Here is a 57,671-nt window from a genome sequence, read left to right as displayed (position 1 = left end):
CGGAAGATGTTGGACTTGTCGATAGGATAAACGGCGTGTTCCAAATCCGCGAGCGACATCGGGAATTCCTCTGCTGCCAGCGTTCGGGCTATCACGATGCGGTTGGCAGTCGGCTTGATGCCATGCTCCTCGAACAATTCCACTATTCTTTCTGTTTCCATCTTATTCCTTATTTAACAGTAGCTTACGTGCAAACTCCCACACCACGATGCCGGCCGTTACGCTCACATTGAGCGAGTGCTTGGTTCCGAACTGCGGTATTTCGAGGCAGCCGTCGCTCATGTCGACCACTGTCTGCCTCACTCCCTTTACCTCGTTGCCGAAGATGACGGCGTAATGGGTGATGGGTGATGGGTGATGGGTGGTGGGTGAGGGGGGCAGAACCAAGTCCTGCAGCTTGGTGGAGCCCTCCACCTGCTCGATGCTATAGACAAAGTAGCCGCGCTGCTTCAGCTCGGCAACGGCGTCTTCGGTATGCTCAAAGTACTTCCACGACACGCTGTCCTCGCCTCCGAGCGCCGTCTTGTGTATCTCGGCATTGGGCGGTGTGGCCGTGATGCCGCACAGGTAAACGGCCTCAACGCGGAAAGCATCGCACGAGCGGAACACCGAACCCACGTTGTAGAGCGACCTCACGTCGTCCAGCACGACAACAAGCGGCAGCTTGCTGGCTTCCCTGAACTGCTCTACCGACAGCCGGTGCATCTCTATGGTCTTGAGTTTGCGCATGCTATTTGAATGCTATCGTCTTGTTGCTGTTGTCTACGGTCACCTGCCGCCACAGCCTGAAGAAGTCGAGCCCCAGCCTGCCGTCGCCCGAGAGTACGGTTTGCTTCTCGGTCGACAGCGTCGTTACGGGCACGTTCTTCAAGCAGCAACGGTGTCCGCCGATAGTTAGACAGAGCTCTGGCATGCGGAACACGCTGCTGTAAAGCACGCCGCCGTAGCCCGACGAGCCTGTTATATCCCACTTGCCATAGCGGGCTATCTCGGCCTGAAAGGCTTTGTAGTACGACGGCCCCAGCGTAGTAGCGGTGGCGCCGGTATCGAGCGTGAGGCTGAAACGGTGCCCGTCTTTGGTTGCCTCCACGCTCATGATGCCGTAGTTGCTCACCTGCAGCGGAACGGCACCGGCCGTTCGCGTTACGTGCTGATGGAAGATGATGCGCCTGCCGGCGAAGTCCAGCGTGTAGCCTCCCCACCTACGCAGCAGCGTTTGGCCAATGACAACCCGCAGGGCGGCCATGTTCTCGGCCGCCGACTCGTTGCCCCGGCCGATGTCGAGCACCACAAACTCCACGTCCTTCACTACCTCACGGCCCAGACTGAGCGAGGATGCCGTCGCCAGACGTCCCTTGGTCAGGCGCGTTCCCTTGGAGACAACGCTGCGGTTGCTCACCTTCAGGCCGTAGAGTCGGGCCAAGTCGGGCGTGATGACATTGTAGGAAGCGCCCGTGTCGAACACCAATTCCACCTTTCTGCCGTTCAGTTTTCCGTCTACCATCATGAGTTTCTGGCCCGCATCACCTATCGGTTGCAGGCGGAAAGCACACTGGGCACCCAGCCCGAGGCATGCCATGAGGACACAGAAAACCATCATCAGCCGCTTCATACGCTACCTTTTAACTTTCCATCTGATAGGTCAGGGCGTAGGCCTTGATGCGTTTCACCATGGCCAGCAGCCCGTTGCTGCGCGTAGGCGACAAGTGTTCGCGCAGCCCAATCTTGTCGATGAAGTAGAGGTCGGCATCCAGAATCTCCTGCGGAGTATGCCCGCTAAGCACCTGAATGAGCAGGGCAATGATGCCCTTCACGATGAGTGCGTCGCTGTCGGCCGTAAACACGAGCTTGCCATCAACCCTATCGCACTGCAGCCACACGCGGCTCTGGCAGCCGTCGATGAGGTTCTGCTCCGTTTTGTACTTCTCGTTCAGCGCCTTGAGGTCGTTGCCCAGGTCGATGAGCATCTGGTATTTGTCCATCCAGTCATCGAAGTCGGCGAATTCCTCCACGACTTCGTCCTGCAGTTCGTTGATGGTCTTCATTTCTCCCTGGCCGGAGGAAGTATTCAGTCGATTGTCTTCCATTATCTTTTTCCTTTCTTTTTATGCTTCAGTAACCAGCTTGAAGAGCTTGTCGTTGGGCCTTACCTTGCCTTTAACCGGTATGCTCACGCGCGTTGCCTGCCGTGCCTGTTCCACCGGCTGCAGGTCGTAGCGTATCTCGTCGGCGGTGAGATACATCACCCCCGTTGTGTTTCCGGTAATGAGCAGCTTGTCTCCCTTCGCAAAGGGTGCGGCCTCCACGGCCACTTCTGCTACGTTCAGCTTGCTGAAATACTTGATAACCTTGCCCACCAACACCTTCTTCTCCGTAGCCACCGAGCCGTAGTGGGTGTTCCACTCGCCCATAGTCTGGCCCTGATAGTAGCCGTCCCAGAAGCCCCGGTTGAAGACTGTGGCCAGCCGGCGGTCCCATTCGTCCTTCTTGTCCTCGGTAAAGGTGCCCTCGAGTACGCTCCTGATGGCCTCTCGATAGCAGCTAACCACGGTGTACACGTACTCCGGTCCGCGCGCCCGCCCTTCTATCTTGAACACGCGCACGCCAGCATCCATCATGCGGTCGATGAAGCGCACGGTCTTCAAGTCCTTGGGGCTCATGATGTACTTGTTGTCTATCTCGAGCTGGTTGCCCGTCTCGTTGTCGGTCACGGTGTACGAGCGGCGGCATATCTGCACGCACTCGCCCCGGTTGGCACTGCGGTTTGCAGCATGCAGACTCATGTAGCACTTGCCGCTAACGGCCATGCAGAGGGCGCCGTGGCAGAACATCTCGATGCGCACCGGCCCGCCCTTGGGGCCTGTAATGTGCTCTTCGGCTATCCGGCGGTGTATCTCCGCCACCTGTTCCATGTTGAGTTCGCGCGCCAGCACCACCACGTCGGCAAAGCGGGCGTAGAACTTCAGCGCCTCTATGTTGGTGATGTTGAGCTGCGTGGAGAGGTGAACCTCCATGCCCTTGGCGTTGCAATAGCTCATTACAGCTACGTCGGAGGCTATCACGGCCGTAATGCCGGCCTCGCAGGCAGCGTCAACTATCCGGCGCATGGCAGGCAGGTCGGCATCGTAGATGATGGTGTTTACCGTCAGATAGGTCTTGATGCCGTGCTCCAGACATGTGGAAGCAATGTCGTGCAGGTCGGCTATATCGAAGTGGTTGGCCGAGTGCGAGCGCATGTTCAGCTGTCCGATGCCGAAGTAAACGGAGCCTGCGCCGGCCTGGATGGCGGCGGCCAGACTCTCACGCGAGCCCACCGGAGCCATGATTTCAAAATCTTCAGGGTTCTGTTCTATCATGCTGCAAAGTTACAAAAAGATTGGTTATTACGCTTCGTGCGCGTTTATTATTTATGTCTCTTTCTTGTCCGGAACGCAAGAAAGTGGTATTTTTGCGCCGGAGTTTCGAACTCCGTTCTTCTAAATCGCAATCTGCACATGCACAAAACTTATCTCCTTCTGGCTGTACTCTGCCTGGTGGGCTGCGCCAAACCGGCCAGGCAGCCGGCCGGCCAACCCCTTCCCTTTACCGTGGAGTGCCGCATCAAGACCACGCCCGTGAAGAACCAGGGCAACAGCAACCTCTGCTGGCTCTACGGCATGCTGGCTACCATCGAGAGCGAACACCTCATGGCGGGCGACAGCGTGAACCTCTCGCCCGACTACCTGGCCCGCATGCTGCTGCGCGAGGGCACCACGCGCTATTTTTTCTCGCGCCGGCAGAGCGACCTCTCGTTGCGGGGAATGGCCCCGATGGCATTGTTCTACATGACGCGTTACGGCATGGAACCTTACGACAGCTATCATGGCGACAGCACCGACTACCGCCTGCTGGCCCGCAAGCTCATGTATGCAGCCCGCACCAGCCGCTCGTTGAGCCTGCTCGCCAGCCGCACCGAGACCCTGCTCGATGAGCAGATAAACTTCCTGCCGCGCCTGGTATTCATGCTCGGAGCCCAGTACACGCCCCTCGAATTTGCCCACAGCGTGTACCGCCGCGGCGAGTATGCCTCGCTCACCAGCTTCAGCCACCATCCGTTCTACCGCCCCTTTGAGCTCGAAACACCCGATAACCGCCTGCACCAGCAGTTCCTCAACCTGCCCCTCGACTCACTCATGCGCCGCGTGGAGCGTGCCCTGCGCAGCGGCCATCCCGTTTGCTGGGAGGGCGACATCAGCGAGCCGGGCTTCTGCTTCGAGCAGGGAACGGCCACCGTGCCCGCCCGCAGCGTGACCCAGCAGAGCCGGCAGCGGGCCTTCGAGCGCCGCCTTACCACCGACGACCACGTCATGGAGCTCGTAGGCATAGCCCACGACGCCGCCGGCCGGCGCTTCTACATAGCCAAGAACTCATGGGGCACGGCCAATCCCTACGGCGGTTTCATGTTCCTCTCCGAGGCTTACGTGCGCCTCAAGACCATTGCCGTGTGCCTGCCTGCAGAACTGTAAGCGCCCATTTTAGGGCTCCTTATTTCCTCATACCAATTATTTTTGCTACTTTTGCACCGTCAATTACCAGAACAAAGAAACAGAGAAATAACATGGGAAAGATTATACTAACGGGCGACCGCCCCACCGGAAAGCTCCACCTGGGCCACTACATCGGCTCTCTGCACCGCCGCGTGCAGCTCCAGAACGCAGGAGATTACGACCGCATGTTCATCTTCATGGCCGATGTACAGGCCCTGACGGACAATGCCGACAACCCTGAAAAGATACGCCAGAACATCATCGAGGTGGCGCTCGACTACCTCTCGGCCGGCCTCGACCCAGCTAAATGCACCCTCTACATACAGAGCTGCATCCCCGAACTGGCCGAACTAACCACTTACCTGATGAACCTGGTCAGCGTGTCGCGCGTACAACGCAACCCGACGGTAAAGACCGAGATAAAGATGCGTAACTTCGAAGCCAACATCCCACTTGGTTTCTTCTGCTATCCTGTATCACAGGCCGCCGACATAGCAGCCTTCAAGGCCACTACGGTGCCCGCAGGAGAAGACCAGAGCCCCATGATTGAGCTCACGCGCGAGCTGGTGAACCGCTTCAACAGCACCTATGCACCCGTGCTCGTGGAGCCCGACATCATGCTGCCCGAGAACGCCACGGCACGCCGGCTGCCCGGAACCGACGGCAAGGAGAAGATGAGCAAGAGCCTCGGAAACTGCATCTACCTCTCCGACGACAGGGATACAGTCTGGACAAAGGTAAAAAGCATGTACACCGACCCCACCCATCTCAACGTCTCCGACCCCGGACACGTGGAGGGAAACGCCGTGTTCACCTATCTCGACGCCTTCTCTACCGACGACGACTTTGCCGAGTTCTGGCCCGAGTTCCATAACCTGGACGAGCTGAAGGCCGCCTACACCGCCGGCGGCATAGGCGACATGAAGTGCAAGAAGATGCTTAACAGCGTGCTCGACAAGCTCTTGAGCCCCATCCGCGCACGCCGCCACGAGTTCGAACAGGACATTCCCGAAATCTACAACATCCTGCGCAAGGGTTCCGAAGCCGCCCGCGAGGCCGCTGCCCAGACCATGGACGAGGTTCGCCGGGCCATGCGCATCAACTACTTCGACGACGCCGAGCTCATCCGCCAGCAGTCCGAGCGGTTCAAACAGTAACCCCCTCCGCTGCTGCTGTGGGCTAAAGACAAAGTAGCTCCTTTTTAAGGACAGCGTAGCTCCTTTTTTAAGACAGCGTAACAAAGTGTTTTTTTTGCTGCTTGCACTTTCCTGCTGGCTTGCTGCTGCGGGTGAAAGACAGCGTAACTCCTTTTTAAAGACAGAGTAACAGAGTAATTTTTTTGCTGCTGGAGGGTTGTTTGTTGGGTGCGATGAATAAGGAACGATGAGCAGAAAAGCTAACCGGTATCCTCCCCTTGGAAAGGGGAGGCGGAGGAGGGGATGACCTATCAGCAGATTAATGATTTCTTGTTGCGGGTATCATCCCCTCCTAACCTCCCCTTTCCAAGGGGAGGAACCGCTGCTGATAGTTCCTAAAGACAGCGTAGCTCCTTTTTAAAGACAGCGTAACAGAGTAATTTTTTCGCTGCTGGAGGGTTGTTTGTTGGGTGCGATGAATAAGGAACGATGTGCTGCAAGGGTAACTGGTATCCTCCCCTTGGAAAGGGGAGGCGGAGGAGGGGATGACCTATCAGCAGGTTAATGATTTCTTGTTGCGGGTATCATCCCCTCCTAACCTTCCCTTTCCAAGGGGAGGAAAGGCTGCTGATAGTTTTTAAAGACAGCGTAACAGCGTAATTTTTTGCAACTTGAAAATACTCTGTCACGCTGTCTTTTTTCTTTTTACACGCCGCGAGAAATAATCAGCTAACAGTCTGGAGCTGCTCTTCAAGCTCCTTGAACGATAGCTTCAAGCCTCTTGAAAGTGCCATTCAAGAGGCTTGAAAGCCACCTCCTGCTCTTCTGCTCATAATTTGTTGATTTTTAACAGCTTATGAGCAGAGCTGCAAAAGGACTTTTCCTGCCGCAATCATCCCCTCCTAACCTCCCCTTTCTAAGGGGAGGATACAGGTTTGCCATGTGGGTATTCATTGCTGTTTTTCCATCTATCACTTTCCCGTTTTATAAATCAAGCAGCGAAAAAAATACTTTGTTACTCTGTCTTTAAAAAGGAGTTACTCTGTCTTTCATCCGCAGCAGCAAGCCAGCAGGAAACTGCAAGCAGCGAAAAAAAGCCCGGAACGGGGCCTTTGCAGGCACCGCTCCGGGTCACGGATGTTATCCTGAGATTACCATCCCGGATTCTGAACCAGCGTAGGACATACCTGTATCTCCGTGTTCAGGATAGGGAAAAGATAGTGCTTGGGCGTCTCGAAGGCGCGCTCTTCCTTGCAGAAACGCTCCATGCGGTAGTGCTTGCCGTCGATTTCTATGAGGCCTGCGGGGTCTTCTACGGGCCTCATGCCGTTTATCATGCGCTGACAACGTGGGTAGGAGCCCTTGTTCTGCTTCCAGTAGTTGATGGAGCGCTCGGTGTTGTTGCTGCCCATTGACAGGAAGGTTTGCTCCTTGGCCAGCTCTTCGGGGCTGGAGGGTTCGAGGTAGAGGCGGCAGTCCCAGGGACGCTTGTTCTCGTAGAAGAATTCCACGCGGCGCTCGCGGCGGATGTACTGGCGCATGAGGTCGCGGTCGGTGAGGGTCTGTGGCGGCATGGGCGACATGAAGGAGCGGGCCCTCACGCGGTTGATGAGGTCGTAGATTTCCTGGTTGGGGCCGTCTGTCTCATTCACGGCTTCGGCATAGATGTAGATAAACTCGGGCAGACGCCATATAGCCGGGCAGTTGAGTTGGAAGTCGCCGCTCTTGTTCCAGCCGTCTTTCATGAACTTGCGCAGGTAGTAGCCTGTGGTTGTAGCGTTGGTGGCGCCAATCTTGTCGGGGCCGTCGGCGGTGTTCATGGGCCTTGCGTTATTGGAATTGTCACGATAGGGGGCGCCGTGATACAGGATGTCGCGGTAGAAACGGGGGTCTCGGTGCACGTAAGGGTTACTGTCGTCGTAGCCTGCCGTGCGTGCTTCGGGGCTGTAGACGGGGTATCCATAGCCGTCGGGGGCCATGTACTCGTACTCGTCTACCTGTTCCTGCACGGGTTGCTGGCGTGAGCTGCCGCCGCGGCTGGGGGCATACTGGTCGCCCTGCCATGGTGCATTCTTGTCGCGGGCCACAAAGAACACGGCCTCGCTGGCCAGTGCATCGTAGTCGAAGAACATGTCCCACAGGCGGTGATATACGAGGGAGCCGTTGAGATTGCGGTTGCCGTCGTCCATGAAGTCAGATGCGTCGTACTTGTCATAGAGCTTGTAGCGCTGCGTTCCGTTAACTTTGAAGTCGAGCACGGCCTTGGCGGCCTCCTTTGCCTTTGTCCAGCGGGAGGCGTCGTAGGTGTATTCGCTCTCGAAGACGCGGGTTCCCTCGTAGCCGAACTTATCCTTGGCACCGTTGTAGAGCGGCGTGGCAGCTGTCCAGCGGGCAATGGCCATGAGGCCCAGGCAGGCGCCCTTGTCTACGCGGCCGAAGTTTTCGTCGTTGCGGCTGTAGACGTCCTGCACCCTGTCATAGGCTGCCTGGGCGTCTTTGATGATTTTCTCGACCACGGCGTGTACGCTCTCTTTCTGGAAGTTCTTTTCCGCATTAGCCGGTATGGAGTGGTCTATGTAAGGTATCTCTCCGTACGCCCGCACGAGCAACCAGTGCAGGTAGCCGCGCAGGAAGTAGAGTTCGCCGATGCGTTTGTTAAGGTCGCCGGGGCTCATGGCATTGTCGGGAGTGTTGTACTTCTCAATTCCTTCGAGGGTGACGTTGATGTGGCGGATGGCTTCATAGAGGCTGCTCCAGAACTGACGCACGTTACCCGGGAAGTTGGAGTTGGGGTTCCAGGCTCCCTGATTGTACAGGTTGCCGATGTTTCCCTCTACGTTGGTACTCTCGCACTCGTCGGTAATGGCGGCAGAGGAGAAGTGCTCCAGCCATACCAGTGGTCTGTTGGCCGCTTTGGCCAGGTAGTAAGCCTCCACGACGTTCTTGTCTACCTCCTCATAGCGGGTGTAGACATCTTCTTCTGACTTCTTGTCGTCTTCCTCCTTGTCCAGAAAGCTGTCGCTGCAGGCGGTCAGTCCGGTGAGCAGGCACAGTGTCCAGAGCAGTATGTTGATAGTTTTTGTTCTCATAGCCGTATGTTTAGAATGTTACGTTTACTCCAAAGTTAATAGTCTTCTGTATGGGATACCAGGTGCCGTTGCTGCTTGTTTCAGGGTCAACGTCAACATCATCGAGCCTGTCCCACGTGATGAGGTTCTGTCCCTGCACGTAGAAGCGCACCTGCTGCAGGTTAGCCACGCGGATGATGTTGTGGGGCAGCGAGTAGCCTATTTCGATGTTCTTCAGCCGCACGTACCGTCCGTCGTAGAGGAAGAGGCTGCTGTGCGAGTTCTTGTTGTTCAGATGGGTGCCCAGGTGCAAGGCCGGATACTTGGCGGAGGCGGCGTTGTCGGCCGTCCATCGCTGCAGGTGGATGCCCTTGACCTTGCCCATCTTGTCCTGATCGAAGTTGGGAAAGTCGTAGATAGCAGCGCCCGTGAGCTGTATGGAGGTGTTGGCGGCGCCCTGGAAGAGGATGCTGAAGTCGAGTCCTTTGTAGGAGAAGCCTACCGGAACGCCGAACATGATTTCGGGACTGCGTGGGTATCCGGTGGCTGCACGGTCCTTGTCGTCGATGACTTTGTCGCCGTTCATGTCCTTGTAAACGGCATCGCCCGGTATCAGTTTACCCGCCGCAGCCTGTATGCCCAACTGGTTGAGGGCGTCGGCTTCGGCCTGGTCGGCCACGAAATGGTCGAACACATAGCAGAAGTTGGTGTACATGCTCTTGCCGGTGGCCTTGCGCCACGTGTTTGTTCCCCAGTCAATCTCGTTGGTAAAGATGATTTTGTTGCGGGCGAAGGTAAAGTTCGGCTTCACGTAATACCTGAAGTCCTTGCCTATCTTGTCCATCCACGTCATCTCGATGTCGAATCCGTGGTTGCGTACTTTGCTGGAATTGATGTACGGCGACGACTTGCCTACGATGCTGGGGTAGTCGATGCGCTGAATGTCATCACCCGCATTGGTGTGCAAGTTGGTCAAGATGTTGTAGCGATTCTCGATGAAGAAGTCGAACGACATGCTCAGTCGCTGGTTCAGCATGGTGATGTCGATGCCGAAATTGGTCTTCTTGGCTTTCTCCCAGGTAAGTGCCGCGTTGCCCAGACGGGCTTCCCTGTTGCCGTCGAGCCAATTGTCGAGCGTGGGACCGAAGCTGTAGCGGTCGGCTCTTTCATAATAGGAAAGGTATGCAAAACGGTCGCCGGGCAGCTTGTCGCTGCCCACCAGTCCGTAGGAAGCTCTCACCTTGAGGTAGTCGAGCCATGACTGGGTGCGCTCCATGAACTTCTCATTAGAGATAACCCAGCCCACCGAAGCCGACGGGAAGAAGCCGTAACGCTGGCCGCGGGCAAAGTTCTCGGAGCCGTTATAACCGAAGCTGAACTCCGTGAGATACTTGCGCATATAGTTATAGGTGGCATGGCCCGTCATGCCTTGATAGCGGTAGTAAGGCTGGTTGCCCACGGTACGCTCGCTGCGGTTGGCCAGGAAGAGGGCCGAAACCTCGTGCACGCTGTTGAAAGTGCGGTTGTACTCCAGCTTGAACTGCGCGTAGTAGCGTGATTCCTGGTCGCGGTTGTCGACGCTGTTGTTGCGGTTCTGGTCTATATTGTATTTGTTTCCGCCTCCGTACACACCCGTGTACTGCTGTGTGGGGTCCATGTAAACGTCGATGCCCTGTACGGGTTCAAACGTAGCATAGCCCGGGAAGTTCTTGTAACCCTCACCGTAGTAGGGAATATCTCGCTTTATCCAGCGGCATCCATGGAAGTCGTAAGAGAACGACCCCTCAACTTTGAGGCCGGGAGTGATGAAGTCTAATTTGTGTCCTAAGGTCAGGGTGCCCTCGAAGTAGGTGTTCTTCTCGTTCTGATAGCCCGTACGCGTCAGCTCGCCAAGGATGTTGTAGCGGTACGTCTGCGTGCCGAAGAGCACGCCGCGGGGATTGTCGACGAATATCTTGTCATTGGAAGCGTCGCCTGTTGGGTCGAGTGTGATGGGCAGCATGGGCGGTTGTGTGTTGGCCAGGGTTATCACCTTGTCGGCTGAAGTGCCCGGAGAGGTGCGGTCGGTGATGCGGCCGCCGATGTCGAATTTGGCATAGAAGTTCTTTGTTATGTTGATGTCGATGTTTGAACGGATGTTGTAACGGTCGAATTTACTTCTGGCCCCGTTGTTCTCCTCGGATGAGTATTTATAGTTGGTGCCCTGGGTGAAGTAGTTGGCCATTACGAAGTACTGCACCTTGTCGCTGCCTCCCTGGATGGAGAGGGTGTAGTCTTGTTGTGGCGCAGTCTTGAAGGCATAGTCAAAGTAATCCCAGTTGTAGCCCTGCCCATTGCGGAAGGCGTCGATTGACTTCTGCGGGAAGAGCGGCAGACGGTCAATTTCCTCCTGCGAGTAGCCGTTCATCAGCGCATCGTTTCTCATGGCTTCGTTGAACAACATGGCATAATCGGCCGAACCGAGATACTTCGGATACTTCACTGCCTTGTCGAAGCCGAAGGATGCCTTGAAGTTAACCATGGCGCGTTCGTTGGCTTGTCCGCGCTTTGTTGTGATGACTACGACGCCGTTGGCACCGCGGATACCGTACTGGGCTGTGGCCGATGCGTCTTTCAGAATGGTGAAGGTCTCAATCTCATCGGGTGAGAGATAGCTCATGTCGCGTTCCACCCCGTCCACTATCACAATGGGTGACTGGTCGTTGAAGGTAGCTTTGCCGCGGATGAAGATTTCGGCCTTGTCCACGCCAGGCTCTCCTCCGCTGTACTGGTTGGCTATTAATCCGGGCAAACGGCCTGCCAATGCGTTGTTGATATTGGCCGTGGGGCTCTGCGCCAGGTCCTTGGTGGTGATGGTGGCTACGGCTCCGGTAAGCGTCTCCTTGCGCTGGCGGGTGTAGCCTACGGCCACAACCTCCTCCAGCGCCTTGGCATCTTCGGTCATGGCAACCTCTATTTCGCGACGCCCCTCCAGGTGAATTTCCCTGGGCTGGTAGCCTACATACGACACCACAAGAATGGCATTGGCGTACGGAACGGTGACGGTGAAGTTGCCGTTCACGTCGGTCACGGCTCCGGTATTCATGCCCTTTACCGTTATGGAGGCACCTATTAGCGTCTCGCGTGTAAGTTTGTCGATGACGCGGCCGTGAACCGTCACGTTTTCATCTTTGACCGGAGGCAGTGCGGTCTTAACTGCCACGGGCTCCGACCTCCTCACGCCCTTCCTCTTATACAGCGTAACCTGCCGCCCCATGAGCTTGTAGGCCACGTTGGTGTTGTTGAGCAGCACGTCCAGGGCAGCCCCGATGCTTTTGTCGCGCAGCTGTACGGAGATGCGCTTGCGCAGTTCCTTTCTCACCTCTTCGGTGTAGATGAACACGTAGCCGTCGCTTTTCTCAATCTTGCTGATAGCACTTTCTATCGTGGCATTGTTGACATTGAGCGTGATGTTGGCGCTTTGCGAATAGGCATTGGCCCCAAACACATTCATCACGCACACGAAGAGCAGAAGGATGGACAGCCACAGGCTTCTGCCGATGTTTCTTGCTCCCCCGTTACTGATGGTGGGGAGCGTTGTTTCAGGTATGTACATGTGCATTAAATTTATGATTATAAAAGAATGGTAGTAGAAAAACAGAGTAAGGTTTCAGCATGTGGAGGGAGGCCTGCAGGCATCTCTCGGCCGGCGTGTTTTGTGGTTAGTTCTTTTCATAGGTTCAATTATTGTTTGTCAGTCAGTCTTACCGTGTTTCCGCTGCGGGTGTAGTGGGTCGAGGTGAGCAGCGAGATGGAGGTCAGCACGTCGTCGATGTTGCCCGATAGCAGCAGCTTGCCCGTTACGTGCTTGCCCGACAGGGCTGCCGCACGGGCGTCGAAGCTCACGTTGTAGTACTTGCTCACGCGGTTCAGCACCTGTGCTATGGGCGTGTTGTCAAAGATGAAGATGCCGTTCACCCAGCTTGTGTAGAGTTCCGGGTCCACGTGTTGTTTGGCCAGCCGGCCGCCGTTAAGCGATGCCATCTCGTTGGGCTTCATCTCCACGCTGCTGCCGTTGGCGGCGCGTACGCTCACCTTGCCTCTCACCAGAACCACCGACGAGTTGCCCTCGCCCGCGTAGGCCGACAGGTTGAAGCAGGTGCCGTGGACCGTTACGTCGAGCTTCGGAGTGTGCACGATGAACGGATGACGGGCCGACCGGGCCACGTCTATGTATATCTCCCCGTCTACGCGGATGTGGCGTTCGCCGCCCGCGAAGGTGCCGGGGAATTCCATCTCCGTGCCCGAATTTATCCACACACGAGAGCCGTCGGCCAGTGTAACGAAGGTGCGCTTGCCGTAGGGCACCACTATCCGGTTGGTCTTGCCGCCGGCTATCACCATTTTGCTGGCCTTGCGGGCGCTGTCGGTGCAGGTAATGTGGCCGTTGGAGAGCTGCAGCTGCGTGTTTTCCTGCAGCTGCACGGTCTTGTTTCCGGCGATGAGCAGGATGTCCTCGTCGGGCTGTATCTGGCCTACTATTTCTTCCCTCACGGGGTTCAGGCTCCTGTCGTGTGCAAAATACAGATACAGGGTGGCCGAGAGCAGCACCACCAGGCATGCCGCCACGCCTGCCGCACGGTAGATGCGCAGCCGGCGCCGGCGCCTGTCGGCCGCTGCCAGGTGCTCGCAGATGCTGCGGTACAGTACGTCGGTATCCGCAAAGGTGCGCTCGTTGATGCGTATCTGGTCGCAGGCAGCAATGGCCTCGTCGAACTCTTGCTGTTCTTCGGGGTGGCTGCGGATGTAGTTCTGCCAGTATTCATCCTGCTCGGGAGTACGCGTGAGGCGCCAGAGGATGAAGCTCCTGTCTTTGGAATTGAGGAAAGCAGAATGGCTGAATGTATGTTGTCGTTTGTCCATTTTCATGTAATAACAACCTAAGGACAATCACACCCGGAGATTGTAGACACGCGGCGGTACGGAAAGAAGGGTGATTTAACAAACATTAAGTCTCCCTCCGCGGTTCCTGCAACTATGAGAAATCTCTCAGGTAGGCGAGGAACATGACCACCACGAGCGGCATGTCCATCTCCGAAGCCTTGCGTCTCATGGTCTCCAGGGCGCGGTACACCAGCTTGCGTACCGACCCGTTGGTCATTTCCAGCAACCGGGCAATGTCGTCGTAGGCCATGTTCTGCATGTAACGCAGATAGATGGCCTCGCGCTGGCGGGGTGTAAGTTCGCGCAGCAGCGCTGCCACGTTGTCGCGCAGCAGCGCCCGGTCTTCCTCGTTGGTCAGCGTGTCGAGTATCGTCACCTCGGTGGCAAAGGGCAGTTCTTCTATCTTCACGTCCTTCAGCCGGGTGTTGCGCAGGCCGGTGCTTATCAGCCTGTTCCTGAACGAACCGAACAGGTAGACCGTTATGTTGCCTATCTCGTAGCTGCGGCCTGCATCCTGAAAGAGGCGGAAAAACAAGTCGTGGGCCACGTCCTTGCACGTTTCCTCGTCGAAACCGAGGCTGCATCCGTAAGCCAACAGGTCGTGAATGTTCAGGTCGTAGATACGGGAGAAGGCCTTCTCCCTGTCCACGCCGCTTACAAAATTGCTCCAATAGGCATTCAGCTGCTCCTGTTTCTCTTTCGTTCGCATGTCATCAGGTTTTCCCGTTGGCTGTTTTTCCTTTTTATATATAAGGCCGGCTGCGGGGGGATGTCACGAGGTTTGTTCTTTGCAAAGGTACAAAAAAAATGAGAATGGCAAGTTTTTCGGCTCATAAGTAATCTGAATATCTGCCTCCGGAGGTGTCCTTCAAGCGTCTTGAAAGCATCCTTCAACGAGCTTGAAGATGCCCTTCAAGGGGCTTGAAAGGCATCTTTTTCTTCCTTACATGTAACCTATTGATTTGCAGATGGTTGCAAATTAAACTTATGAAGAGCCATTTGCAGGGCCATCATCCCCTCCTAACCTCCCCTTTCTAAGGGGAGGAAAGGCTGCTGATAGTTTTTAAAGACAGCGTAACCGCGTAATTTTTCTGCTGCTGTTGCGGTGTAAAGACAGAGTAACAAAGTATTTTTTCTGCTGCTCTTGCAGTGTAAAGACAGAGTAACAAAGTATTTTTTCTGCTGCTCTTGCAGTGTAAAGACAGAGTAACAAAGTATTGTTTTACTGCTGTGGGGGTGTTTATACGTTAAGAAAGAATAAGCAACAATGTGCTGCAAAGCTAACTGGTATCCTCCCCTTGGAAAGGGGAGGCGGAGGAGGGGATGACCACTTGGCAGGCAGTTGACAATCTGCCGGCAGGCTGTTGGTAATTTCCTGGTGTAATCATCCCCTCCTAACCTCCCCTTTCTAAGGGGAGGATACAGGTTTGCCATGTGGGTATTCATTGCTGTTTTTCCATCTATCACTTTCCCGTTTTATAAATCAAGCAGCGAAAAAATTACTCTGTTACTCTGTCTTTAAAAAGCATCTACGCTGTCTTTCACCCGCAGCAGCAAGCCAGCTGTGCATGATTATGCGGCGAAAAAGATGGCGGCTGGTCCGTTGCTCGTCCCATGCGGACCTGCCAATTCGGACAAGCTGCTGTGGGGAAGGCGCGGTTTCTGGCAGCAGAAAGCTGAAGATTAAGGTACGAAATTACATATTCTTTCTTTTTCGAGCTTAAATATTAAGATTTATTGGTTAAACTCTTGCTTGTCTTAAAAATATTATTATATTTGCAAAAACAAGTCAAAAATACGAAGTTTACATACTTAATACCAACAACTATGAAACAGGCAACGCTCAACACCGACCCGGCCACCGGTCGCGCAACGGCTAAACGACTGTTTGTAACGGGCGTGCTCACCCTGATGATTGCGCTCCCGGCCGTGGCTCAGAAGACCGTTACGGGCACCGTTACCGACGAACAGGGCGAACCGCTCTACGGAGTCAGTATCGTGATGAAAGGCACGGCTCGCGGGGTAACGTCAGATGCCAAGGGCCAGTTCAGCCTCAAAGTGGACGACGAGAGCACCATTCTCGTATTCCGCTACCTTGGTATGGAGCCCCAGCAGGCATCCGTCAGGGGGCGCACAAGGCTTGAGGTAAAGCTCCGGGAGTCGTCGTCCACCCTCTCGGAGGTGACGGTGGTCTCCACGGGTTACCAGCGGCTGAGCCGCGAACGCTCCACGGCGGCCTTCGGTTTCGTGGACTCCACGCGCCTGAACAACCAGAACTTCCGCAATCTGGAGACGGCTCTGGAGGGCCAGGTGGCCGGTCTGAGGGTGAATACAGTGAACGACGGCACCTCTCAACAGCCCATTATACGCGGCGTGGGCACGCTTTCGGCCGACGTGGGTACGCAGCCGCTCATCGTTATTGACAACATGCCGACGGGCATGTCGTTAACTGACATCAACCCGTACATCGTAGAGAGCATCACTGTACTGAAGGATGCGGCCGCTGCCAGCATCTACGGAGCGCGCGCGGCCAATGGTGTTATCGTGGTGACGACGAAGAGCGCCCGCAACGAAGGGGTGCACGTGAGCGTGAATGCCGACTGGTTCCTGACCTCGAAGCAGAACTTCGACGCCCTTCACCTGCAGTCGGCAAGCCAGATGATTGACTTCCAGACGCAGCTGTTCGACTCCTACGTGGCCGACGCCGGCAGCATCGATGCCTACTTCGACAACCGTGGCGCTGCCTACTATCAGCCCCTCTACCAGCTCTACCGCGACCGGCATGACGGCAAACTCACACAGGCAGAGGTTGACGCGCAGCTGGCCGGCTGGCGCAAAAACGACTACTACGCCCAGTATCGCGACCATCTGTGGCGCACGGCCGTGAACCAGCGCTACAATGTACGCCTCTCGCAACGCGCCGGCAAGAGCAACCACTCGCTCACGTTCAGCTACTCCAACTCCAAAGGACAGGACAAGGCCGACTTCGGTACCAATGCCTTTGCCGTCTACCTGCACAGCAACTACAAGCTCGCTAAGTGGCTCAGCGTTGATGCGGGCATAGACGTGAACCTGGCACAGGGCCGGCAGGGAACCTCCTACGGCTACAACTCACAGGAACGCTACCTGCAACTGATAGACGCCGAGGGCCGCAGCGTGACCTATCCCAACGCCTCCTTCGGCGGCTATGCGGGGCAGGGCACGAACCTGAACGCCATCGCCGCCGTGGCTCACCCCGACCTCTACATGCCTTTCTCGTTCAATGCCATCGACCAACTGCACGAGAGCATGACCAAAACAAAGAGCGTGAGCCTGCGCCCCTTTGTAAGTATCGACGCGCAGTTCCTCCGATTCTTCCGCTACACCTTGAGCTACCAGTACGAGTGGAACCAAAATAAAACGGAGCTGTTCGACGAGCAGAACTCCTATGCCATGCGCATGACGCACAACGGCATGATAACGGCCGACGGCAAGAGCCTGCTCCCCACGGGCGGCAGATACCGCCAGACGGAGCTCGGAAGCAACAACTACACGCTGCGTAACCAGCTGGGGTTCGACCGCACCTGGCTGCACCACGCCGTCAATGCCATCGTAGGCATGGAGTTCAGGCAGAACCACAGGCCCCGCATCATTGAGCAGCTGATGTACGGATACAATCCGCAGACGCTCACATCCGTCAACATGGACTGGGCCACTCTGCACGACACGGGCTGGGAGAGCGAGCTCTACGGCCGCAACATGACACTGGGCGGGCCCGCCACCCGGCAGCAGATCACGCGCCACCGCTATGCTTCGCTCTACGCCAATGCCGGCTATACCTTCATGCAGAAGTACAACCTCACGGCCAGCATACGCTGGGATGAGGCCGACCTCTTCGGTCTCGACACCAACGAACAGAAGCATCCGCTCTGGTCCTTGGGTGCAGGATGGCTGCTGTCGGAGGAGAAATTCATGAAGACCGTGCGCTGGATAGACTATCTCCGACTGCGTGCAACCTACGGAATCAACGGCAACGTGGACCAGGCTTCTGCCACTTACTTCGTTGCCACGTACAAGACGCAGCGCAATCCCGTGACCTCCACCTACCTTGACTACGGCGACGACGACCTGCCCAACCCGCGACTGCGCTGGGAAAAGACCGCCACCACCAACGTGGGTGTCGACTTCCGCGTGCTCGATAACGTGCTTAGCGGAAGCCTGGAGTATTACAACCGCCGCGCCAGTGACCTGCTGGTGAAGCGTTACCTGGACCCAACGCTCGGCGCGGAGAACCGAGTTGTGAACAACGGAGCCATGCGCAACCGCGGCGTTGAGCTCACCCTGAACGCCAACATCTACCGTAACCGCGACTGGAAGGTGGCTGCCAGCCTCACCTACTCGCGCAACTCGAACCGCATACTCGAAGTAGACGTGAACCAGAACGCCACGGCGGCCGACTTTATCCGCGCCCCGCAGAACAACTTCATCAAAGGAACAGCCTACAACACCCTGTGGGCCTACAGGCTCGGAAGGGTGGAGAACGGCTATCCCGTGATACTTGACGACGAGGGAAACGACATGGTTACCTTCGGTGCTGACGGCGACGTGGCCTCCATTCGCTACTCCTCGAGCCTCAAGGGCACCGCTGCGCTGAAGAACTGCGGCACCATCACGCCCAAGTACAACGGCGGAGTGGGGCTGCAGGTGGGCTGGAGAGACATCGAACTCAATGCCATGTTCATCTTCGCCGGCGGCAACAAGTTGCGCATGCCCACGCCTTCGCTCTCGCAGGGAGGCGACAACACGCGCGAAAGTCTTACGAGCTGGAATGGCACCAGCGGCGTGCGGCTGTATCACGACATGTCGGTAACGGCACGGCAGTACGCCTCTGCCTTCGACGAATGGTGGCAGTACAGCGACGCCCGGGTAAAGAGCGCCGCCTTCATGAAGCTGCGCAACGTGAGCATCAGCTACCACCTGCCGCGCCCGCTCTGCCGTAAGGCAGGCATGAGCGGCATCGCCCTGCGCCTGCAGGCCAGCAACCTGCTCTCCTGGTCGGCAGCAGGCGACGACATAGACCCCGAGACCTTCGGCCTCAACGGCGGCTCCCGCTCCATGAAGAGGCCGCGAACCTTCTCCATCGGACTATCGGCTAACTTCTAACCTAACCCCACACAGAACATGTATATGCGCAAGATAATCTCCCTCCTGGCGGTACTCGGGGCGCTCCTTTGCACCTCCTGCGACCACTACATCGACATCAAGCCCACCGGCGACATAACTATAGACTCCGCCCGGCAGTACCTCCAGCTGGTCGCCATCCCCAACCGGGCGTACTATCCCACGGCCTTTGCCATGCTGACGGACAACAGCTGGATTAAGGAATCGACCGTTTTCGGCAACGAGAACATCTCCTTCGACGGCATCAACACCACCTTCAACGAGGCTGCCGACAGGCTCGTGCTACGCGACAACAACCTCTACGAGAACTGCTACGACTACATCCTGCGGCAGAACATCGTGCTCTCGGAGGTTGATGCCAGCATCGGAGACGACGCCACCAAGTGGCTGGCCAAGGCCGAGGCACGCACCATGAGGGCGTGGGACCACTTCGTGGCCGTTAACACCTTTGCCAAAGCCTACGACCCGCAGACCGCCGGCACGGACGGAGGCGTGGCCATCGTGAGCGAATACAACCTGGAAAAGAACCCGACGAAAGCCACCGTGGCCGAAGTGTACGACTTCATTCTCCGCGAGATTGATGAAGCAGCGCCCCAACTCTCCGCCAATCCCATGGACGTGTACCACCCCTCACGCGCCTTCGGCTACGCTTTCCAGGCGCAGGCCCACCTCTTCCACCACGACTGGCAGCAGGCCCTGGAAGCTGCAGAGAAGTCTCTGGAACTGAACAACCGGCTGGTTGACTACGTTGCCCTGCAGGAAGCCGACCCGCAGTCGGACTGGAAAACGGCCACGCCCTATGCCAAAGGCGACAATCCCGAAGTGCTTAACTACGCCGGCATGGGCGGGGTAACGGACAACCTGACCTACACCTACGGTATGATAAGCCCCGAGCTGGTGCAGCTCATGGGGCCCGACGACTGCCGACTCTCGCTCTTCTTCAAGACCACCGGCAACTCGTCGTACTACTTCGACGAGGGTTCGGGCGCCGCGCTGTGGAACTCCCGCGCCACCTACACCCGCTTCTACTACAGCTCCGTGGGGCTCCGAACGGCCGAGGTGTACCTCATCAAGGCCGAATGTCAGGCCCGCCTGGGCGACCTCGCCGGCGCCACGGCCACGCTCAACCTGCTGCGTGCCAAGCGCATCAGGGGCGACTCGGCCCTCATCTCGCAACCCGCAACGGAGCAGGAGATGATGATGCAGGTCATCACCGAGCGCCGCAAGGAACTGCTCTTTGGCTTCCACCGCTTCTGGGACCTCAAACGGCTGAACACGGAGCCGGCCTACGCCACGACCGTTACGCGTACCTTCCCGCTCGTTTCCACCGACTTTGCACACCAAACCTACACGCTCCGCCCCGGCTCCAGCCTCTACATCATCCCCTTCCCCGAGAGTGTAAGGAGCATGAACCCCAACATCACCAACAATTATTAGGTCGTGGGGGAAGCCTGCCCCGGCCCTCACGAAGGGAGGGAGCACTGTTGTGAGCGGCGGGTGGATAGGAGTAAAGACTGCCGTTCTTGCCCCCATGCAATCCATACCATAAGGCTCCCTCCCCTTGGGAGGGTTGGGGTAGGCTCCCCTTTATCATCCCCTCCTCCGCCTCCCCTTTCCAAGGGGAGGATACCAGATACCCTTTCCGCTGTTATTATATATGGAGTTAGCTGGCGTATGCGTACAGGCGCCAGAGTATCCTCCCCTTGGAAAGGGGAGGTTAGGAGGGGATGATGGAGGCAGGAAAGGTTCTTTTACGGCTCTGTCAATAAGTTATTAAAAATCAACAAGTTATGAGCAGATGAATAAAAGGTGCCCTTCAAGCCTCTTGAAAGCCACCTTCAAGGACGCTGAAGGATGCCTTCAAGGAGCTTGAACGATAGCTTCGGGAAAAGTGGAGATATAGGGCAAGTGCGGCGAGGGGTGCCCGGGGCTCTGCCGGAGGCGGGGAGAAGGACGGACGGAGGGCGCACGGGGGCGTTATGCCTGCCCGTGCCTACTCCAGCGAGTCGTAGAGGGCGCGCTTGAAACGGCCGAAGATATCGAGGCGGTTGTACTTCCAGTTCCACGGTACGGGCGACACCCGGTTGGTGAGGAACACGTAAACCAGCTGGTTATCGGGGTCTACCCACACCTCTGTTCCCGTAAAGCCGCTGTGGCCGAAGGTGCTTAGCGGCAGGAAGTTGGCGGCATCGTGCGCATCCGGACGGTCGAACCCGAGGCCCCGGCGGCTGATGTCGCTCTGCGTGGTCTCGAAGAGCCGGCACGTTGACTGGCTGAGATACCGCCGGCCGTTGAGCTCTCCCTTGTTGAGGTACATCTGGTAGATGAGCGCCAAGTCTTGGGCCGTGGAGAAGAGTCCGGCCTCTCCGGCCACGCCGCCCATGAACGATGCCACCTCGTCTTGTGTGTAGCCCTGCATCTCGCGCAGTCCTCGCAGCACGTCGTTCTGCACCGTTGGCACTATCTGCTGCCTGCCATAGCGGCGCCGGGGCAGGAAGAGGGTGTGGCGGGCGCCCATGGGCAGGTAGAACGACTGTTCCACATAGTCGGACAGCGACTGCCCCGTAATGGCCTCCACGACCCACTGCAGGACGATGAAGCCTATGTCGCTGTAGCTGTACCGGCGCGGTCCCAGCTCCACGCGCGCCACCCTGGCGCGCAGTGTATCTGCGTAGCGGTCGGCAAACCACATGCCGTCGTAAACGTGCTGGTGGTGAGTAGCGTCCTCAACTGGGCTGAACGTGCCGGGCAGGTAGCTGAAGTGCGACATGAAGAGGTGCTCCTCCAGCTGGTTGGGGTGGCGTTCGTCGGGTTGTTTCTGCGTGAGGGGCGGGGCGAAGGAGCTGCTGTCTACGGCCGCTTCGTAGAAGGGAATGGTCATGGGAAAGCCTGACTGGTGGAACAGCAGGTCGCCGATGGTGATGCCGCTCTTATCGGCCGTGCGCAGGAAAGGCAGGTAGCGGGAGGCCCGGTCGTCAAGCCGCAGGCGCCCCTCGTCGTAGAGTTTCATTACTGCCAGCACGGTGGCAGTGGTCTTGGTGACCGAGGCCAGGTCGTAGAGGTCGGTGGGCTGCACCTTCCGGTGCACGCGGTCGGAGTGGTAGCCGTAGCATTTGCTCAGCACCACCCGCCCATGCTGCGCCACTACTACCTGGCATCCGGGAAATGCTCCCATACGGATGCCGTAGCCGGCTATGGAGTCTACGGCCGGCGCAAGTTTCTCTACACACACCCGTTTCTGCGCCGCACAGGGCAGAAACAGCAAACCGAGCATGAAAAGTAGGTTCTTCATCTATCTTAATTCCTTATCTGTCAAAACACTCCCAAAGGCCGATGGCCTTCAGGTTCCTTGTCTTTCTCAACATTCCTGCAATCCAATGGCTTTCAGGTTCCTTGTCTCCTTCAGCTTCCGTAATTACCAATGGCCTTCAGGTTCCTTGTCTCCTTCAGCTTCCGTAATTACCAATGGCCTTCAGGTTCCTTGTCTTTCTCAACATTCCTGCAATCCAATGGCCTTAACTTCTTTATCTACCTTAACTTCTTTAACTTCTTACATCCGACGTTTCTCCTTGCAAAGTTAGCGAAAAAACATGAAACCGCCGTCCTCTGGAGCCATGAATTACGCCCCGGCACAGACTGCAGGCAGCGTTCGCGGCAGCGCCGGCAAGCGGATTTTCTTCATTTTTCTGCTCCACGGGTTGATGGTATCAATCGTTTTTGCTATATTTGCACGCATACCATTATGCCAACGGCAGGAGGCTGCCAGGAACGCAACAACCCCACCTGCGGCGGCAACGCGAAAGCCGGGGCCACGCACCCGGCGGCGTTCTCCGCGCCCTGCCGGCTCTCCGGCCCACCGCTCCAACCAAACCAACGAAGCTAAGAACATGAACCCAAGACACTTTTCAATCTCCGCAGCCGTCCTCTTTCTCGCGCTGCTTGCAACGGGATGCGGCAACAAGACCACCGACACAACCGCACTGGTGCTGCAAAGTCCCGAGACAATGTACGGACAACTCTTCTACGACGTGATGCAAACCGACTCGCTCTTCGGCCCCGGCAGGCTCTTTGCCGACTCGAAGGACTTCCTGGACTGCACGCCTAAACAGGACACCGACGACATTCTGCGCGCCTACGAAGCGCAGCAGCCGAAGGGCGCCACGCAGCTGGCAGCCTTCCTGAAGGCGCACTTCGCGCTGCCTGCCGATGAGGCCAAGGCCTTTGGCGACAGCAGTGACATCGGCACGCACATACGGAAACTGTGGACCGTACTGCGCCGCAGCTCCAACGACCTGCCCCATCCCGGCACGCTGATACCGCTGCGGCACAGCTACATCGTGCCCGGCGGGCGCTTCCGTGAGATATACTACTGGGACAGCTACTTTACGATGCTGGGCCTGATAGCCGACGGCGAGACGGAACTGGCAGAGGAGATGACGGCCAACTTTGCCGACCTGATAACCCTGGTGGGCTTCATTCCCAACGGCAACCGCACCTACTACTTGAGCCGCTCGCAGCCTCCGTTCTTTGCATACATGGTAGACGCCATTGCCGACAGCAAGGCCGACAGCACCGTGTACACCCACTACCTGCCGCAACTGCAGGCCGAGTACGACTTCTGGATGGCGGGGCGCAAGTCGCTCTCGGCTGCTAACCCGGCCAGCCTCCACTGCGTCCGCATGCCCGACGGCGAGATACTGAACCGCTACTGCGACCGTTTGGACACGCCGCGTGGGGAGATGTACCGCAACGACATGGAGACCGCGCGCCAGCTGCAGGCCCTCCATCACCCCTCACCTAACACCCATCACCCCTCACCCAACATCCAACACCCCTCATCCACCACCCACCACGCCCTCTTCCGCCACCTCCGTTCGGCGGCCGAATCGGGCTGGGATTTCTCTTCGCGCTGGCTTACCGACGAGCGTAACCTGCACACTATCCATACCACCGACTTTGTTGCCGTTGACCTCAACGCACTGCTCTGCCACCTGGAGCAGACGCTCGCCAAGGCTTACGCCCTGCAGGGCGACCGCCGGCAGGCCGACTTCTACGCCCTGCAGGCCGGCAAACGCATCAGCGCCATCGGCAAATACTGCTGGGACAGGCAGCGTGGCGCCTTCTTCGACTACGACATCAGCCGCCGCGAACGCAGCCGGCGCCTGACTGCTGCCACGGCTTTCCCGCTCTTTACGGCCATCGCCACGCGGCAACAGGCAGAGCGCACGGCCGCCGTTATCAGGCAACAACTGCTGCGACGGGGCGGCATCGTGACCACAAACGTGAACTCCGGACAGCAGTGGGACGCCCCCAACGGGTGGGCACCCCTGCAGTGGATTACCTTCAGAGGGCTGATTAACTACGGCATGCAGGCCGATGCCGTAACGCTGCGGAAGCGCTGGACGGGCATGGTAGAACAGGTTTACGCCCACACCCACAGGCTGCTTGAGAAGTACAACGTGGTGAACGTGAGCGATACGGGCGGCGGCGAATACCAAAACCAGGACGGTTTCGGCTGGACCAACGGCGTGTACCGGGCCATGAAGACGTGCAACACCGGGCCCCGCAAATAGTTCCCGTTACCCCTGACGGGGGCGGACGGGACAAAACAAAACCGCCGGACAGCACATCTTGCTTGCTGTCCGGCGGTTTTTCAGGTACGGTTCTGGGTGCCCAGTTTCTTCACCTTGCGCTCAAAGTTGTCGCGGTCGGCCACGGCCCAGTTCTTCACCCGCGCCCTGTAATTGTAAATGGTGTTGACCGAGTAGTGCAGAAACTCGGCTATCTTAGAGCTGTCCTCTATGCCCACACGTATGAGGGCGAAGATGCGGAGCGACACGGGCATGTGGCCATCGTCCGTGAGCTGTATCTGTTGTTGTGGCAGGAGCAGGGCGTTGAACTCCTCAACAAAGGTGGGGAAGAGGTGCAGGAAGGCGTCGTCGAAGTTGTTGTAAAGCTCGTCGAGCTCGCGCTCCTTGAGCGTGGTGGAACGCGTTTCCCGGAACAACTCGTCGTACTGCCTGTTCTTCATCATCTTGTTGACCTTGCGGCGGAAGGACTCTATCTTGTCTACATAGAGCGAGCAGAGGCTCATGAAGCGGCCGATGTACTCCTCCTTGACGCGGTTCGACTCGCCCAACTTGAGGTTGCTGCTGGCCAGCTGGCGGTTGAGTTCGGAGAGACGGCTGTTGATTTCGGACAGCTGTGCATTGGAGTGCTTGAGCTTTCGGCCTGCAAGGGCGAGCTTCTTGCGCTGACTGTTCACGTAAAAAACCGACACCAGCAACAGCAAAGCCAGCACGGCACTGAAGAGCGCGGCCACCATCACCAGCCGCGTTTTGCGCTCGTTCTCCTGCTTGTAGCGGTTGGCAATGTCGGCCAGCAGGGGCGATATCTGCCAGCGGCGCTGTCTGGAACCGAAGCGGTTGGCACTCTCGCTGGTGAAGGAAATGTAGCGGTAGCTGCGGTCTACATCGCCCTGAAGCATCAGCTGGTTTGATATTTCCCACATGGAGCCCTGGTCCATCACGCCGTTACGTACATCGGCCAGGGCCGACTCTGCCAGCCAGTACATCATGCGCGTAGTATCGTTAACGGCTTTGTACTCCAGGTAGCGGTACAGTGCTACCATGGCATAGCGGTGGGAACCCTTGCGGACGGTCTTGAGCCACTCGGTGTTGAGCCGCATGGAGGCCGCATGGTCGCCCTGGTTCATGAGGTGCAGCTCGCGGGTGCGGTAGCTCAGGTCGGAGTGGGGCGATATGTGAGCCAGCATGAGCTGCTCGAACTTGTCGGCCTCCGCGCGGTAGTGGCGCTTCAGTGCAGCCACGGAGGTGTAGTAGGCCAGCTCGTTGTTGCGGTTGTAGCAGGCATGGAAGTACTCTCCCACATCGTCGGGGCCGAGCAGGTTCTGGTCTACCAGCTGCAGGTATTCCTGTGCTTCGTCGTAAAGACCGGTGTTCGAGCAGCAGAGCGACAGCAGGATGTTGCAGCGGTTGCGCCTGCGGGCGTCGTTCATCTGTGCGGCTATCTGCTCGCAGCGCATGAGCCAGTCCATGGCCGAGTAGTTCTCAAACGGCCGGTACTCCTCGTAAAGCTGGTAGCAGATGGCGTACTTGAGCTCGTTACTGACCGCCCGCTGCAGTTGCTGCTTGAGCTGGGCGATGCTTTTCTCCTTGCGCGCCACGTAAAAGGACGAGTTGTCGATGGCTTCGTCCAGGCAGGCGTAGATGGAGTCGAGGTTGTGCAGGGGTTCGGCTGCCCGCACGCAGAGCGGCGCGAGCAACAGCAGGAGGGGCAGGAGATATTGTTTCATGGAGCTGTCGGTAAGGGATTGGACGGTACAAAGGTAATGGTTTTAGGTCTATCGGCAAAGAGCTGCGGACAGAAAAAACCTCGCGGGCAGGCCTGGCTGCCGGCATCGTCTCCGCCGAAAATCAGGGAGACAGGGCCGACGGCAGGCACTGCGCCGCGAGGCTGTTATCCTACATCATCCTAAATCATATAACCTTAATATACAGTTTTATTTCACAAAGCCCGCCGGCTTGCTACAGTGTTGTTGCTATTTCTGGTAAACGCGCAGGTAATCTACCTCCATGGTGGCGGGCAGTACGCTCTCGTCTACGCCCTGCTGGCCGCCCCAGGCTCCGCCCCATGCAAGGTTGAAGATGGGGTAGAAGGCCGAGTCGAAGGGCCAGGCATCCTTGCCCGTACCATCGTTCTGGTAGGTGAGCAGCTTTTCACCGTCAATGTAGAAGGTCATGTAGTCAGCCGTCCACTCCATGGCGTACACGTGGAAGCCGTCGGTAGCACCGCTTACCTTGCGGTTGGCGCTCTCTGTGGCCGTTCCGGTGTTGTTGTACTTGTTGCAGTGAATGGTGCTGTAAATCACGTCCTGGTTAAAGCCCACGTGCTCCATGATGTCGATTTCGCCGTCGCCGGGCCAGCTGCTGAAGTTGACGGGCATCATCCAGAAGGCCGGCCAGGTGCCCTTGCCCTTGGGAAGTTTGAGCTTGGCCTCGATGTAACCGTAGCGGTAGCCCGTCTTGACGTTGGCATATACGCGGCCCGAGTAGACCTTGTCGTCCAGCTTGAAGCAATGAATGAGCATCTTGCCGTTGCGCACCTCGGTCACTCGGTGGCCGTCTATCTGGCCGTTTACATAGGCTTGCAGCTCGTTGTTTACCCAGTAGGGGTCCTTCACCTCGTGCGTCCAGCTGGCAGCAGAGAGCTCGCCGTCCTTGTCGAATTCATCATGGAAAACGAGTTTATAGTCGTTGCCCAAGGGGCATTTCAGTGAGTCAGGTTTGGCTCCGGCTGCCTGTTTGACGAAGAAATAGCCCCGGCCCGTTCCTGAGAGCAGCGTGAGGGTGGCTATACGCTCCTTCTCCGTGGCGTTGCTGTCTACGGTTACGATGAGCGTACCCTTACGTGTTGTTCCGTTGTTGGGGCTTACCTTGGCCCAGGCAGCAGAGCTGATGACTGCCCACTCCTGGTCGGTGGTGAAGGTGACCGAATCTTGGCCGCCTGCAGGGGATAGGAAGAGACTGTCTGCTGAGAGCTTGATGTTGGGGCTTTGCGTTCCTATGGGCTCCACATCAGCACCATTGTCGTCGCTGCTACAGGCGGTGAAGCCTGCAGCCAATGCAAAGAGAAAGCTGGCAAATATCATTTTTTTCATATTCATTGTTCTTGTTTTTTATTCCGTTTTCTTGAGTACAATATCCTTGACGATAACCTCCGTGTTGGCAGGATTTCCGCCGAAGTCGAGATAGAGGTCAATGGACTCCATGTCGTCGGGTGCCACCTGTGCCGGGAACTTGATGACATTATCCTCTCCGCCGGTGAGGTTTACCTGCTTGGCAAAGAAGAAGATGCCGTCATTGTCTTTGCCGTGCTTCACGAGTTTTATGGTTACATTGGTCAAATCGACATTAGGAGCCATCACGCAGCCAAAGTCGAAGGTATCGCCCTTGGCGCAGGAGAGCGGCGTAAAGAATGCTACCTGGTTCTGCCATTGCAGGACTGTGGGCTGTGGGAAGGTGAGGGTGTAGACATTGCCCTCATGTTTAAAGCCCTGATGTTCGGCATAGGGGGCCCAACTTCCGTCGGTGTAATTGAAGAACATCTCGCAATCGGTAGCGTCGACCGTTTTCCACAGGTTATTAGGTGTATCGTAAGCGTAGGGCGTGTTGTCTTCAGTTGGAGGTGGGGCAGGATGACCAGCGCCGTCATCGCAGTCGTGCTCCTTGAATACTACGTCACTTACTCTGACTGTTGTGCCTGCTGGATTTCCGCCGAAGTCGAGAACAAGGTCTACGTTGGCCATGTCAATCCCTTTCAGATTGTCTTTATAGAACACAACTTCGTCTCCCCCAGCCAAATCTACATGGTCTTCAAAGAAGTAGTTGTTGGCATCATCGTGGTTGACGAGCTTTATCGTAGCCCCTTTCACATCCTTCGAGGCTTCTATCTTGAGTGAGAAGTCGTATCGGGTGGCTGCATTGGAAGTCATGTCGGTAAAGAACTTGACCTGTGCCTGCCACAGTTGCGACGAAGCATCGGGCAGGGTAATGGTGTAGGAACCACTGCCGTTGTCGGCAAATCCAATGGGGTTGGGGTTCGTTGTCCAATCGTTACCGTTGGCATAGAAGAAGTCGTTGGTGTAGTGCATGGACTTCCACATGTTGCAGTTGCTGTCATACTTGTAGCCACTGAAGGTAGGCGTGGTAACTACATCGTCCGTGCTGGTGAGGATAAAGTGCCAGGCAATGGAGCCGTTGTCGTAAACCAGCACCATCTTTCGGGAGGTAAGGTCTTCTATCCGGAAGCGGGGATGCTCGTATTGGTCGGCAGTGGAGAGGTAAGGGAACAGCGTTTTGTCGGCCAGGACGAGAAACTTCTGCTCGCCGTCCATCACAACCTTGTAGGTTGACTGCTGCGTCTGCACCTGTGCCATGTAGTCGGAACCGTTGTTGGTATTGAACTCATTGAAGAGTCCACTGCCCGTATTGACGAACACGGTGCCGCCTTCGCCCGGGTTGTAGGTATATCCGCCTTCGGCTGTAAAGGTAATCCGGTCGTCGTAAAGTCCCATGTCGGCTTTCTCGTCGGCAGCAGCACGCCACCAGTTGGTGCCGTCGGTGCCCGGTTGGCCACAGGCCATGTGGGCAGGCTGGGCATGGTCGATGCGCCACTCCTTACCTACAAGGCGGGTGATGATGGTCGGGTCGAGTAAGTCATTATCCACTTGGAACTGCTTACGCAGGCCGGCACGGCTGAAACCGTTACGGTTGGCCACGTGGAGTTCTGCGGAATAGGTTCCGCGAGTGCTGTAGATTTTGGTCAAATTCGTCAAGGTTGAGTAGAAATCAGGTGTGCCGTCCATGTTCGTATCGATAAACCACACGGGATAACAACCGGTCGGCAGCTGGCCAACCGACATGCTTACCTCGTTTGTGGTCTGGTCTACGCTGACCGTACAGTCCAGCCCTTCGATGGTTGGCAGGCCGTTTTCGTCGGCTCCCTCGTAGTCTTCGGGCGAGCAGGCCGTCATTGCCAAGCCTGCCAGAAGCGCCATGGCCATATATTTAAAACTGTGTCTTTTCATATTGCTTTGTGCTGATTAAAACATTAATAGTCTGAATTTTGCTTCAAGGTGGGGTCTTTCGATATCTCCGTATAGGGTATGGGCTGATACTTCCGGGCCGGAGTCCACGAGTTGGTGCGGTACTCCTGCCGTGGACCGAGTACGCTCGCGGCCTTGTCGGTACGCACTAAATCCCAGTAACGCTTGCCCTCGCCGAGGAATTCCAGATGCCTCTCGTTGATTACATCGTCCGCGGTGACGGTTGCCAAAGGCTCTATGCCGGCACGCTGACGTACTTGGTTCACGTAGTCCCTGGCCGTGGCATTGCTGCCGCCGGTCTGCAGGAGCAGCTCTGCTGCATTGAGCAGCGTCTCTGCATAGCGGTAAATGCGCAGGTTGTTGTTGTAGTTCAGCTGCTTGTCACCCGTAGCCCGCTCCACGTTCTTGGAGTAGGCAGTGAACTTGCCGCACCAGAAACCGGTGTTCTGATAGCGCGGTTTGAAGTTCGGATTGGCATCGGTGTAGCTGCGGATGTCGAGCACCGAGGCATCGCGACGGCTGTCCCCGTCCTCGAACATGTTGTAAGCCGACTCGCGGACAGGGCAGAATCCCCAGCCGTCATCTATGCCCAGCTCGGGTATTCCGCCCGGAACGGAGGCCAAACGGGGCAGCACCGTGCCGCCGGCAAAGATGGCATCGCCCGTTCCCCAGCCGCGACTTGTCTTGTAATCAGAGTAGTTTACCTCGAAGATACTTTCCTCGCACCACTCTCCCGCGGCTGTAAACAGGTCGGCATAGCTGCCGTGCAGGCCGAACGACCCGCTGTTGATAATCTCCTGCATGTAGCCCAGTGCTTTCTGGTAACGTGTCTGGTCTTTCTGGTACATCACCATTTCAGTAAAGAGCATGTAGGCCGTTGGCTGTGTTACTCGTCCCAGATTGTTGTCGTCCCAGCGGGTGGGCAGCACCTTCATGTTGATGACTTCTTCCAAGTCCAGGATAACTTTCTCGTACACCTCGTCGGCAGTCAGCTGTGGTGCCGTGAACGGTTCGGAAAGGTTCTCGAAGTAGAAGGGGATGTTGCCCCAGAACTTCCACAACATATTATAATAGTAGGCGCGCAGCGTGCGGGCTTCGGCCGTCCACAGCTTGAATGTGTTTTCGGACAGTGCAGCCTTATGTTCGTCGGCATACTTCAACAGGTCGTTGGAGCGTTTGATGCCCGAGTACATGTTACTCCACATGCCGCTCATGCAGTTGTTGGGCTGAGCTTCGTAGTTGGCCATCAGATGCCAGAACTGATTATCGGTCGCACTCTGTCCTCCAACGAGAATGTCGTCGGCCATGATGTCGCTCATCACGTTCTGCGGATTGTACTGTATGCCGTTCCAGTCGTTCCACTGCAGCGGGCTGTAGGCTGCTATGAGCGACTGGCTGATGTGTGTGGAGTCCGTATAGTAGGTCTCCACGAAATCCTGGGTATGAGACTTCACTTCCAGGAAGCTGTCTCCGCAGCCGGTCAGTACAGCCAATCCTGCCAGCATGCCTGTCTTGATGATATGGTTGGTTTTCATGTCTTTTTCTGTTTAAAGAGTTGAAGATTGATGCTTTTCTCCGTTGCCTGTGGTCTAAAAGCTGATGTTGCAGCCCACGGTCCATGTGCGGGCTTGTGGATAGATGCCATAGTCAACGCCGAGCGAGGTACCGTTGTTGCCGGTAGGTATTTCGGGGTCGAAGCCTGCATACTTGGTAAACGTGAGCAGATTCTCCGCTGCCACGAACACGCGCAGGCGCTGTAGGCGAACCTTCTGCGTCAGAGTACGCGGCAGGGTGTAGCCCAGCTGGATGTTCTTCAGGCGCAGGTAGCTGCCGTCGGTCAGGTAAAGGTCGGACGAGCGCCAGTTGTTCGACGTGTCGCCAATGCGGAAGATGGGATACTTGTTGGATGTTCCCTCACCCGTCCAGCGGCCCAGCATCCAGGTTGGCAGGTTGATGAAGTCGATGTCGGTACGGCGGGTGGCGTCAAAGATGTCGTTGCCTGCCACGCCCTGCAGCATCAAGCTGAAGTCGAATCCCTTCCAGTCGGCCGTGAAGTTGAGGCCGAACGTCCAGTCGGGCATGCCCTTGCCAATCTTGGTCTGGTCGTCGTCGTTGAGTACGCCGTCGCCGTTCACGTCCACGAAGCGTACGTCGCCCGGCCTTGCGTTGGGCATCAGCAGCTCGCCGTCCTTGTTCACGTAGGCAGCTACCTCGGCCTCGTTCTGGAACACGCCATTAGTTTTGAAACCGTAGAAGAAGGGGAACGGCAGCCCGTTCTCTGCCCGCGTAATGGTTCCTACGATATTGAAGTTGTCCAGATTGGCCATACCCGTCTCGTTGCCATACGTCACGAGCTTGTTCTTCAGATAAGCTGCGTTGCCGCTGACGCGGAAATGCGCGTCGGCAATGTGCCACTTATAGCTCATCTCCAGCTCGATACCCGAGTTCTCCATCACGCCCACATTGCCCATTGGCTTGGTTTCGCCAACGTAGTCGGGTATGTTCATAGCCATCAGCATACCGTTGGTTTTCTTGTAATAGTAGTCGGCTGTAAAGGTAAGGGCGTTGTTTAGGAAGCCGAGGTCAAGCCCCAAGTCGGTCTGCACGCTCTCCTCCCACTTCAGGTCGGGGTTAGGCAGTCCCGAGGCCTTACTGCCCGTTTGCGAGTGGTCGTCGCGGCCCAGAATGTAGTTATTATTGTTGCCCGTGGCAGCCAGCACGGTGTAGCGGAAGTTTCCGATGTTCTCGTTACCGTTCTTACCCCAGCTGAAACGCAGCTTGCCATTGGAGAGCCAGCTGCGCTGAGCCTCCATGAAGCGCTCGTTGATAAAGTTCCAGCCCAGCGAGAACGACGGGAAGGTGGCGTAGTGGTTGTTACTGCCGAAGCGCGAACTGCCGTCTCTGCGTACGGTAGCCTCGGCCATGTAGCGCTCGTCGTAGTTGTAGCTTACGCGGCCGAAGAGCGACGAGAGCCTGGCTTCGTCGTTGGGCGCGCCGCTCACGTACTGCTTGCCGTCGGCCGACTGGCCTGTGGCGGCGTCGATGTAGGGGCGGGCCAGGTTGATGATGTCATCGCGGCTGCCGCTCAGATAGGCGCCGCTGCTCTCCTTGGCACTCTGTCCCAGCACCACGTTTACATGGTGCAGGCCGAACTGGCGGTCAAAGGTGAGCGTGTTCTCTACCTGCCATACGGTGCCCCGACTCGATGAAGAGCTGGCGTTGGTCTTGTCGGAACTGTAACCGGCGCGTATATAATAAATAGGTGTATAGCCGTCGGAACCCCAGAAACTCTGGTCGGCACCGTACGAGAAGCGGTAGGTCAGTCCTTCCCACAGCTGCAGGGCGGCACTGAAGTTGGCCACGAACTTGTGGCTCCAGTTCTTGGTTGGGGGCAGCGCCAGTATGGCCAGCGGGTTGCCCATCTCGTTGTAATCGCTGCCGGGGTTGGTGTACACCTCGTGATGTCCTTTCGCGTCAACCCGCCCGGTGTAGAAAGGAACGTAGAGATTGTACTGCCTCTGGTTGGCCAGTACGTGCGCATCGGCCGCCTCACCACCAATAGTAGGCGTGAGGATGGGCGAAAGCGTGAGGGCCGAACCCAGTACCGAGCCCCAGCCGGAGTTGGTGTCGATGCCGGTGGAGTGGATACGCGCGTACGAGAGGTTGGCCGTAAGGTCCAGCTTGTTGAGCCAGCTGCGCTCCTTGGTGGCGTCGAACACGTTGTACTTCGTGTTGCTGCGCAGGGTCAGGCGGTCGTAGTTAGAGCGGCCGTAGTTGCCGCCCACGATGCCCTCCTGCTTGTAGTAGCCCATGGAGAGGTAGTAGTTTATCTTCTCGCTGGCGCCGCTCAGGTTCAGCTCGTGGTTCATCACGGGCGCGTTGTCGTTAAACACCTCGTCCTGCCAGTCGGTGCCCTTGCCTATGCGGTTGCCGTAAACATCGGTCAGCTGATAGGGGTCAGCGTACTTGGGAGCACGCCCGGCGTTCACCAGTCCCTCGTTTATCATCACGGCGTAGTTGGTGGCATCCAGCACGTCGCGGTGCTTCCACGGGTTCTGCCAGCCGTAGGAAAAGTTGTAGTTCACCTGTACCTTGCCCATCTTGCCGCCCTTGGTGGTTACCAGCACCACGCCGTTGGCAGCGCGCGCACCGTAGATGGCGCCCGATGCAGCATCCTTCAGCACCTCCAGGCTCTCGATGTCGCTGGGGTTCAGGTAGTCGATGCCGCCCTCAATGGGCATGCCGTCGACAATGTAGATAGGGTCGGAATTGTTGATGGTACCGATACCGCGCACGCGGATTTGCGACCCCGAGCCCGGCTGGCCCGAGCTGGTGGTAACGGTAACGCCCGAGGCCAGGCCCTTCAGGGCGTTGTCCATGCGCAGCGGAGCCGTAGAGGCCAGGTCGTCGCTGTTTACCTTGGCGATGGATGCCGTTACCACGCTCTTCTTCTGCACGCCGTAACCCACCACCACGACCTCGTCGAGCGACTCCTGGCTGTCCTTGAGCACGATGCGCAGGTTGTCGCTTGCAGGCACCCGCTGCGTGTCATATCCTATGTAGGAGATAACCAGCGTGGAGCCCGGTGCTACCGAGACGCTGAACCTACCGTCTATATCAGTGACGGAACCCTGTGCAGTTCCCTCCTGAACAACGGAAGCTCCAATGATTGGCTCACCCTGGCTGTCGACTACGATGCCCGTATAAGTCTTGTTCTGGGCAAACGTCAACGCCGAAACCAATAGCGCCGCAAACAGTAATAGTAATCTGAAATGTTTCATGTTACAAGCCTTTGATTAACAGTTGTAGGTTTAGTTAGTTGTCATTAACACTGCAAATATAAATCAAAAAAGGCTGAATGGTTTCGCACAAAGAATGGAAAGTGGACGATACAGCCGGCTGTTGAAACATAAAAACATGATAATCAACACGTTCCGTTCTGCCCAGTATAAACTAAAAGTGGACGGTATGTAGACGTAACAACACCCCTCCGGGCTCTTTTACGCACCCTTTCAGGCGGCCTGCCGGTATGCCGCAGCCGCAGCTTATGCCTGCAACAAACCTGCGGGAGGGTGAAGAACGGCCTGCCGTTAAGCCGTCTTCACCCTCCCGCAGCACCATGCCAGCCGTGCCCGGTGCGTGCAGTTACTGCCCGGGCATGGGCCCCACGCGGGTAGCAGAGAGCACTTCGACCAGGCGGAACTTGTCGGTATGGTTGTTCACATAGTTCGTGGGCTTGGCCTGCGGGTACACTTTAACCTTTACCCGGTACTGCCACAGCGCGTCGGGATTGTTGGGTCTGAAGCCTATGATTTCGCCCCGGCACAGGGTGAACTCCTCGCCCGTAGCTTCGTTTCGGGCCTTGTAGTAAAGGCCGTCTTGGTCAACGGCGTCCTCAAGGAGCAGCGTTTCCTCGTGCGCTTGGCTCTCGTCGATGCCCACATGGCGCTTGCTGATGACTTTGAGCAGCTCGTATTCGTAGGCCGGACCGTCGCCCGCCACGTAATCCCACTTGTTTGGCGTGGCATGAATGCGGATGGTGTAGGCATTGCCTTCCTCGAACGTGAAGCCTTTAATTTCCGTTGTGCCGAACGTGTAGGTTTCTCCCTTGTCGTTGGTGCCGTAAAAACAGGTTACCAGATAGTTCCGCGGACCCATCACAACGCCCGTGAAGCCCAGTTCGGGCTGCACCTCCAGCGTTGTGGTATAGGGCTTGCCGACGTAGCCGTCCCAATCGTCACTGCACGCGGTGGCGGCCGTCAGGAGCGTGCAGGCCAGTAAGATGCGAAGGCAGAAGTTCCGTTTCATTTTCTTTCGGGTTAAAAGTTGATGTCCTATTCCTTATTATATATGTTGTAACTCCGGCCGGCCGCAAACCTTGCAGCAGTTTTTGTTAAATCTGCTTCTTTTTCTTTTGCTGCGCCACGCAGCCGCTACAATGCCGTGCTTCGATAGTGCCGGCCGGCTTGCAAGCCCTTTTTCCGGTATGAAAATGCAGCGCACAGGATGCCCGGAGACATGCTTCGGGAACTTTCGACAAGTGTCGAACGATGGTGTGACAAGTGTCGAATTCATGTGCGACACTTGTCGAAAGTTCCTGAACGATACCTTCGGGGCGACCGCCTGCGGCAGGCGGGAACGCGGCAGGCGGCCCGGCAGACCGCTGAACCTGCGGCCGACAGCGGAAAAAAATAACGTGCCGTACAGCAGGAATTCTGAATTTAATCGCTATCTTTGCCGCCGACACAATGGAAAAGACCATCGACATAGCCGTAGTGGGCGGGGGGGCAGCCGGTTTCATGGCCGCCGTTACAGCCCGGCAGCAGCTGCCCGGAGCGCGTGTAGTCATTCTGGAGCGCGCCCGCAAGGTGCTGGCCAAGGTGCTGATATCGGGCGGCGGGCGCTGCAACCTTACCAATTCGTTTGCCTCTGTGAGTGACTTGAGGCAGGTGTATCCGCGCGGCCACAAGCTCATGAAGCGCCTCTTCAACACCTTCGGGCCTGCAGAAGCCCGGCAGTGGTTCGAGAGTCGCGGCGTTCCCTTGGTGGTGCAGGCCGACGAGTGCGTGTTTCCGCAGTCGCAGGATTCGCACTCCGTTACCCGTTGCCTTACCGACGAGGCGCGCCGACTGGGCGTTGAGGTGCGCACGGAGCACACGCTCACGGCCGTGCGGCGGCTGGACGACGGCCGCCTGCAGCTGCTTTTCAACGAGCAGGAGCCGCTCTGCTGCCGCCGCGCCGCCATCACTACGGGCGGCTCTCCCACCCTGCGTGGCCTGCAACACCTCATGGACATGGGGCACGCCATCGAGCTGCCGGTGCCCTCGCTCTTTACGTTCACCATCGAAGACACGGCCCTGCGCAGCCTCATGGGTACGGTGGCAGAACGCGCCTCGGTAGCCATACCGGGCACCAGGCTGCGTGCCGAGGGCGAACTGCTCATCACTCACTGGGGCATGAGCGGGCCGGCAATCCTGAAACTCTCGTCGCATGCCGCCCGCATCATCAGCGAGCGGCAGTACCGTTTCCCGCTTTCGGTCAACTGGCTGCACCAGTCCAACGCCGCCGTGGTGGAGGAGCAGCTGCGTGCCATCGCTGCTGCCAACGCCCGGAAGCAACTTTCCTCGGCCCGTCTGCAGGCCCTTCCCACCCGTCTGTGGCTCCATCTGCTCACGCGGGCCGGCCTTCCGGCCGAACGGAAATGGGCCGAAATGGGCTCCAGGGGCTTCAACCGGCTCGTTGAAACGCTCACCAACGACGTCTATCAAGTGAGTGGCAAGAGCGCCTTCCGCGACGAGTTCGTTACCTGCGGGGGCGTAAGTCTGCGCAGCATCAACCCCAACACGCTCGAGAGCAGGCACTGCGAGGGGCTCTTCTTCGCCGGAGAGGTGCTCGACATCGACGCCATCACCGGCGGCTTCAACCTCCAGGCAGCGTGGACAACGGGCTACGTGGCAGGCCTCAACATGGCTGCCGGAGCGCGCAGTGAGGCCGAAGAGAACCGTCATCGGCCACCAACCGCGCCGTAAAAGCATCGAAACAACCATTTACACCCAATAAAACAACATGAAAAAATCAGTCTTGGCAGGGTTGTTCCTGCTCTTGTCAGTCTCTGCGAATGCCGCAGAAGCAGACACCATCCGGGTTAAAACATTCGAGTTCGAACCCTTTATCGGCGCCACGTACGGCCTTGCAGGCAACACCGGCAGCCACAAATTAGGCCCCTCGTTGGGGCTGGAGGCGCGCTGGAACCTGCGCCGCGTGCCGCTCGACGTGGGCATGCAGCTCTACCTCGGCTCTGCATGCAGCCACTACTACGGTACCGATTTGGCCTGCAGAACGTTCTCTTTGATGCCCGTTTGCGACTATAACTTCCGCCGGGGGCATGCGGTTGCGCCCTTCGTAGGCCTGGGTGTGGGGCTCAATCTGTACGACATGATAAGCGGAGACTATAACGACTACGAGGGAGACAAAACCGCCGGCGTGGGCGTGATGCCGCGTGTGGGCGTGGAACTCTTCCGCCATTTGCGCCTTGCCCTTAGCGCCCACGTGGGCAAGAAGATATACAGCACCGTGGGACTTACGGTGGGTTACGCCATCGGTGGCGGCCGGAAGAAATGACGCCAACGGCTTTCTGCACCCCTGCTCCAACGGCTTCCCGGTTCGGGAAGCCGTTTTCTTTTGCCCATCCTGGCAGCCCCGGGCAGGCGGAAAGCGGCACATTTGTGGCCACTTTCACGGCCGTAAAGCGGTGGCATGCCTTTTGCAGCCTGCTTGACAGCAAAGAGCAACAGTTCATTACTTTAAATATAGGAGAACCAAACAATGGCAAAAGCAGAAAAAGGAAAGGTGTTCAGCGCCAACGAAACGATTGATTACGCCGACGGCGGAGTAGTAAGCAAGGAGCTCATACACACCGATGCCGGCTCGGTAACGCTCTTCTCGTTCGACGCCGGACAGGGTCTGAGCGAGCATTCGGCACCCTTCGACGCGCTCATCAGCGTCACCGACGGCGAAATGGCGCTCTATGTAGAGGGGCGGAAAAACATCATCAGGGCCGGCGAGAGCTTCATCATACCCAGCGGCGCGCGCCACTCGGTAAAGGCGGAGAGCCGCTTCAAGATGTTGATAACCATGATTAGGGGATAATGGCTGCGTGCAGCCAACCGGCTGCCGCATCCATCCAGTATTGTAAAACGAATAAACAGAAAGAATATGAAGACATTGGTAGTTTACGGTTCAACAACCGGCACGGCTGAAGACATAGCCAACCGAATAGCACAACAGGCAGGAGGAGCCGACGTGGTGAGCGCCGCCGACCTCACTGCTGCCGACCTCACCGACCACGACTTGCTCATCCTGGGCTCCTCGACATGGGGCGCCGGCGACCTGCAGGACGACTGGTTCGACGCTCTCCCCACACTCACGTCGGCCCCGATAGGCGGCAAACGCGTGGCCATCTTCGGCGTAGGAGACTCTGCGGGCTATCCCGACACCTTCTGCGGCAGCATGAAGGCGCTCTACGATGCAGCCACACAGGCCGGTGCCACGGTGGTGGGAGCGGTTCCGACCAACGGCTACAGCTTCGACGACTCGGAGGCCGTGGTCGACGGGAAGTTCGTAGGACTGGCTCTGGACGAGACGAACGAGAGCGACAAGACCGACGAGCGCATCGCCTCCTGGCTCGCTGCCATCGGGGCGTAGATCCTCTTTCGTGGCTTCACTGGACGGTAAGGGGGCCGGCAAGGTTCCTCTCCGCCGCCTGCAACAACAAATAATAACCCTTAAAACAACAAGCAAATGAAAAAGTATGTATGTAATGTGTGCGGCTATGTGTACGACCCCGCGGTCGGCGATCCTGACAACGGCATCGGGCCGGGCACAGCTTTCGAAGACCTGCCCGACGACTGGACGTGCCCCGTGTGTGGAGTGTCGAAGGACGATTTCAGTGTAGCTGATGACTAAAAGGAAGCTGTCATGGCAAAAAAAATCACTGACCTCGTATCGTGGGTGGGCAAAGTAGACTGGGAGCTCACTCACTTCCATGGCGACGAATATTCCACCCATCGCGGCTCCAGCTACAATGCCTACCTCGTGCAGGATGAGAAGACGGCGCTCATCGACACCGTTTGGCGTCCGTATGACAAGGAGTTCGTAAGCCGCCTCAAGCAGGATGTGGACCTCAAACGGATTGATTACATCGTCATGAACCACAATGAGCCCGACCACAGCGGTGCATTGCCCGAGCTGATGCGTGAGATTCCCGACACTCCTATCTATTGTACGAAGAAAGGGGAGGCCATTATCCGCGGCCATTATCACCGTGACTGGAAGTTCGTGAACGTAAAAACGGGCGACAGACTCAGCCTTGGAAAGTCGACCCTTACCTTCATCGAGGCCCCCATGCTGCACTGGCCCGACACCATGTTCACCTATCTCGACACCGGAGCGGTGCTCTTCAGCAACGATGCCTTTGGTCAGCACTTCGCTACAGAGACGCTGTACGACGATACGGTGGACCCAAGTGAGCTGATGTACGAGGCAGAGAAGTACTATGCCAACATCCTCAACCTCTACAGTCCCATGGTATCGCGCAAGATAAACGAGGTGTTGAAGCTCAATCTCCCGCTCAACCTGATTTGCCCCAGCCACGGAGTTATCTGGAAAAACCGCCCTGCCGACATCGTTGAGCGGTACCTGAAGTGGGCTGACAACTACCAGGAGAACCAGATAACCATTGTCTATGACACGATGTGGCAGTCTACCAGGCTCATGGCAGAGGCCATAGCAGAGGGCATACGCAATGCTGACGCCGAGGTGAAGGTAAAGATACTGAATGTTGCCCGGGAGGATAAGAACGACATCCTTACCGAAATCTTCCGCTCCAAGGCCATTCTCGTGGGCAGCCCTACCATCAATTACGGCTTCTCGTACGCCACGGCAGGCATCCTGGAGATGGCACGCGGACTGAAGTTCAAGAACAAGAAAGCGGCTGCCTTCGGCTCCTTCGGCTGGAGCGGAGACGCTCCCAAGATGATAGCCTCGCGCCTGGAAGAGGCCGGTTTCGAGCTTGTGAGCGACAGCCTCAAGGAACTTTGGGTGCCCGATGCTGATGCCCGCGGGCGCTGCGTGGCCTATGGAGAGGCTTTTGCCAAAGCAGTTTAGGATGTCCGGGCTCCCTGATAAGGGGAGTCCGGATTTTTTTTTGCTTCTTGATAGGCCATAGGAGCCAAGGTCCGTCGTGGTAACGGCGGCCTGCGGAAGAACGGGGCGGCCGGGCGGAGAGTCAGGTATCGCGGGCTGCGGATCCTGTTCCGGCCGTACCGGAGGCAGCCGCGGGCGGCGCCGGTCGGTTCCATGTGAGCAGCGTCTGCTGGCCTTTGAGGCTGCGTATATGGGTGCAGTCCTGCATCATCTCCAGCACTCCGCGGAACCGTCCGTGGGCATCGCGCACGGCGATGTAGTCAATGTGGATGAATAGCCCGGGCTTATTAATCCAGAACTCGGCCTTATCCTGTTCGCCGTTTCTAAACTTTTGGATGATTTCCTGCACCACCTGCACGCTCTTTCGGGGGTGGCAGTTCACCACTTGGCGGCCTATCACGTTCCTGGAGCGTGGGAAGATGCGGTGCTGAGTATCGGAGTAGAACCTTACCAGTTCGTTTTCGTCAACGAAAGAAATATCGACCGGCAAGTGCCGGTATATCAAATTGATTTGTTCCAGGGTAAGTTTGCCGGTGCTGACGTCGAGCTCTTGCTGCGGCCCTGCGCCGTAACCGTGCCTCTGCAGCACCGCCCGGAGGTCGCGCACCAGCTCATCGGGGCCGGCCGACGGCTTTCCCGCCTCTTCGGCAGCGGCCTCCGGGGCTTCCGCATCTACGAAGAAGCCTATTTCGCGGTCGCCTTCCTTCATGCTTTCAAACTCCTCTGGCGATATCAGTGCTGCGGAAGTGGGATAGAGTACGTTCTCTTCCTTCTCCATCAGGTTGCGCAGATGCTTGATGAGTACATGCTGCCTGGCTATGAACTCGTCGTCATTGCCTGCCTCGAGGAGCTGCAGGCTCTCCTTTAGCTCATTGCGTACGATGTTGTCAAGGTTCCACATCGCGGCCGTGGGGCGCTCGAACCCCTTCCGTTCCAATACGGGGTAGAGCTGGTTCTGCTTCCGTACAAGGTGTACGGGATAGCGCTTCAACTCGTCGTACAGCCCGAACCACTGGTTCCGGATAACAGGATACTGCACCAAATCCTCTATCATCAGGAGCAGCCTGTGCATGCGTTCGTTCTCCCGATAGTAGCACATGAGGGGGTGGGCCACGGGCAACTGCGGGCGGGTGTAGTCCAGGAAGCCGTCGAGCAGCTGCATTACGGTACGCATGTTTACGCGTCCGCGCTCGCCGGCACCGCCGCTCTTGACGCTCTGCTCCAAGCAGGCAACGTGGTAGGGATAGGCTTTCGCCACCCTTGCAGCTACCTGCGCCCGGGCCTCCGGGAGGCTTATGAGGCCTGCCTCATAACGTTCGGCAAGGTCGAGGATAATCTCCAGTTTCTCCACCTCTGCGGAGGGGAGGAAGTCTTTCATCTTATTTGGCATGGCGGTTGGGTTGTTTGAGGATTAATCTCTGTTCAGGATGAGGCGCAGACTCTGCCGGTAGTTGAAGTAGTTCCACATCCAGTTGAGCAGCACCACCGTCTTGTTGCGTACGCCGAGGATGCTGCGCAGGTGGACGACGAGCCACAGCAGCCACGCCGGAGTTCCGCCGAAGCGGAGCCGACCAATCTCTGCCACGGCTTTCTTGCGGCCGATGGTGGCCATGGTACCCAGGTCGCGGTAGCTGAAAGGCTTGAGTGGGCGGTCTCGTTGCAGCGCCTTGAGGTTGGCGGCCAGCGTGCGCGCCTGCTGTATAGCTACCTGCGCAAGCTGCGGATGGCCCTCGGGATAGGCCTCGTCGCCCTGCACCAAGGCCTGGTCGCCTATGGCATAAACGTCTGTCAGGCCCTTTACGCGGTTATAGCGGTCGGTCAGCAGGCGGCCGGCCCGGCCCACGCTGGCCGCCGGAATGCCATCCGGCACGGTGGCCCTTACGCCGCTCACCCACACCACCAGGCGACTCTCGAGGCGCCGGCCGTCGGCTAACAGCACCTCGTTGTTATGACATCCTGTCACCATAGCATTCTGCATCACCCTCACGCCGAGGCGTGTGAGGTCGCGTTCGGTTCTTGCCGACGATTCTGCCGAGAAGCTCTGCAGCAGTCGCTGGCCTGCATTGAGCAGATAGATGTTCATCTTCGCCGCATCCAAGTCGGGATAGTCGCGTGGCACCACGGTTCTTTTCATCTCGGCCAGAGCCCCCGCTATCTCCACTCCTGATGGTCCTCCGCCCACGATGACGATGTTGAGCAGCTGGCTGCGCACGGCCTCGTCGTCCTCCGTCTCGGCCAGTTCGAGGTTGTGCAGTATCGTGTTGCGCAGGCTCATGGCCTCGGCCACGGTCTTCATGGGCAGCGTGTTGGCCTGCAGCCCGTCGTTGCCAAAGTAGTTGGTGGTGGTTCCTGCGGCCAGCACAAGGTAGTCGTAGCGGATGGCTCCTATCGAGGTAAGGAGCTCTTTACGTTCTGCGTCAACCCCGTTTACCTGCGCCATGCGGAAGTAGAAGTTCTTCTCGTCCTGAAACAGGCGGCGGAAGGGGAAGGCGATGCTGCTGGGTTCCAGCCCCGCCGATGCCACCTGGTAGATGAGCGGGGGAAATTGATGGTAGTTGTTCTTGTCTATCAGCACTACCTGGCAGTTGGAGCCGCGGAGCCGGAAGGCCAGTTCCAGACCGGCGAACCCGCCACCTACGATGACCACTCTCCTGAGATTGCCGTGAGCGATGTTTGCTTTTATCATATCCGTGAATGTTTGCAGGGCGTCCGGAGCCCCTATATTATATAAGGTGGAAACAGCAATAACCATACCATCCACCTGCCGGCAGCCCGCCGGTATCATTTGTTAGGGGCCGCGCTGCCAGCCTGTCAGCCGCCCGGCGGCGGCAGGGAGCCGGAAAGAAATGTAGGGATTCCCCCCTTCAGGAATAGGAAAAACTCCCCTGCCGCTATACTCCGGATTGCTTACCTTTGCCCCAGAAACCAAAACGCAGAGGTATGAAGAAGTTTATGTTATCGGCTTTGGCGGCCCTGATGGTCGCACTGCCTGCGGCCGCCCAATACTATCCCGACGGCCGACCCATTCCGCCGCGCCACCGTGCGGCCTACTATGCGGCGCCCTACAACAACACGTACTACGGTTTCAGGCTCGGACTGGGCGTGGCGACGGTTAATTCCGACTCGCCCGTACTCGATGCCAACAAGGCCAAGACGGGCCTCAACGCGGGCTTCGTGGTAGGAACCCAGCTCACGAGACAGGCTCCCCTCTTCTTTGAAACGGGCATCTACTACACCGAGAAGGGCGGAAAAAGCAACTACCAGGGCAACAAGTTCACCTACGGACTTAACTACGTGGAGCTTCCACTGCTGCTTAAATACAAGTATTATGCCGACCGCGACTTCAGTATAGAGCCCTTTGCAGGCGGCTATCTGAGCTGTGGAGTGGGCGGAAAGATAAAAGACTTCGGCAATAGAAAGGCTTACGGCAGCTTCAGCGACGACTACGACGAGAACTTCAAGCGCTTTGACGGCGGACTGAAAGTAGGCTGCGGGCTCGGGTTCCAGATGCTCTATCTCGAAGCCAGCTACGACATCGGACTGGCCAACGTGGGCAACGACGAGTTCGACGATACCCATACAGGATGTTTCAATCTCACTTTCGGAGTTAATTTTTAATACTCCTTGTTTCATATAATAATGCTTGAGGATGCGGATCTGCGAAGAACCGTGTCCTTTTTTCTTGTCCCGCAGCCTCCCGCTTGCCGCTCGGCGCATTGGCGGAGTTATGGTTCAAGGGGCTTGAAGGGTATGTTCAAGCGCCTTGAAGATGCCCTTCAGGGCCCTTGAAAGCCACCTTTTACCGCCACGCCCGTAACTTGCTGATTGGCAACGGCTTGCAGGCATAGGCACGGGAATGTGATTCCTGTGCTGTCATGCCTTCCTCCGGTTCCCCTTGCCAAGGGGAGGAAAAGCGGTTACAAGTCTCCTGCTGGATGGTTGTTTATTTTTAAAGACAGAGTAACAGAGTATCTTTTTAGCTGCTGCAGGCTTGCTGGCTTGTAGAAACTGGTAAGAAACAGTTTGCAGAAAGGGTAACTGGTATCCTCCCCTTGGAAAGGGGAGGCGGAGGAGGGGATGATGTGATGGCAGATTAACTATGGCGTATCAGCAGGATAACCGTTTCTTGCTGCGGGTATCATCCCCTCCTAACCTCCCCTTTCCAAGGGGAGGAACCGCTGTTGCAGCTCTCCTGCTGGCTTGCTGCTTATTTTTAAAGACAGAGTAACAGAGTAATTTTTCTGCTGCTGGGAGGTTGACTGTAGGGAGCGATAAATAAGGAACAATGAGCGAAAAGGGTAACTGGTATCCTCCCCTTGGAAAGGGGAGGCGGAGGAGGGGATGACCATATAGCAGGTTGTTGATAGTCCGCAGGCAGGCTGTTGGTAGTCAGTAGGCAGGCTGTTGGTAATCTTTGGGTGCAATCATCCCCTCCTAACCTCCCCTTTCCAAGGGGAGGATACCGGTTTGTCTTGTGGATATTATCAACCGTTTCTTCGTCTTTTATCCGCCCATTCACTACCTCACACAGCAAGAAAACTACTCCGTTACGCTTTCTTTAACCCCCAACAGCAACGCAGCAGCAAGCAATCAGCAGCGAAAAAATTACTCTGTTACTCTGTCTTTAAACCGCAGCAACAAAGCAGTAGGAAACTGTCAGCAGCTAAAAGAATACTCTGTTACTCTGTCTTTAACCCGCAACAGCAAATGCACAGCAAGCAATCAGCAGCAGAAAAACTACTCTGTTACTCTGTCTTTTAACCCCATCAGCAGCGAAAAAACCATTCAGTTACTCTGTCTTCAATCATCAGGCGCCAATCAGCGGGTGACCAGCTGCAGCGGTTCCTCGCCTTGGAAAGGGGAGGTCAGGTAGGGAAGATGAACCCGCAACTGCACCTTTCAAGCGCCAATAGCTAAACGGCAGAAAATCAGCTGGTTACGAATGAGGGTGAAAAAGATGCCTTTCAAGGCTCTTGAAAGGCATGTTCAAGCCCCTTGAACGTATCGTTCAGGGAGCTTGAAGGATAGCTCCGGGCGCGGAGGTGCATTGTATCAGCATCGCTGGTTGCACCAAACCGCGGCTCTGTTGTTCCGTTGTAAAAACACAAAGACACAACAGCAGCGCCGTTCAAGCAACTTGAATTTGCGCTGTTACTGTGTCTTCGGAATATCAATACGCAGCCTGCGACCGGCCCGTTACTGCTTCAGGGCGCGGTTGAGCAGCAGCCAGCAGCCGGCAACCTGCAGCAACATGCCGGGCAAACCGAGGCGGATGTCCTGCATGGCGGCCTGCAGACTGCCCGTTAGAGCCCACTCGCCGAGGCCTCCCAACAGCTGGTAAGCTGCCACGACGCCTGCCAGTATGAGGAGCGAAGCCTTGTGGTAACGGGCTGCGGCATAGCCGGCAACGAGCGCCAGAACGACCGATTTGAGCATGATAGCCGGCAGTACGGCCACTGCGGGCATGCCGAAGAGGGCCGAGTTAACCAGTGGCGAGAGCACTGCCGTGAGCAATCCTACCTTCCATCCGAACTTGTACGCACCCAGAAGGGTGAAGAAGTAGATGGGCAGGAATATCATTCCGCCCTGCGGGAGCAGGTGGAACAGCTGGGGTAACAGGATGTTTCCGGCCACGAAAGCGGTGGCCCAGAGGTACGTCTTCTGTTCAGTGAAGCTGAGACTGTAGAGCTTAATCGTTGTTTCCATCATCTTTTGTTGTTATCGGGTTATTTCTTTTTCATCTCTTCAAAGTGCCGGCGCAGCAGCCGCACCACTTCTTCGGCGCTCTTGGCCGGTTCCACTATCTTCTCCAGAGGGCAGCGGTCGTCGCCCTGGGGTATCACGATGCGGTCCACCAGCAGGCTGTACGTGTAGCCGATGCCGGCCTTCTGGAGCAGCGGAAGTGCCAGTCGGCTTATCACTTCGGCGTAAACCTCGGTCACGCCGCCTACTACCAGCAGGCCTGCTGCAGCCTTGCCTATCACCTTGTCGGCCACGGCGGCGCCCTTGAGCGTGTCGGGTTCGTGGTCGAGCAGGTCTTCCAGGTCTCTCAATCCTTTCTTGTAAAAGGTGCGCACGTTGCCGGCGCGGTCCTGTAAAACGAGCGAGCAGTTCTCAGCTCGCAGCTGTCTGATGATTTGGGTGTTCATAATTGTTGTTTCTCTTTGTCGTGATGGGCGCGGCGGTTGGTGCCGTCAGATAGTAAACTCCACGCCGGCCATGAAGGTGGCGCGGGGCATGGGGAAGCCTGCATTTATCTCGTAGCGCTGTGCCAGCAGGTTTTCGCCGTGCACGTAGAGCCGCAGCGCGCTGCTTGCTGCGTACGAGGCAGTGGCATCGAGCAGGGTAAAGGTCTCCTTGCTCTCGTTGCTGCCCAGCGCCGTATAGAGTCCGCAGACCTGCTGCAGGCCGGCACTCAGGCTCCAGCGGCCCTGCGTGTAGTCGGCTCCTGCATAGCCTTTGTAGGCCGGGGCGGCCAGAACAGGGTTGTGCATGTGCAGCCAGCTGTGGTTTGTATGCAGGCTCCAGCGGCGGCCCAGGCGGCAAGTGAGCTCGGCCTCCATGCCGCTGTTCTCTATGGCTCCGGTGTTTACGTTGCGCGGGCGGCCGTCAACGGGCACGGTTTGTATCATGTTGTCGCCCTTGATATAGTACAGGTTCACGCCGTAGGTCAGTTTTCCGCCGCCCGTGGTGTGGCGCCACGAGAGCTCGTAGTTCATCATCCGCTCCGGCCGCAGGTCGGTGTTGGAGGGCGGATAGAGGTAGAGTTCGCGCATCGAAGGATTGCGGAAGCCCTTGCTCACCATGCCTTTCAGGGTGCCGCCAGGCGTTGGGCGCACGGCTATACCGCCTTGCGGAATCCACTCGGTGCCCGTAATGGAGTGGTGGTCGATGCGCAGTCCGGCGTCAATCGTGAGCCACGAAGCCAGCTCCTGGCGCACTTCCACGTAGCCGGCCACCTCGTTACGGTGCGAGTGGGCACTCTGTTTGTTGGGCGTGTTGAGTGTTTCGCCGGTGGCGATGGAGGTGTAGTAGGCCCGCCCATAGATGTTCTGCCAGTCGAAACCCACCGTAACACGGTTGCCCTTGAGCAGGGTTGCGCTCTGGAAGAGCGACAATCCGGACAGCGCATCCTTTGACCTGAAGTACCTGGACTGCGGGGCAGCGGGGTCGGAGGTGCCGTCGTTTATCTTGTGACGGCCGAAGTTGCTGTACAGACTCACGGCTCCGCTGGTGCTGCCGTAGTGGTTCTCGAGCGCCAGACTTACCTCTCCGCGCGTTATCCACTGGCGGGCGTCGTAGAGAGGAGCCGTTACCAAGCCCGGGTTAGAGGCGTTGAAGTGGGTGATGTTGGCACCGGCAGAGGCGTTCCAGTGGCCATTCAGGTCGTATGCAGCCTTCATCATGCCGCCGTACTGCTCAAAACCCATGCGCGGCCTGTGGTTGTCCGACCGCCCGTACTGTGCCCCCACGGTGCTGCCAAAGCGCCCCCGGCGCAGCTGGTTGGTGGCTTCGGCTTTCACGGTGCCGTAGCTCCCGGCCGCCGCATGTACCGTTGTAAGCACGCCGTCGCGGTGCATGCCGCGCGTAACGATGTTCACCACGCCGCCCATGGCGTTGCTTCCGTAGAGCACGGAGGCCGGTCCGCGGAGCACCTCCACGCGCTCTGCCATGAGCGTTTGGTAGCTGTCGGCTATCGGATGACTGTAAACGCCCTGGTATTGCGGGTGCCCGTCGATGAGCACCAGCATCTGTCCGGCTCCTCCGCTCACGCCTCTGAGGCTGATGCTGCCCGCCGCTCCGCCCGCTACTCCATAGCCCAGCATGCCGCGCGAGGTAAGCATGAAGCCCGGAATGCGCTGTTGCAGCGTGGGCAGTATGGACGACTGGCGGTTGCGGGTGAGGTCGGCGCGGGTAACGATGTTTACCGTCATGGGCAGCTGTCGCACGTCTACGGCGTTGCGCGTACCCGTAACAACGACCTCGTCGAGGTGCTGCACGCTGTCTGTCTGTGCACTTACAGCTGCCGGGAGCATGGCTGCGAGCGCCAGCAGAATGGTCTTTAGGGTGTCTGTCATTCTCTCCTCTGTCTTGTGTTGACCCTACAAAGATAATGATTTTCCGGTTTCCAACAATTATATTTATTACAGAAAAAAGTCTAAAGTGACTGAAATTGTGTTTTTTGCGGGAAAGAGAAGGGAGCCTACCCCGGCCCTCTTGGAGGGAGGGGGCGGTGAGGTGAGGAATCCGTTCAAGTGTTCCAAAGAACATCTACGAGGCTAATTGGTATCCTCCCCTTGGAAAGGGGAGGCGGAGGAGGGGATGACCAAGTGTCGTGCTGATTACAACTTGTTGCGCAAATCATCCCTTTCCAACCTGTGAATTGTGAATGATGAATTGTGAATTAACAGCCTGCGGCCTGCTAAATCATCCCCTCCTAACCTCCCCTTTCTAAGGGGAGGAACCGCTGCTGTTATTCCTTAATAGTAACCTTTACCCTATTCTATACCTGCGCACAGTCATACTCCCTCCCTTTAGAAGGGCAGGGAGGGGCTTTTCCTCCCCTTAGAAAGGGGAGGTTAGGAGGGGATGATGGAGGCAGGAAACATCAATTTTGACCACTGTTCGTAAGCTATTGAAATGCAATAACTTACAAGCGGCAAAGTAAAAGGTACCTTTCAAGCCCCTTGAGAGGCATCTCCAAGGGCCTAAAAGGTATCGTTCAAGGAGCTTGAAAGGCATCTCCGTGCCGCGCGGTGATAATTTGCTGCACTGGGGGGAGATAAAAAAGACAGCGTAACAGCGTGTTTTTTCAGCTGCTGTTGTGGTGTAAAGACAGAGTAACAAAGTATTTTTTCTGCTGCTGTTGGGGCTTAAAGACAGAGTAACAAAGTAATTTTCTTGCTGCATGTGGTAGGGAATGGGCAGATAAAAGACGAAGAAATAGCAGATAATGCCCACAAGACAAACCTGTATCCTCCCCTTAGAAAGGGGAGGTTAGGAGGGGATGATTGCACCAAGAAATTACCAACAGCCTGCCTGCAGATTATCAACAGCCTGCTATGTGGTCATCCCCTCCTCCGCCTCCCCTTTCCAAGGGGAGGATACCAGTTAGCCTTTCCGCTCATTGTTCCTTATCTATCGCTCCCAACAGTCAATCTCCCAGCAGCAGAAAAAATACTTTGTTACTCTGTCTTTAAGCCCCAACAGCAGCAGAAAAAATACTCTGTTACTCTGTCTCTAAGAATGAGCTACCCTGTCTCTCCCCCTCACCTACTCTGTTCTTCTCGGCGGGTGGGGGGAGCGGGAGGGGTGGATGGAAGGGCGGGAAGAAGCTGGCGGGCGGGAACGGTGAGCAGGTCGCGCAGCTTGTCGTAGCTTATCAGCACCTCCGGAGCGCCGTAGGCGTAGGGTACTATCTCGTATAGCTGGTAGACAAAGAGCAGTCCGTGGGTCGTGAAAGCAGGCTTCATGGCCGGTAAAGGCACTACGGTGCTGCCGTCATCGGTGTAGGCTTCGCTGACGATTGCCTGCAAGGCGGAGTCTGACTCAGCCTCAAGGGCCGCCTTCAGACTGTTGCGCAGTAGGGCGTTGAGGTGCGATGGATCCTTTTCTCGGAACATCTCCCAGCCGAAACGGCGCCCGTCTGACTTGCGGAACGTCTGATAATCGGAGCTGTAAAAGCCGTGGTACCAACGGAAATCCCATCCTTTGATGCAGCTGTAGGTAATAAACTGGTCGGTCTCGGCGTACACTCTAATCGTTATGTTCATAAAAACGGACTTTAACCCTCTGTCTTTCGCCGTAGCTGCATCTATCCGCCGCAGCGAGTCGCGGTACTGTTGGGTGTAGTGTTGGCGTAGCGCCGTGCTGTCTGCCAGGCTGCCCTCGTAGGTTCCGCCCAGCTGTTCGCTGATGTATTCGCGTATCGACTGCTTCAGCGCTTCGCCTCCCGAGGTGGGATAAGCGATGGAGAGAGTGAAGTAGATGGAGTCGTTGTCGATTCCGTCTGTTAGCCGGCAGAGGGCCACGGTGTCTCTTTGCGCCCACGAAGTGAGGGCTGTAACGATGCCGATGAAGGCAAGCAGGATTCTGTTTTTCATGTTTTGGGGGTATTGGTTGTTGTTAGCGAGCAGCGTATTGGTTACTTGGAGCCGAGCCGCTTCTCAATGATTTTGGCCACGAGCAGGAACTGGTAGTAGCCGTCGAGCATGCTGTTGATGAACCCGGGCACACCGTTACGCCAGCCGCCGCCCATGACGTACGACTTGAAGAACCGCCACGCGGGCCGCCACAGCAGCGCTCCGGCGCCGTAATGCTTGCCGGCGCGCTTCACTACTTCGCCGTCGGTATAGCGGTTTCCCTTCTCAACAACCTCGCTGATGGTGTTTTCGGCCAGGTGGATGAGCATCACTCCGGGCAACGGAGGTATGGTTTCCACGCGCCCCCTGACCGTAGGAAAGGTGTGAACGTAGGGCGGCCACTCCGTTCCTTCGCGTATGAAGAAGCGCAGCTGGTGGTCGCCAACGCGCCCTTTGTTCAGTACGTTCATGAACCGATTGCGCCTGGGGATGTACAAACCCTGCGGACAGCCGGGCTCGCTGATGCGCCGGTAGAGGTAAGTCCTTAGCTCCGGCGTTACAATCTCGTCGGCATCAACCACCAGAACCCACTTGTTGGAGGCGCTGCGGATGGCGAACGTGCGGGCCGGTTCGGCGCAAACGTGGTTGCCCTTGGGAAAGGTAACAACCTTGCAGCCATGCCGGCGGGCGATGTCGAGCGTGGAGTCGGTGCTCTCCATGTCGCAAACAACAATCTCGTCGAACCCTTCAACGGCCTCGATGACCTGTTCCAGGAACTTTGCTGCGTTGTAGGTGTTGATGACTACTGATATTCGGTTTTCCTCGTTCATAGTGGCAAATATACGAATTAATTCTTTATCTTTGCAGAATGACAATGAAAAAAAGCATGATAGTGGGCTTTGATGCCAAGCGGGTGCTGCGTAACGGCACCGGACTGGGCAGCTACGGGCGCACGCTTGTTAACTCGCTGCCCGCTGCGGAGGGCGGAATGGAGCTGCTGCTCTATGCTCCCGACGAGGGTCGCGACGACCTGCGACGGCAGGTGCAGCTGCGTCCGGGCGTGCGCATCGTGTGTCCCGAGGGGCTCAGGTTCCGCCTGCAACGCGACTGGTGGCGCTCGCACGGCATCGTGAAGCAGCTGAAGAGCGACGGCGTAAGCCTGTATCACGGCCTCTCGGGCGAGCTTCCCTTCGGCCTGCGGGCGGCCGGCATACCGGGCATTGTCACCATTCACGACCTCATCTTCCTGCGGCATCCGGAGTATTACAATTGGATTGACGTGCAAATATACAAGCGCAAGTTCCTCCACACGCTGCGTGAGGCCGACCGCATCATTGCCATCAGCGAGTGCACCAAGCGCGACATCCTGCACTACGGCAGCTTTCCGGCGGACAGGATTGACGTGGTTTACCAGAGCTGCAGCCAGCGTTTCCGCCAGCCGGTGAGTGAGGCAGCGCTGCGCGAGGTGGCCTCCAGATACCGCCTGCCGCAGCGTTACGTGCTCAATGTGGGCACGATAGAGGAGCGCAAGAACGTGCTCCTGGCCGTCAGGGCGCTGCAGCAGCTGCCCCAGGACGTGCATCTGGTGGTCGTGGGGCGCCGCACCCGCTACGCCGACCGGGTGCAGAAGTACATCGAGAGCCACGGTCTGGCCGGCCGGGTGAGCTTTCTGCACGGCGTGCCCGATGCCCACCTGTACGCCATCTACCGCGGGGCAGAGTGCTTTGTCTACCCCTCGCGCTACGAAGGTTTCGGCATTCCTGTCATCGAGGCCATACAAAGTGGCCTGCCGGTAGTGGCCTGCACGGGCTCTTGTCTGGAGGAGGCGGGCGGCGACAGCTGCCTGTACGTTGCCCCCGACGATGTGGGCGGCATGGCCGCAGCCATCGGTCACAGTCTCCAGGGCAGCGAGGGGCGCGAGCAGCGTGTGGCCGCCGGCCTGGCCTATATTGCCCGTTTTGAGAACAGCGACATAGCTGCACAGGTGGTGGAAGAATATCATAAGGTGCTGCGCGGGCGGCAGTGAGCCAGCTGGAGCCCAGTTCGGGAAACGCAAAACCCCGGATTTCATCGTCTGAAATCCGGGGTTCTGTGTTCTTGGCAGACGGTTCTCACTTCTCTGTATGCAGGATGTGTTCCACCCGCTCCACAATCAATTCGGGCGTGATGTTCTTCAGGCAGGCGTAATCTCCGCGCATGCAAGGCTTGTCGCCGTAAATGGAACAGGGCCGGCAGGGCAGGTCTATCTGTACTGCATTGTCTGGATTCTGGCGGTAACCCATGAAACCGGCGTAGGGATGGGTGGCTCCCCACACGCTTACTACGGGCGTTGCAACGAGCGAGGCCAGGTGCATGTTGGCGCTGTCCATGCTTATCATTACGTCCAGAGCACTCATGAGGATAAGCTCCTCATGCAGTCCGCCAAGAATGGCCGAGGCGTTGGTGCAGGCTGCATGGCGCTGCACGAGGTCGTCCAGCTGCCGCTTTTCGTCCTCACCTCCGCCGAAGAGGAAGATGCGGCACGAGGGGTGGCGCTCCAGCAGCTGCACGATGACCTTCTCCATCTGCTGCAACGGGTATATCTTACCTACGTGGGCGGCGAACGGAGCAATGCCTATCCACGTCTGGAAGGCCTTTTTCTCACCCGTCCTGTCGGCTATCAGGCGCAGGTTTCCGCCTCCTTCGGGAAAGAGGGAGGTAAAGGTGAGCTTGCTGATGGGGTAGCCCAGGCTGGCGAAAACGTCGAGGTAATTCTTGAACGAGGTAGGTTGCTGAACCTTCACCTTATTATTAAGGGCGGTGAGTTTGCGCTTGCCGCCGCGGTGCTTGTTGATGTGGGCCACGTGGTAGCGGCCGATGTTGAAGCGCATGCGCAGGTAGTGGGAGCGCAGGATGGCGTGAAGGTCGGCCACGGCGGTAAAGTGCTTGGCCGCCAGACGGCGGTACAGGGCGTTCAGCCCGCGGATGCCGTGGTACTCGCCCATGAGGTCGGCCTCCATGAAACTTACGTTGGGAGCCAGATTCTCGAAGAAAACACGGGCAAAGGGACGGCTCAGCACCGTGATGCGCAGGTGCGGATACTGCTGCGCCAGCGAATAAACAACGGGCACGGTCATGGCCACGTCGCCCATGGCTGAGAACCTGATAACGAGAATGTGCTCTGTTTTCATGATGCCGCTCTTCCGGAATAGCGTTGCGGGTTACTTCTTGCCGTAGAGTACGGGGTTGGTAGAAGGGTCGTTGTACATCTTCATCTGGCGGTACACCTTCATGTACTTGCGGCCGGCAGCTATGTCCTCCAGCAGCTGGTCGATGGCTGTGCCCAGGTCCTGCTGCTGCTCCAGCAGCACGTTGAGCTTGGACTGGCACTTGGCGCGGTGCTCGGGCAGGGCGTCGGTACGTTCGGCCTGCTCGCGCATGTGATAGATCTTGAGCGCCAGAATGGAGAGGCGGTCAACCGCCCAGGCCGGACTCTCGGTGTTGATGCGGGCATCCGGCAGCACCGTTACGTCGCTGTACTGGTGGCGGAAGTAGGAGTCAATCTGCTCCACAAGGTCTGTTCGGTCCTGGTTGCTGCGGTCTATGCGCCGCTTAAGGGCCAAGGCATCTTCCGGATTGATGTGAGGGTCGCGGATGATGTCTTCAAAATGCCATTGTACAGTGTCTATCCAGCATTTCAGATAGAGCCTGTTCTCGATAGAATCCCTGTCGTAAGGATTGTTGATAGGCGTATCGATGTTGTCCGTAATATGGTAATCGCGGATTGCCTGATTAAAAATCTGGTTGCATTGTTGGGTAAATGACATTTCCATGTGTATCTTTTAAATATGTGCAAAAATAAGTAATTAATTTGGAAGCGGCAACTAAAACGCCCTTTTTTTCCTCCTTCAGCCCCTCTGCCCCTGGCTTGCAGCTGCCTGCAGCGGGTGCAGCAGCGCTGCGAAGGAGGATGAGCAGGGTCGGCAGCAGGCTGCGCAGCGGGTAGTAGAAGACAATGCAGCGGGTGGCAGAAGGCTGTGCAGCGGGTAGCAAAAGAGTGCGTAGCGGGTGCCGAATGATGCCTTCGGGAACTTTCGACAAGTGTCGCACATGAATTCGACACTTGTCACACCATCGTTCGACACCTGTCGCAAGTTCCCCATCCCGTTCTTCGGCACCCTTGGTGGGAGCAAAATACACGTGCGGTGGTGCTTCATCAAGCGGTTGAAAGATTGCACACAATGGGGTGGTGTGTGCAACCAAAAGTGCTTTTTTTACAAAAATATTTGCCAGAATGAAAGAAAATGTGTTCCTTTGCAGGCGATTTTGAATTAGAATTCATTTATAAACAATTTAAAAACTTACAATTATGTCAGAAATTGAAAACAAGGTAAAGGCTATCATCGTTGACAAACTCGGTGTTGATGAGTCAGAAGTAAAGCCAGAGGCAAGCTTCACCAACGACCTGGGTGCTGATTCCCTGGACACTGTAGAGCTCATTATGGAGTTCGAGAAAGAATTCGGCATTTCCATTCCAGACGATAAGGCTGAAACCATTCAGACTGTTGGCGACGCCATCTCTTACATCGAAGAGAACGCAAAGTAACAGCAGTTTTTTGCTTATAGTTGATGGTTTATAGTTAAATGCTTAGGCAATTCCACCCGGAATTGCATGTAAGCCATCAACTATAAGCCATTTTTGTTTTATTATAAGAAACCAAGATAATGGAGTTAAAAAGAGTAGTAGTAACAGGTCTTGGTGCCGTAACGCCGCTGGGAAACAATCCAGAGGACACTTGGAACGCCATGTTGGCGGGCAAGAGTGGTGCCGCTCCCATTACTCATTTCGACAGTTCTAAGTTCAAATCACAGTTTGCGTGCGAGGTGAAGGACCTGGACGTGAACGAGTGGATTGACCGCAAGGAGGCCCGCAAGCTCGACCGCTACACCCAGCTGGCCATGATTAGCGCCATGCAGGGCGTGAAGGACGCGGGAATAGACTTAGAAACTGAAGACAAGAACCGTATCGGCGTCATCTACGGCGTGGGTATCGGCGGTATCAATACCTTTGAGGAAGAGGTGACATACTACGGCCAGCACATCGAAGACGGGCCCAAGTTCAACCCCTTCTTCATCCCGAAGATGATTGCCGACATCGCCTCCGGCCAAATCAGCATCCACTTCGGATTCCACGGACCCAACTATACAACGACCTCGGCCTGCGCCTCTTCCAGCAATGCTCTGGCCGATGCGTTCAACCTCATACGCCTGGGAAAGGCCAACATCATCGTGAGCGGCGGTGCCGAAGCTGCCATCTGCGCCACCGGCGTGGGCGGTTTCAACGCCATGAAGGCCCTCTCCACCCGCAACGACGACCCTGAGCACGCCAGCCGTCCGTTCAGTGCAAGCCGCGACGGGTTCGTCATGGGCGAAGGCGCCGGTTGCCTCGTGCTCGAGGAACTGGAGCATGCAAAGGCCCGCGGAGCCAAGATTTACGCCGAAATGGTGGGCGAGGGAGAGAGTGCCGACGCCTATCACATCACCGCATCGCACCCCGAAGGCCTCGGTGCCAAGCTCGTAATGCAGGCTGCCCTTGAGGATGCAGGCATGCAGCCCGAGGACATCGACTACATCAACGTGCACGGAACATCGACCCACGTGGGCGACATTTCAGAGGCCAAGGCCATCAAGGAAGTGTTCGGCGAGCAGGCCTACAAGCTCAACATCAGTTCCACCAAGTCCATGACGGGCCACCTTCTGGGTGCCGCAGGTGCCGTGGAGGCAATGGCCTGCGTGCTCTCGGTGCAGAACGACATCGTTCCGCCGACCATCAACCACGAGGAGGGAGACGATGATCCGGATATAGACTATGACATGAACTTTACGTTCAACAAGGCCCAGAAGCGCGAAGTGCGTGCTGCACTGAGCAACACGTTCGGCTTCGGAGGCCACAACTGCTGCGTAGTATTCAAGAAGTATGCTGAATAACATCATCGACCGAATAAGGCTCCCATTCCGAAAGGATAAGGAGCTTTATTCGTCTCTGTACCACATCATCGGCATGTATCCCCGCGACATCAGCTACTACAAGATGGCGCTCATGCACAAGAGCGTGATGCACCGCAACAAGAAAGGCAAGCCGATGAACAACGAGCGGCTCGAGTTCTTAGGAGACGCCATCCTGGATGCCATCGTGGGCGACATTGTTTACCGCCATTTCCCCGGCAAACGCGAAGGATTCCTCACCAACACGCGCTCAAAGCTCGTGCAGCGTGACACCCTGAACAAGCTGGCACAGGAGATGGGCATCAATCAACTCATTCTTTCGTCAGGCCACAGCTCCTCCCACAACAGCTACATGGGCGGCAACGCGTTCGAGGCACTCGTAGGAGCGCTCTACCTGGACCGCGGCTACAACGCCTGCATGCACTTCATGCGCAAACGTATTCTGGCACAAATGATAAACATCGACAAGGTTGCCTACAAGGAAGTTAACTTCAAGAGCAAGCTCATCGAATGGAGTCAGAAGAACCGCGTGCGCATGGAATTCAAGCTCATTGAGCAGCAGAAAGACAAGAGCGGCAGCCCGAAATTCAACTTCATGGTTGTACTCGAGGGTATTGAAGGATGCAGCGCCACGGGCTTCAGCAAGAAAGAAAGCCAGCAGATGGCCTGCAAGCTCACCCTGGAACGGCTGAAGAAGAAACCCCAGTTCATAGACCAGGTGTTCGCCGCAAAGGGCAATCGCACCAAAATGGAGGAAGAACCGGTGGAAATAGTGCCCGATACGGAGGTGAAAGAGGACTTCATCATCGCACAGGACGGCAATGAGGCAGAGCCCGAGAAGCACGAAACCATCTTCAAGGAAGAGGTGTTCGACGAGCACGAGAGTGCCCGCGACGAGGCGCCTGCACCTGCTGCCGAGCATGTGGAAGCCGCTCTGGAGGGTGATGAGTTTGACCTGAGCGACATCAGCGCCAAAGAACAGAGCCGCGAAGAAATCATCGCCGCCGCCGAAGCCGAGGCGTTCAAGAAAGAGTAGTAATAAAGCCCACCCCCGCCCCTCCCTTGGTGAGGGGAGCCAGGGGCAATGCGCTTGCGCGTATGCTGCATGCCGGTTTCATCCCGGCTGCCGGCGATACGCGCAAGCGCATTTGCTTTTTCTTTCCGCTGTTTTTACCTTTCTCTTCCTCTTTCTTCCTCGTTTCTTACCTTGTGCAGGTGCCTTTCCTGCCCTCTTTTTCCTCCTTTTTCAACCGCATACATCATCCCCTCTTAACCTCCCCTTTCTAAGGGGAGGAACTGCTTGCCGTATTTCTGCCAATAAGTAGTAACCAACAAGATAATGACAGCAGCAAAACAAGCCGGTATCCTCCCCTTGGAAAGGGGAGGCGGAGGAGGGGATGACACCTGCCCAGGCATTATCCACGGCTGCTGAACATCATCCCCTCCTAACCTCCCCTTTC

Annotated in this window: 45 protein-coding genes (1 of these 45 running past the window's edge); 17 read left to right on the top strand and 28 right to left on the bottom strand. The window is 57.0% G+C overall.

The features are described 5' to 3' along the window. The 5 genes in view from BMW31_RS10470 to BMW31_RS10450 are tightly spaced (at most 60 nt apart) and all read right to left on the bottom strand, a layout consistent with a single transcriptional unit that may run on beyond the window. Positions 1–161 carry the 5' portion of a Fur family transcriptional regulator gene (locus BMW31_RS10470; RefSeq protein ID WP_091825333.1) on the bottom strand. It extends 280 nt beyond the left edge of the window, so 161 of the gene's 441 nt are visible here — the first part of the coding sequence; its start codon is at positions 159–161; its stop codon lies off the left edge, out of view. A gap of 1 nt (position 162) precedes the next feature. Continuing rightward, complete coding sequence (locus BMW31_RS10465; protein WP_091825330.1) at positions 163–729, bottom strand: RNA methyltransferase; 567 nt, start codon at positions 727–729, stop codon at positions 163–165. Between the two features lies 1 nt (position 730). After that, the gene (locus BMW31_RS10460) at positions 731–1,612 is read right to left on the bottom strand and encodes an aspartyl protease family protein (protein ID WP_091825327.1); all 882 of its coding nucleotides are present in this window, start codon (positions 1,610–1,612) and stop codon (positions 731–733) included. A 10-nt stretch (positions 1,613–1,622) separates the two neighbouring features. Beyond that, the gene (locus BMW31_RS10455) at positions 1,623–2,045 is read right to left on the bottom strand and encodes a SufE family protein (RefSeq protein ID WP_091825393.1); all 423 of its coding nucleotides are present in this window, start codon (positions 2,043–2,045) and stop codon (positions 1,623–1,625) included. Positions 2,046–2,105: 60 nt separating this feature from the next. Next, positions 2,106–3,356 (bottom strand): peptidase U32 family protein, encoded by a 1,251-nt coding sequence (locus BMW31_RS10450; RefSeq protein WP_091825324.1) that lies wholly within the window; start codon positions 3,354–3,356, stop codon positions 2,106–2,108. Between the two features lie 138 nt (positions 3,357–3,494). Between BMW31_RS10450 and BMW31_RS10445 the strand changes: the two genes are divergently transcribed. Next, the gene (locus BMW31_RS10445) at positions 3,495–4,505 is read left to right on the top strand and encodes a C1 family peptidase (protein WP_091825321.1); all 1,011 of its coding nucleotides are present in this window, start codon (positions 3,495–3,497) and stop codon (positions 4,503–4,505) included. 92 nt (positions 4,506–4,597) lie between these two features. Continuing rightward, entirely contained in the window at positions 4,598–5,683 is a 1,086-nt protein-coding gene (gene trpS / locus BMW31_RS10440; protein ID WP_091825318.1) for a tryptophan--tRNA ligase, read from the top strand. A gap of 1,130 nt (positions 5,684–6,813) precedes the next feature. Here the strand turns inward: trpS and BMW31_RS10435 are convergent. The 5 genes from BMW31_RS10435 to BMW31_RS13340 form a co-directional block, all read right to left on the bottom strand. Further along, positions 6,814–8,751 carry a RagB/SusD family nutrient uptake outer membrane protein gene (locus BMW31_RS10435; RefSeq protein WP_091825315.1) on the bottom strand — a complete coding sequence of 646 codons (1,938 nt, stop codon included), beginning with the start codon at positions 8,749–8,751 and terminating at the stop codon, positions 6,814–6,816. Positions 8,752–8,761: 10 nt separating this feature from the next. Then, positions 8,762–12,325 (bottom strand): TonB-dependent receptor, encoded by a 3,564-nt coding sequence (locus BMW31_RS10430; protein WP_091825390.1) that lies wholly within the window; start codon positions 12,323–12,325, stop codon positions 8,762–8,764. A 128-nt stretch (positions 12,326–12,453) separates the two neighbouring features. Beyond that, entirely contained in the window at positions 12,454–13,632 is a 1,179-nt protein-coding gene (locus tag BMW31_RS10425) for a FecR family protein (protein WP_177166309.1), read from the bottom strand. Positions 13,633–13,744: 112 nt separating this feature from the next. Beyond that, positions 13,745–14,362 (bottom strand): RNA polymerase sigma factor, encoded by a 618-nt coding sequence (locus tag BMW31_RS10420; RefSeq protein WP_091825308.1) that lies wholly within the window; start codon positions 14,360–14,362, stop codon positions 13,745–13,747. 311 nt (positions 14,363–14,673) lie between these two features. Further along, positions 14,674–15,120 (bottom strand): hypothetical protein, encoded by a 447-nt coding sequence (locus tag BMW31_RS13340; protein WP_143049191.1) that lies wholly within the window; start codon positions 15,118–15,120, stop codon positions 14,674–14,676. Positions 15,121–15,480: 360 nt separating this feature from the next. Between BMW31_RS13340 and BMW31_RS10415 the strand changes: the two genes are divergently transcribed. Next, on the top strand, positions 15,481–18,795 hold the full coding sequence (locus tag BMW31_RS10415) for a SusC/RagA family TonB-linked outer membrane protein (RefSeq protein ID WP_091825305.1): 3,315 nt from the start codon (positions 15,481–15,483) through the stop codon (positions 18,793–18,795). Between the two features lie 24 nt (positions 18,796–18,819). Next, the gene (locus tag BMW31_RS10410) at positions 18,820–20,250 is read left to right on the top strand and encodes a RagB/SusD family nutrient uptake outer membrane protein (RefSeq protein ID WP_091825385.1); all 1,431 of its coding nucleotides are present in this window, start codon (positions 18,820–18,822) and stop codon (positions 20,248–20,250) included. Between the two features lie 556 nt (positions 20,251–20,806). On the opposite strand, the gene BMW31_RS10405 is transcribed toward BMW31_RS10410, so the two are convergent. Further along, positions 20,807–22,105 (bottom strand): serine hydrolase domain-containing protein, encoded by a 1,299-nt coding sequence (locus BMW31_RS10405; RefSeq protein WP_091825301.1) that lies wholly within the window; start codon positions 22,103–22,105, stop codon positions 20,807–20,809. Positions 22,106–22,403: 298 nt separating this feature from the next. Here BMW31_RS10405 and BMW31_RS10400 point away from each other — a divergent pair, with 298 nt between their 5' ends. Then, positions 22,404–24,386, top strand: a complete 1,983-nt coding sequence (locus BMW31_RS10400) for a trehalase family glycosidase (RefSeq protein WP_218140606.1) — start codon at positions 22,404–22,406, stop codon at positions 24,384–24,386. An 80-nt stretch (positions 24,387–24,466) separates the two neighbouring features. Here BMW31_RS10400 and BMW31_RS10395 read toward each other — a convergent pair whose 3' ends face one another. The 6 genes from BMW31_RS10395 to BMW31_RS10370 form a co-directional block, all read right to left on the bottom strand. Beyond that, positions 24,467–26,128 (bottom strand): DUF6377 domain-containing protein, encoded by a 1,662-nt coding sequence (locus BMW31_RS10395; protein WP_091825298.1) that lies wholly within the window; start codon positions 26,126–26,128, stop codon positions 24,467–24,469. 246 nt (positions 26,129–26,374) lie between these two features. Then, positions 26,375–27,499, bottom strand: coding sequence for a family 16 glycosylhydrolase (locus tag BMW31_RS10390; protein ID WP_255404938.1), 1,125 nt, complete (start codon positions 27,497–27,499; stop codon positions 26,375–26,377). A gap of 12 nt (positions 27,500–27,511) precedes the next feature. Then, positions 27,512–29,422, bottom strand: a complete 1,911-nt coding sequence (locus BMW31_RS10385) for a hypothetical protein (RefSeq protein ID WP_255404937.1) — start codon at positions 29,420–29,422, stop codon at positions 27,512–27,514. A 23-nt stretch (positions 29,423–29,445) separates the two neighbouring features. Next, positions 29,446–30,975 carry a RagB/SusD family nutrient uptake outer membrane protein gene (locus BMW31_RS10380; protein WP_091825295.1) on the bottom strand — a complete coding sequence of 510 codons (1,530 nt, stop codon included), beginning with the start codon at positions 30,973–30,975 and terminating at the stop codon, positions 29,446–29,448. Between the two features lie 54 nt (positions 30,976–31,029). Then, positions 31,030–34,221 carry a SusC/RagA family TonB-linked outer membrane protein gene (locus BMW31_RS10375; protein WP_091825292.1) on the bottom strand — a complete coding sequence of 1,064 codons (3,192 nt, stop codon included), beginning with the start codon at positions 34,219–34,221 and terminating at the stop codon, positions 31,030–31,032. A gap of 364 nt (positions 34,222–34,585) precedes the next feature. Beyond that, a complete protein-coding gene (locus BMW31_RS10370) occupies positions 34,586–35,248 on the bottom strand; it encodes a DUF4377 domain-containing protein (protein ID WP_091825289.1) in 663 nt (220 codons plus the stop codon). A 440-nt stretch (positions 35,249–35,688) separates the two neighbouring features. On the opposite strand from BMW31_RS10370, the gene BMW31_RS10365 reads away from it, so the two are divergent. The 6 genes from BMW31_RS10365 (at position 35,689) to BMW31_RS10340 (ending at position 40,105) form a co-directional block, all read left to right on the top strand. After that, positions 35,689–36,969, top strand: a complete 1,281-nt coding sequence (locus BMW31_RS10365; RefSeq protein WP_091825286.1) for a BaiN/RdsA family NAD(P)/FAD-dependent oxidoreductase — start codon at positions 35,689–35,691, stop codon at positions 36,967–36,969. A 37-nt stretch (positions 36,970–37,006) separates the two neighbouring features. Continuing rightward, positions 37,007–37,561: an outer membrane beta-barrel protein gene (locus tag BMW31_RS10360; RefSeq protein ID WP_143049189.1), complete on the top strand. Its 555-nt coding sequence runs from the start codon at positions 37,007–37,009 to the stop codon at positions 37,559–37,561. 204 nt (positions 37,562–37,765) lie between these two features. Beyond that, positions 37,766–38,089 (top strand): cupin domain-containing protein, encoded by a 324-nt coding sequence (locus BMW31_RS10355; protein ID WP_091825278.1) that lies wholly within the window; start codon positions 37,766–37,768, stop codon positions 38,087–38,089. Positions 38,090–38,155: 66 nt separating this feature from the next. Next, on the top strand, positions 38,156–38,644 hold the full coding sequence (gene fldA / locus BMW31_RS10350; RefSeq protein ID WP_091825274.1) for a flavodoxin FldA: 489 nt from the start codon (positions 38,156–38,158) through the stop codon (positions 38,642–38,644). A gap of 96 nt (positions 38,645–38,740) precedes the next feature. Next, the gene (gene rd, locus BMW31_RS10345) at positions 38,741–38,905 is read left to right on the top strand and encodes a rubredoxin (protein WP_091825270.1); all 165 of its coding nucleotides are present in this window, start codon (positions 38,741–38,743) and stop codon (positions 38,903–38,905) included. A 12-nt stretch (positions 38,906–38,917) separates the two neighbouring features. Then, the gene (locus BMW31_RS10340; RefSeq protein WP_091825266.1) at positions 38,918–40,105 is read left to right on the top strand and encodes an anaerobic nitric oxide reductase flavorubredoxin; all 1,188 of its coding nucleotides are present in this window, start codon (positions 38,918–38,920) and stop codon (positions 40,103–40,105) included. 121 nt (positions 40,106–40,226) lie between these two features. Here the strand turns inward: BMW31_RS10340 and BMW31_RS10335 are convergent, their stop codons facing one another. Both BMW31_RS10335 and BMW31_RS10330 read right to left on the bottom strand, forming a co-directional pair. Beyond that, complete coding sequence (locus BMW31_RS10335) at positions 40,227–41,534, bottom strand: DUF438 domain-containing protein (protein ID WP_091825262.1); 1,308 nt, start codon at positions 41,532–41,534, stop codon at positions 40,227–40,229. A gap of 21 nt (positions 41,535–41,555) precedes the next feature. Further along, positions 41,556–42,827: an NAD(P)/FAD-dependent oxidoreductase gene (locus BMW31_RS10330; RefSeq protein WP_091825374.1), complete on the bottom strand. Its 1,272-nt coding sequence runs from the start codon at positions 42,825–42,827 to the stop codon at positions 41,556–41,558. 257 nt (positions 42,828–43,084) lie between these two features. On the opposite strand from BMW31_RS10330, the gene BMW31_RS10325 reads away from it, so the two are divergent. Further along, on the top strand, positions 43,085–43,762 hold the full coding sequence (locus BMW31_RS10325; protein WP_091825258.1) for a porin family protein: 678 nt from the start codon (positions 43,085–43,087) through the stop codon (positions 43,760–43,762). Positions 43,763–44,618: 856 nt separating this feature from the next. Further along, the gene (locus BMW31_RS13330; protein WP_143049188.1) at positions 44,619–45,017 is read left to right on the top strand and encodes a hypothetical protein; all 399 of its coding nucleotides are present in this window, start codon (positions 44,619–44,621) and stop codon (positions 45,015–45,017) included. Between the two features lie 323 nt (positions 45,018–45,340). On the opposite strand, the gene BMW31_RS10320 is transcribed toward BMW31_RS13330, so the two are convergent. The 5 genes from BMW31_RS10320 to BMW31_RS10300 all read right to left on the bottom strand — a co-directional run bounded on the left by BMW31_RS10320 (position 45,341) and on the right by BMW31_RS10300 (position 51,056). After that, a complete protein-coding gene (locus BMW31_RS10320) occupies positions 45,341–45,850 on the bottom strand; it encodes an ECF transporter S component (protein ID WP_091825371.1) in 510 nt (169 codons plus the stop codon). Between the two features lie 20 nt (positions 45,851–45,870). After that, entirely contained in the window at positions 45,871–46,293 is a 423-nt protein-coding gene (locus BMW31_RS10315) for a DUF1893 domain-containing protein (RefSeq protein ID WP_091825254.1), read from the bottom strand. A gap of 45 nt (positions 46,294–46,338) precedes the next feature. Next, positions 46,339–48,222: a TonB-dependent receptor gene (locus tag BMW31_RS10310; protein ID WP_091825251.1), complete on the bottom strand. Its 1,884-nt coding sequence runs from the start codon at positions 48,220–48,222 to the stop codon at positions 46,339–46,341. A gap of 1,191 nt (positions 48,223–49,413) precedes the next feature. After that, positions 49,414–50,247 carry an RsiV family protein gene (locus tag BMW31_RS10305; protein WP_091825248.1) on the bottom strand — a complete coding sequence of 278 codons (834 nt, stop codon included), beginning with the start codon at positions 50,245–50,247 and terminating at the stop codon, positions 49,414–49,416. 41 nt (positions 50,248–50,288) lie between these two features. After that, entirely contained in the window at positions 50,289–51,056 is a 768-nt protein-coding gene (locus tag BMW31_RS10300) for a glycosyltransferase family 2 protein (protein ID WP_091825244.1), read from the bottom strand. A 38-nt stretch (positions 51,057–51,094) separates the two neighbouring features. On the opposite strand from BMW31_RS10300, the gene BMW31_RS10295 reads away from it, so the two are divergent. Next, entirely contained in the window at positions 51,095–52,252 is a 1,158-nt protein-coding gene (locus BMW31_RS10295) for a glycosyltransferase family 4 protein (protein ID WP_410524446.1), read from the top strand. A gap of 85 nt (positions 52,253–52,337) precedes the next feature. Here the strand turns inward: BMW31_RS10295 and BMW31_RS10290 are convergent, their stop codons facing one another. The 3 genes from BMW31_RS10290 to BMW31_RS13325 are packed head-to-tail and all read right to left on the bottom strand — an operon-like array spanning position 52,338 to position 54,468. Then, positions 52,338–53,396: a glycosyltransferase family 9 protein gene (locus tag BMW31_RS10290; RefSeq protein ID WP_091825236.1), complete on the bottom strand. Its 1,059-nt coding sequence runs from the start codon at positions 53,394–53,396 to the stop codon at positions 52,338–52,340. Positions 53,397–53,426: 30 nt separating this feature from the next. Beyond that, positions 53,427–54,032 carry a DUF4254 domain-containing protein gene (locus BMW31_RS10285; RefSeq protein WP_091825232.1) on the bottom strand — a complete coding sequence of 202 codons (606 nt, stop codon included), beginning with the start codon at positions 54,030–54,032 and terminating at the stop codon, positions 53,427–53,429. Then, positions 53,998–54,468 carry a hypothetical protein gene (locus tag BMW31_RS13325; protein WP_143049187.1) on the bottom strand — a complete coding sequence of 157 codons (471 nt, stop codon included), beginning with the start codon at positions 54,466–54,468 and terminating at the stop codon, positions 53,998–54,000. The genes BMW31_RS10285 and BMW31_RS13325 overlap by 35 nt, the downstream gene beginning before the upstream one ends. A 106-nt stretch (positions 54,469–54,574) precedes the next feature. Between BMW31_RS13325 and BMW31_RS10280 the strand changes: the two genes are divergently transcribed. From BMW31_RS10280 to rnc, 3 genes are all read left to right on the top strand, one after another. Beyond that, positions 54,575–54,811, top strand: a complete 237-nt coding sequence (locus tag BMW31_RS10280; RefSeq protein WP_091825229.1) for an acyl carrier protein — start codon at positions 54,575–54,577, stop codon at positions 54,809–54,811. Between the two features lie 119 nt (positions 54,812–54,930). Next, on the top strand, positions 54,931–56,193 hold the full coding sequence (fabF, locus tag BMW31_RS10275) for a beta-ketoacyl-ACP synthase II (protein WP_091825225.1): 1,263 nt from the start codon (positions 54,931–54,933) through the stop codon (positions 56,191–56,193). Continuing rightward, positions 56,183–57,247 (top strand): ribonuclease III, encoded by a 1,065-nt coding sequence (rnc, locus tag BMW31_RS10270; RefSeq protein ID WP_091825222.1) that lies wholly within the window; start codon positions 56,183–56,185, stop codon positions 57,245–57,247. The genes fabF and rnc overlap by 11 nt, the downstream gene beginning before the upstream one ends. Before the next feature lie 233 nt (positions 57,248–57,480). Here the strand turns inward: rnc and BMW31_RS13545 are convergent. Further along, positions 57,481–57,671 (bottom strand): hypothetical protein (locus BMW31_RS13545; protein WP_218140604.1); only part of this gene is annotated, 191 nt, incomplete at its 5' end.

It is taken from the genome of Prevotella sp. kh1p2, from assembly GCF_900111525.1.
GTDB lineage: Bacteria > Bacteroidota > Bacteroidia > Bacteroidales > Bacteroidaceae > Prevotella.
The sequence above is the reverse complement of the archived record's forward strand: the minus strand, read 5'-3'. Positions and strand labels throughout refer to the sequence as shown.

Coding starts and splice junctions, on each gene's coding strand:
- BMW31_RS10465 (WP_091825330.1), bottom strand. CDS start 729: ATGCGCAAACTCAAGACCATAGAGATGCACCGGCTGTCGGTAGAGCAG.
- BMW31_RS10460 (WP_091825327.1), bottom strand. CDS start 1,612: ATGAAGCGGCTGATGATGGTTTTCTGTGTCCTCATGGCATGCCTCGGG.
- BMW31_RS10455 (WP_091825393.1), bottom strand. CDS start 2,045: ATGAAGACCATCAACGAACTGCAGGACGAAGTCGTGGAGGAATTCGCC.
- BMW31_RS10450 (WP_091825324.1), bottom strand. CDS start 3,356: ATGATAGAACAGAACCCTGAAGATTTTGAAATCATGGCTCCGGTGGGC.
- BMW31_RS10445 (WP_091825321.1), top strand. CDS start 3,495: ATGCACAAAACTTATCTCCTTCTGGCTGTACTCTGCCTGGTGGGCTGC.
- trpS (WP_091825318.1), top strand. CDS start 4,598: ATGGGAAAGATTATACTAACGGGCGACCGCCCCACCGGAAAGCTCCAC.
- BMW31_RS10435 (WP_091825315.1), bottom strand. CDS start 8,751: ATGAGAACAAAAACTATCAACATACTGCTCTGGACACTGTGCCTGCTC.
- BMW31_RS10430 (WP_091825390.1), bottom strand. CDS start 12,325: ATGTACATACCTGAAACAACGCTCCCCACCATCAGTAACGGGGGAGCA.
- BMW31_RS10425 (WP_177166309.1), bottom strand. CDS start 13,632: ATGGACAAACGACAACATACATTCAGCCATTCTGCTTTCCTCAATTCC.
- BMW31_RS10420 (WP_091825308.1), bottom strand. CDS start 14,362: ATGCGAACGAAAGAGAAACAGGAGCAGCTGAATGCCTATTGGAGCAAT.
- BMW31_RS10415 (WP_091825305.1), top strand. CDS start 15,481: ATGAAACAGGCAACGCTCAACACCGACCCGGCCACCGGTCGCGCAACG.
- BMW31_RS10410 (WP_091825385.1), top strand. CDS start 18,820: ATGCGCAAGATAATCTCCCTCCTGGCGGTACTCGGGGCGCTCCTTTGC.
- BMW31_RS10405 (WP_091825301.1), bottom strand. CDS start 22,105: ATGAAGAACCTACTTTTCATGCTCGGTTTGCTGTTTCTGCCCTGTGCG.
- BMW31_RS10400 (WP_218140606.1), top strand. CDS start 22,404: ATGAAACCGCCGTCCTCTGGAGCCATGAATTACGCCCCGGCACAGACT.
- BMW31_RS10395 (WP_091825298.1), bottom strand. CDS start 26,128: ATGAAACAATATCTCCTGCCCCTCCTGCTGTTGCTCGCGCCGCTCTGC.
- BMW31_RS10390 (WP_255404938.1), bottom strand. CDS start 27,499: ATGAATATGAAAAAAATGATATTTGCCAGCTTTCTCTTTGCATTGGCT.
- BMW31_RS10385 (WP_255404937.1), bottom strand. CDS start 29,422: ATGAAAAGACACAGTTTTAAATATATGGCCATGGCGCTTCTGGCAGGC.
- BMW31_RS10380 (WP_091825295.1), bottom strand. CDS start 30,975: ATGAAAACCAACCATATCATCAAGACAGGCATGCTGGCAGGATTGGCT.
- BMW31_RS10375 (WP_091825292.1), bottom strand. CDS start 34,221: ATGAAACATTTCAGATTACTATTACTGTTTGCGGCGCTATTGGTTTCG.
- BMW31_RS10370 (WP_091825289.1), bottom strand. CDS start 35,248: ATGAAACGGAACTTCTGCCTTCGCATCTTACTGGCCTGCACGCTCCTG.
- BMW31_RS10365 (WP_091825286.1), top strand. CDS start 35,689: ATGGAAAAGACCATCGACATAGCCGTAGTGGGCGGGGGGGCAGCCGGT.
- BMW31_RS10360 (WP_143049189.1), top strand. CDS start 37,007: ATGAAAAAATCAGTCTTGGCAGGGTTGTTCCTGCTCTTGTCAGTCTCT.
- BMW31_RS10355 (WP_091825278.1), top strand. CDS start 37,766: ATGGCAAAAGCAGAAAAAGGAAAGGTGTTCAGCGCCAACGAAACGATT.
- fldA (WP_091825274.1), top strand. CDS start 38,156: ATGAAGACATTGGTAGTTTACGGTTCAACAACCGGCACGGCTGAAGAC.
- rd (WP_091825270.1), top strand. CDS start 38,741: ATGAAAAAGTATGTATGTAATGTGTGCGGCTATGTGTACGACCCCGCG.
- BMW31_RS10340 (WP_091825266.1), top strand. CDS start 38,918: ATGGCAAAAAAAATCACTGACCTCGTATCGTGGGTGGGCAAAGTAGAC.
- BMW31_RS10335 (WP_091825262.1), bottom strand. CDS start 41,534: ATGCCAAATAAGATGAAAGACTTCCTCCCCTCCGCAGAGGTGGAGAAA.
- BMW31_RS10325 (WP_091825258.1), top strand. CDS start 43,085: ATGAAGAAGTTTATGTTATCGGCTTTGGCGGCCCTGATGGTCGCACTG.
- BMW31_RS10320 (WP_091825371.1), bottom strand. CDS start 45,850: ATGGAAACAACGATTAAGCTCTACAGTCTCAGCTTCACTGAACAGAAG.
- BMW31_RS10315 (WP_091825254.1), bottom strand. CDS start 46,293: ATGAACACCCAAATCATCAGACAGCTGCGAGCTGAGAACTGCTCGCTC.
- BMW31_RS10310 (WP_091825251.1), bottom strand. CDS start 48,222: ATGACAGACACCCTAAAGACCATTCTGCTGGCGCTCGCAGCCATGCTC.
- BMW31_RS10305 (WP_091825248.1), bottom strand. CDS start 50,247: ATGAAAAACAGAATCCTGCTTGCCTTCATCGGCATCGTTACAGCCCTC.
- BMW31_RS10300 (WP_091825244.1), bottom strand. CDS start 51,056: ATGAACGAGGAAAACCGAATATCAGTAGTCATCAACACCTACAACGCA.
- BMW31_RS10295 (WP_410524446.1), top strand. CDS start 51,095: ATGACAATGAAAAAAAGCATGATAGTGGGCTTTGATGCCAAGCGGGTG.
- BMW31_RS10290 (WP_091825236.1), bottom strand. CDS start 53,396: ATGAAAACAGAGCACATTCTCGTTATCAGGTTCTCAGCCATGGGCGAC.
- BMW31_RS10285 (WP_091825232.1), bottom strand. CDS start 54,032: ATGTCATTTACCCAACAATGCAACCAGATTTTTAATCAGGCAATCCGC.
- BMW31_RS10280 (WP_091825229.1), top strand. CDS start 54,575: ATGTCAGAAATTGAAAACAAGGTAAAGGCTATCATCGTTGACAAACTC.
- fabF (WP_091825225.1), top strand. CDS start 54,931: ATGGAGTTAAAAAGAGTAGTAGTAACAGGTCTTGGTGCCGTAACGCCG.
- rnc (WP_091825222.1), top strand. CDS start 56,183: ATGCTGAATAACATCATCGACCGAATAAGGCTCCCATTCCGAAAGGAT.